Below are 57,671 nucleotides of genomic sequence, written 5' to 3'. Positions count from 1 at the left end.
GGACGGGACGCGTTGAAGAAAGCCTTCGTCAAATCCTACGGTTGCCAGATGAACGCCTACGACGCCGCCCGCATGGCGGATGTCCTCGGCGCCGAGGGCTTCGTGCCGACCGAGTCGGTGGAGGAGGCGGATGTCGTCGTCCTCAACACCTGCCACATCCGTGAGAAGGCGGCCGAGAAGGTCTATTCCGAGCTCGGGCGCCTGCGCGAGCTGAAGGGCGAGCGCAAGCGCGCCGGCCTCGACACCCGCATCGTGGTGGCGGGCTGCGTGGCGCAGGCGGAGGGGGCGGAGATCGTCGCGCGCCAGCCCGCGGTCGACGTGGTGGTCGGCCCCCAGAGCTACCACCGCCTGCCGGAACTGCTGGCCCGCTCCCGCGAGCGCCGCGTGGTCGATACCGAGTTCCCGGCCGAGGACAAGTTCGACCACCTGCCCGCGCGCCGCAACCGCGGGGTGACCGCCTTCCTCACCGTGCAGGAGGGCTGCGACAAGTTCTGCGCCTTCTGCGTGGTGCCCTATACCCGCGGCGCCGAGGTCTCCCGCCCCGTCCCCGCGGTGCTGGCCGAGGCCGAGCGGCTCGTGGCCGAGGGCGTGCGCGAGATCACCCTGATCGGCCAGAACGTGAATGCCTATCACGGGCTGGGCGCGGATGGCGCGGCGGCGAGCCTGCCCGACCTGATGCGCGCCGTTGCCGCGATCCCGGGCGTCGCCCGGATCCGCTACACCACCAGCCATCCCAACGACATGGCCGACGACCTGATCCGGGCCCATGCCGAGATCCCGGCCCTGATGCCCTATCTGCACCTGCCGGTGCAGTCGGGCTCGGACCGGATCCTCAAGGCGATGAACCGCAAGCACACGGGCGACCAGTACCGCCGCCTGATCGAGCGGGTGCGGGCGGCCCGGCCGGACATCGCCCTGTCCTCCGACTTCATCGTCGGCTTTCCCGGCGAGACCGATGCGGATTTCGCCGAGACGATGCGGCTCGTGGCGGATGTGGGCTTCGAGAGCGCCTTCTCCTTCAAGTACAGCCCCCGCCCCGGCACGCCCGCGGCCGAGCGAGCCGACGCGGTGCCCGAGCCGGTGAAGTCCGAGCGCCTCGCCGCGCTCCAGGCCCTGCTCGACGCGCAGCGCCACGCCTATCAGCGCGCGGCCGAGGGGCAACGGGTCGAGGTGCTGGTCGAGAAGGCCGGACGCCATCCCGGCCAGGTCGCGGGCAAGACGCCGCACATGCTGGCGGTCCATTTCGAGGCCCCCACATCGACGATCGGCAGCGTGGTGCCCGTGCGCATCCGCGAGGCGGGGGCGAACAGCCTCTACGGCGAGCTGGCGACCCGGGCCGAGGCCGCGTGAACCGATGCAGCGTCACCCCCTCCCCCACAGTGGCGGGAGGGCGACGGCTGCGCCCCCAATCGAAGGACATCGTTCGTGACGCCAGCTGACGGATCGGCCGGTCGCGGCACGCCGCGCCCGCGGGGCGGCAATCCCCGCAGCGGCCCCTACGAGACTGCCGAGATCTCGCTGACCTTCGACGACAACCGCCTCGCGAGCCTCGTCTTCGGCCAGTACGACCAGAACGTCGCCCATCTTGAGCGCAAGCTCGGTGTGACCGCGACGGCCCTCGGCAACCACCTCGTGGTCAAGGGGCCGCCGGACGGGGCCGAGCTGGCGCGGCGGGTGTTCGAGAAGCTCTACGACCGCGCCCGCGAGGGTGGCCCGCTGACCCTCGGCGAGGTGGACGGGGCGATCCAGGAGGCGACGCTCCAGGGCAACCTGTTCCCGCAGGCCGAGATCCCGGCCGAGAGCCCGGCTGACAGCAACGGCAATCCGCGCTTCGAGCAGATCGCCACCCGCCGCCGCGGCGCGGTCCGCGCCCGCAACGCCGCGCAGGACGCCTACATCAAGCTGCTGCGCACCAACGAGCTGGTCTTCGCGGAGGGGCCGGCCGGCACCGGCAAGACCTGGCTCGCGGTGGGCCACGCGGTCTCGCTTCTGGAGCAGGGCCATGCCGAGCGGCTGATCCTGTCGCGCCCCGCCGTCGAGGCCGGCGAACGCCTCGGCTTCCTGCCGGGCGACATGCGCGAGAAGGTCGATCCCTATCTGAGGCCGATCTACGACGCCCTCTACGATTTCATGGAGGCGCGCCACGTCGACCGCGGGCTGCAGACCGGCATCATCGAGATCGCGCCGCTCGCCTTCATGCGCGGGCGGACGCTGACCAACGCCGTGGTGCTGCTGGACGAGGCGCAGAACACCACCTCGATGCAGATGAAGATGTTCCTCACCCGCCTCGGCGAGGGCTCCCGCATGATCGTCACCGGCGATCCGAGCCAGATCGACCTGCCGCCGGGGCAGAAATCCGGACTCGTCGAGGCGGTGCAGGTGCTCGACGGCGTCGAGGGCATCGGCCGCGTCACCTTCAAGGACGTGGACGTGGTCCGCCACGACCTCGTGCGCCGCATCGTCACCGCCTACGAGCGCGCCGCCCACGGCGAATCGGAGGCCGACCGTAACCCGAACCCGCGGCGGAGGCCGCTCGCCTGACCATGCCGCGCATCGTGCCGCCCGAGATCGACATCGCCGTCGAGGATCCGCGCTGGGAACAGGCGGTCGCGGATCTGGAGGCCCTGGTGATTCGCGCCGTCGAGGCGGGGCTCGCCGCCGCGCCCGAGCCGCCAGCCGGCCCGGTGGCGGTGAGCGTGCTCTTGGCCGACGACGACACGGTGCAGGAGCTGAACCGGACCTGGCGGGGCAAGGACAAGCCGACCAACGTGCTGTCCTTCCCGGCCGCGCCGCAGCCGAGCCATGCGGGCGTCGCGATGCCGTTGGGCGACCTCGTTCTTGCGTATGACACGTTGGTGCGCGAGAGTGGGGAGCAGTCGAAGCCCCTCGGCCATCACCTCGCGCACCTGCTCGTTCATGGCACCCTGCACCTGCTCGGCCAGGACCACGAGACCGGCGAGGCCGAGGCCGACGCCATGGAAGCGCTGGAGATCGCGGCGCTGGCCGGGCTCGGCATCCCGAACCCCTACGCCGACGAGCCCGAGCCCCTGCAGGGCTGAGCGGTCCTTTTCACCTCGAACCCGGACGACATGACCAACGACCGAAGTCGCGGCGCGGCCCAGGCCGCGCCCACCCCAGAGGCCGAGGCGAATCCGCCGCGCGAGCCCTGGTACGACCGCCTGCTGCAGGCTCTGCACCTCAAGCCGCGCGAATCGCTGCGCGGCGAGATCGAAGAGGCGCTCGCCGAGCCCGATACGGGCGATAACGGCTTCTCGCCCTACGAGCGGGCGATGCTCAAGAACGTGCTCGGCCTGCACAAGGTCCGCGTCGACGACGTGATGATCCCGCGCGCCGACATCGTGGCGGTCTCGAGCGAGACCAGCCTCGGCGACCTGCTGCGGGTGTTCCGCACCGCCGGCCACTCGCGCCTGCCGATCTACGACGAGACGCTCGATAACCCTCGGGGTATGGTCCACATCCGCGACTTCGTGGACCACATCGCCTCGCGGGGCGAGGCCGCACCGCGCAGCAGGGCCGCGCCGGCGAGCGGCGCGGATCCCGAGCGGCCGGCGCCCCGCCTCCGGCGCAGCCCCGCCCGAGCGTTGCGCGCCTTCAACCTCGGCAACGTCGACCTCTCGGCCTCGCTCGCCTCCACCAAGATCCTGCGCCCGGTCCTGTTCGTGCCGCCCTCCATGCCGGCCATCGACCTGCTGGTGCGGATGCAGGCGACGCGCACCCATATGGCGCTGGTCATCGACGAGTATGGCGGCACCGACGGTCTGATCTCCATCGAGGACCTGATCGAGATGGTGGTCGGCGACATCGAGGACGAGCACGACGTGGCCGAGGGCCAGCTCGTCCAGCGGGTCGACGGCGAGCCTGAGGTCTTCGTGGCCGACGCCCGCGCGCCGCTCTCCGAGGTCTCCCAGGCGACCGGCGTCGACCTCGTGGCGGCGGTGGGCGAGATGGCCGAGGAGATCGACACCCTGGGCGGCATGGTGGTGACGCTGGCCGGCCGTGTGCCCGCCCGCGGCGAGATGATCGAGGGTCCGGGCGAACTCGCCTTCGAGGTGCTCGACGCCGATCCGCGCCGTCTCAAGCGCCTGCGTGTCCAGCGCGGGCCCGCCCGGATCGAGGCAGTGGTGCCCCTCGCTCTCCCGCCACCGGCGACGCCGCCCGCGGCGTGAGATCCGCTCCGGGCATGAACCCTTCGGGCCGCTCCGGCGTTCTTGCCTGCACAATAGGCAACCCGGAGGAACACTCATGCGCATGCGCACTCTCGTGCCGCTTCTCGGCCTGCTCGCACTGACCGCCTGCAAGGACGAGAAGAAGGCCGAGGCTCCCCCGCCGCCACCTGCGCCGAGCACCACCGCGCCGACGACCCCGGCGCCGCCCTCGGCCAATCCGAACCCCGCGCCCGCCAACAAGCCGGCCGGCCAATAGGTCCGGTTCTCGCGAACGCCCGGGGATAGGCCGCGCCATCGCTGGCCGAACCACCCGGGCGTCACGGTTTCGACGCCTTCCCCCGGTCATGGGATCCCGCTACGGGTCCCGGACCGATGCAGCTCAGCCTTCCTCTCCCTCACCCCCGCGCCGCGGCGCATCCCGGTGAGCCGCCCCGCGGCGCCGCAGGTGGCGTCACGCCCGTCCTGCGCCTGACCGGCTGGCGCCGGCTCGGGCTGGCCTGGCTCGCAGGCGCCTTCGGCGCGCTGGCGATGCCGCCCTTCGGCTGGCTTCCGGCGCTCGCCGTCTCGCTGTCCGTGGCGGTCTGGCTCATGGACGGGGCGGTCGCGGACCGCTCGACCCTGCGCCGCCTGCTGCCCTGCCTCCTCGTCGGCTGGGCCTGGGGCTTCGGCTACCTGACCGCCGGCCTGTGGTGGCTGGGCTCGGCCTTCCTGGTGGAGGCCGAGGACTTCGCCTGGGCGCTGCCGCTCGGCGTCGTCGGCCTGCCCTTCGCGCTCGGGCTGTTCTACGGAGCCGGCTTTGCCGCCGCTGGCCTGCTCTGGCTGCGGGGGCCGGGCCGCATCGCGGCCTTCGCCTTCGGGATCGCCGGGGCCGAATGGCTGCGTGGGCACCTCTTCACGGGCTTTCCCTGGAACACCCTCGGCATGGCGCTCGGCCAGAATCTCTGGCTGATGCAGGCGGCGAGCCTCGTCGGGCTCTATGGGCTGACCCTGCTCGCGGTGCTGATCTGCGCGGCGCCCGCCACGCTGCTCACCGGCTCGAACCCGCGCAGCCGGTTCGGGCCGAGCGCCGCCGCGCTGATCGTGCTCACGGCGCTCGCCCTTTACGGCTCCGCCCGCGTCGGACCGGCGCCGGATCACGTCGTGGCCGGCGTGCGCCTGCGCCTCGTCCAGCCGAACCTGCCTCAGGATGCCAAGTTCCGGCCCGAGAACCGTGAGGACATCGTCGACCGCTATGTCGAGCTGACCCGGCGCGCGCCCGAGCCCGGCGAGCCCCGCCCGACTCATATCATCTGGCCGGAATCCGCCTTTCCGTTCCTGATCCAGCGCGATCCGGCCTCCCTTGCCAAGGTCGGGGCCGGGCTCGAACCGGGCCAGATCCTGCTCACCGGCGCGGCCCGTGCCGAGGAGCCGCTGCCCGGCGAGCGCCTGCGCTACTACAACGCGATCATGACGATCGAGCCGGGCGGTCGGATCGCCGACACCTACGACAAGGTCCACCTCGTCCCCTTCGGCGAGTACCTGCCGGCGCCTCTCGACTGGGCCCTGCGCGCGGTCGGCCTGCGCCAGTTCGTGGCGATCCCCGGTGGCTTCACCGCCGGCAACCGGGCTGCGCAGCGCATCCTCACCGTGGCCGGCCTGCCGCCGGTCGCCGCCACCATCTGCTACGAGGCGATCTTCCCCGGCGCGATCCTGCCGCCCGGCGCGGCCGATGTTTCGGGCGAGCCTCCGGGTCTCATCCTGAACCTGACCAACGACGCGTGGTTCGGTGACACGCCGGGTCCGCGCCAGCACCTCGCCCAGGCGCGGCTACGCGCCGTGGAGGAAGGCTTGCCGCTCGTGCGGGACGCCAATACCGGAATTTCGGCGGTGATCGACGCCCATGGCCGCGTCACCGCGAGCCTGCCCCTCGACAGGGAACGCATCCTCGACGCGGACCTGCCCAGCCGGATCGTCGGCGGTACGCCCTACGCGAAGCTCGGCGACTGGTCGTTCGCGCTGATGCTCGCCGCCTGCCTCGGCGGCGCGTTGCGCGCACGGATCCGGGCCGCGCGGCGCGTCCCGACCGCGATTCGCGGATGACGGCTGCGAGTCCGCGGATACCGAGCCCGCTCCTGCTCGGCGTCGGCCTGATGCTGGTCGCCTTCAACCTGCGCCCGGCGCTGACCACCGTAGGGCCGCTCCTCGCGGCGATCCGCATGGGCACCGGTCTCGGCACCACGGGCGCGGCGGTGCTGACCATGCTGCCGGTGCTGTTCCTCGGCATTGCCAGCGTGCTCGGGCCGCGCGTCAGCCGCTGGATCGGTCCCGACCGCGGCATCCTGCTCGCGAGCGCCGTGGTCGCGGCCGGCCTGTCGCTCCGCGCCCTCGGAGGGCTGGTGCCGCTCTTTGCCGGGGCCTGCGTCGCCGCCCTCGGGATCGGGTTGGCGGGCGTGCTCATCCCAGGTCTCGTGAAGCGCGAGTTCCCCGGTCAGGCCGGCCTGATGACCGGCCTCTACACCATGACGCTCTGCCTCGGGGCGGCCGCAGGAGCCGGCCTTACCGTGCCGCTGCAGGACCTGTTCGGCGGCAGCTGGGCCCTGGCGCTCGCTGCCTGGGCCCTGCCTGCCGTGCTCGGCACCCTCGCCTGGGCGCCTTTCGCGCGCCCGAGTCGGGCTCCGGTCGCCGCGCGTTCCGAGGTGACGCGCCCGGTGGTCTGGCGCTCGCCGCTCGCCTGGCAGGTCACCGGCTTCATGGGGCTTCAGTCCTCTCTCGCCTACATCATGTTCGGTTGGGTGCCCCTCATCCTGCACGATCGCGGACTCAGCGCCGTCGATGCTGGCTTCGTCGCGGCTCTGATGAGCGTCGGTCAGGCTCCTGCCGCCCTGCTCGTGCCGACCTTCGCCGCGCGCCTCAGAGATCAGCGCGGTGCCGCCCTCGCCATCATCGGGCTGACGCTCGCGACCTATCTCCTCGTCGTCTTCGGCCCCCTCTGGCTGGTGGTGCCGGCGACGTTGGGGCACGGTTTCGGCCTCGGCGGCTGCTTCGGGCTCGGCCTGACCATCATCGTTCTGCGGGTCCGCGATGCGGCCGGTGCCGCGGCGCTCTCGGCGATGGCCCAGGGGGTGGGCTACACCATCGCCTCCCTCGGCCCCCTCGGGTTCGGCCTCGCTCACGAGATCGGCGGCGGCTGGGTGCTGCCCTCGACCCTGTTCTGCGCGCTGAGTCTGGGGGCGGCTGCGTTCAGCCTCGGCGCCGGGCGCAACCGGCAGGTGTAAGGATCGCCGGCGCGGGTTCCGTTCCCGCCCTGGGCTGCATAGAAGGATCCCTCGTCCAAAGCCCGCGGAGGGGTCCTGCCGGTGTCACAATCCTCATCCGCCGAGGGCGCGCCCCGGTCCCGGAACCTGACGTGGCAGACGCTGCAGCCACGCGAGGCGCGTTGGCGGGCGCTCGGCCAGCGGCCGGCCATCGCTTGGTTCACCGGCCTCTCGGGCGCCGGCAAGTCGAGCATCGCCAACGCGGTGGACCGCTCCCTGATGGAGGCCGGCCGTCACACCATGGTGCTTGACGGGGACAACCTGCGCCACGGCCTCAACCGCGATCTCGGCTTCAGCGCCGCCGACCGCACCGAAAACATTCGCCGCGCCGCCGAGACCGCCCGCCTGATGGCCGAGGCCGGGCTGGTTGTGATCGTCTCGCTGATCTCGCCCTTCCGCGAGGAGCGCGCCATGGCTCGGCGCATCGCGGGCGACGTGTCCTTCCGCGAGGTCTTCATCGACACCCCGCTCTCGGTCTGCGAGGCGCGCGATCCGAAGGGGCTCTACGACCGGGCGCGGGCGGGCAAGATCCCAGACTTCACCGGAATCTCCGCGCCCTATGAGGCGCCCGATGCGCCCGACCTCGTGCTCCGCACGCAGGGGCTCACGGTGGAGGATTCGGCCGCCAGCCTGACCGCGGAACTCCTGCGCCTCAGCGCGCAGGACTGACCCCTTCGATATCCCGGTCTCGGCAGGATCACTCTGCGGCGAAGAGCTGCCAGCTCGGATCCGCCTCCGCCGCCCCGTCCTGGGTGGCTGGGGCTTCGGCCTTAGGATCGCCCGGCGCCGTCTCGCAGGACAGGCCCGGCAGGGCGATGACCCGGTTGCCGCGGAAATCCGTGCGGCAGACCACGGCGCCCCGGCTCTCCATGTAGCCGAGGAGCCGGCGGGCGCGGCCTGGAGACCGGCTGCCGATGGCCTTCGCGAGCGCCGCGTCGCCCGGGCAGGCCTCGCCGGCAAGCGCCGCACGGGCGAGGAGCAGGAATACCCCCTGGACCTCTTCGGGCATGGTCGCCGCGATCTGCTGAGCCTCCGACCAGCTCTCGCCACCTGCGCCGGCTTCGGGAGCCGCCTCGATTCCGGCCCGGGCGACGCTGAGCGCCCGGCGGAAGGCCGGCAGTCCAAAGCTCTCGCCGTCGAGCCCGCGCATCCGGCAGCGCACCAGGAAGTCCTGGTAGATCACCGCGACCGGCTGGCGCCCGGCATCCACATCCGTCACGAGCCCCTGCAGCACGGCCTCGCAGCCGGCCCGGTTCTCGGCCGGATCGAGGGCGGGCGGTGCAGAGACCGGCTCAGGGCGGTGCGCGGCGAGCTCACGCAGCAGATCGGCCGGTGTCACGCGCGGCGTCGGCGCAGGCCGGCTGCGCGTCGGCAGAACGAAGCCGTCCTCCTCGGCGGGGGCCAGGATCCTGGCGCGAAGATCGTCGTCCGCGGCCTGCGGCAGCGGGATCAGTCCGGGCGCCACCGCCCGCGAGCCGGTTGTCACCGTGCCGATCCGCAGCGCGATCGGCCGGCGGCTCAGCGCAGGCCCGAGCGCCACGAACTCGCCGCGGCCGAGATCGCGGAAGCGCTCGGCGCCACGCCGGTCGAGGCCGAGCAGGTCTGCGGCGCGCGCCATGTCGATATCGAGGAAGGTGCGGCCCATCAGGAAGTTGGTGGCTTCCGCCGCCACGTTCTTGGCCAGCTTGGCAAGCCGCTGCGTCGCGATCACGCCGGCGAGACCCCGCTTGCGGCCTCGGCACATCAGGTTCGTCATCGCGCCGAGTGCGATCTTGCGCGCCTCGTCCGAGACGTCGCCGGCTGCGGCGGGCGCGAAGATCTGGGCTTCGTCCACGACGACGAGGCAGGGATACCAGTGCGTCCGCTCGGCCTCGAACAGGCCGCCGAGAAAGGCGGCCGCCGCGCGCATCTGCGCTTCCATGTCGAGGCTTTCGAGGTTGAGCACCACGGAGACTCGATGCGCCCGCACCCGGGCGGCGATGGCCTGGAGGTCCGTCTCGCCATGGGCGCCATCGACCACGAGGTGGCCATGCGCCTCGCTCAGGGTGACGAAGTCGCCTTCCGGATCGATCACCACCTGCTGCACCAGGGCGCCGCTCTGCTCCAGAAGGCGGCGCAGCAGGTGCGACTTGCCGGAGCCGGAATTGCCCTGGACGAGGAGGCGCGTGGCGAGAAGCTCCTCCAGATCGAGCCCGACTGGTCGGCCCTGTCCGGGGCCGTCGAGGCCCACGCCCATCTCGATCGTGCCGTCTCTGCCGAGCGCCATCGCTGGTCCGGTTGCCGCTTGAAGGAACGCTCTGGCTAACACGGGCGGCCGGGTCCGGGTGCCGCCGCGGCGCCACCCATCCACAGGGTTCGCGTAGCTCCCCCCGCTCGGCGCCGAAGCCGCGGCCGACCCGGAACCGTCCTATCTCGGCTTCATCAGCTCCCAGCCGATCTTGGTCTCGCCGACGAAGCCCCAGATGCTCTTGTAGCCGCCCGCATCGTCATCGACGAGAAGCGCGGTTCCGGCGGAGCCGTCGCTTGTGAAACTCACGGCCATGATGCGGGCATCGCCGATGCCGTGACCAGTATACTTGTCGCCGTTGATGGTCCAGGCGAGCTTGAAGGTGTCCTTGCTGGTCTGGGTGATCACCACCGTGCCGGAATAGTCGGTGCCGGCCTCGCCGTTGTTGCCCTTGACCGTATAGGTGCCGGCCCCGCCCGCCACCGCCGGCAGGCCGAAGCCGAGGCCAAGCCCGACGAGGACCAGCCGAAGGAATGTCTTCATCATTGCAGACCCCCTGCCCGGCCGGTCCGGGCGCTCTCGTTCCGGCGCCGGCAGCCTCGCAGGCCAGCCCGCATCCGACAACGACCTGGCGTCCGACGTCCTTGATCGAGCGTTCGAATCCCGCACGTTCCATGGCATGGTGGCCCCATGGCGAGTCGCATCACCGATATTCCTGGGATTCTCGTCGGCCATGCGACCGACCTGCGCGTCGCGAGCGGCGTGACGGCGTTGCTTTTCGAGCGCCCCTGCGTTGCCGCGGTCGATGTGCGCGGCGGTGGACCCGGTACCCGCGAGACCGACCTGCTCGATCCTGAGCGCACGGTGACGGGGATCGACGCCCTCTTCCTCTCGGGCGGATCAGCCTACGGGCTCGACGCGGCCGCGGGCCTCGTCGCATGGCTCGCGGAGAACGAGCGGGGCTTTCCCGTCGGCAGCATGCGCGTGCCGATCGTGCCGGGCGCGATCCTGTTCGACCTGCTCAACGGCGGCGACAAGGCATGGGGCCGCTTTCCCCCCTACCGCGACCTTGGCTACGCGGCTGCGCAGGCAGCCTCCCGCGACTTCGCGCTTGGCTCTGTCGGCGCCGGCACGGGCGCAAGGGCCGGTAACCTCAAAGGCGGCATCGGCTCGGCATCGGCGGCGGTTTCCGAGACCGGCTTCACGGTCGGCGCGATCGCCGCCGTGAACGCCTTCGGCCGGGTCACGGTCGGCGACGGGCCTCATTTCTGGGCGGCCCCGTTTGAGTGCGAGGCGGAGTTCGGCGGCCTCGGCTGGCCCGCCCGCATGCCGGAGGATGCCCTCGCCTTTCCGGCTCGCCGCCTGCCGGGAGCGGCGACCACCCTCGCGGTGGTCGCGACCGATGCCTGTCTCACGAAAGCCCAGGCGAAGCGCCTTGCGGTTGCCGCACAGGGCGGTCTCGTCCGATCGATCCAGCCGGTGCATACGCCCCTCGACGGCGACGTGGTCTTTGCGGTGGCGACCGGAGCCGTCCCGCTCAGCGACCCGGTGGTCGACCTCGCCCGCCTCGGCGATGTGGCGGCACAGGTGCTTGCCCGTGCCGTCGCGGTCGGCGTCCATGCCGCGACGAGCCTTCCGGGAACGGAACCGGTGGGCGCCGATTCCATCGAAGGCCTGCCGCCGGCGTGGCGGGAGCGCTTCGGAGCGGCGCGCGATTGATCAAAGTCATGGGTAGCCCTCCGACCTTGGTCCAATGCTGGATCGACTGAGCCGTATGAACTGCGACACTTAACTCGGTTTGTATTGCGCTCAATCTAAATGGTGGCCGAACGGCCGCTTGCGGCCCGTGCGCCAGCAAGGCATGACACTGGGAAAAGCCCGTCGCATGCGCGGATGGACCGTGCCGACGATCGGGCGCAGTCAGGGATGAAGCGTTATGGACGAGAAGGTCGTCGCAGTGCAGGACGCGTGGCGCCAGGGCGCTCACGTTGACGACGCCAAGTACCAAGAGATGTATAAGGCATCCGTCTCCGATCCGGATGCTTTCTGGGCCGAGCACGGCAAGCGCATCGACTGGACGACGCCGTTCTCTAAGGTCAAGAATACCAGCTTCGCCCCGGGCAACGTCTCGATCAAGTGGTACGAGGACGGCAAGACCAACGTTGCCTACAACTGCATCGACCGTCATCTCGAGCGCCGCGGCGACCAGACCGCGATCATCTGGGAGGGCGACGATCCGAACGAGTCAAAGCATATCAGCTACAAGGAGCTGCACGCCCAGGTCTGCCGTATGGCGAATGTCCTGCGCAACCGCGGCGTGGGCAAAGGCGACCGGGTCATCCTCTACCTGCCGATGATCCCGGAGGCGGCCTACGCCATGCTGGCCTGCGCCCGGCTCGGCGCGATCCACGCCATCGTCTTCGGCGGCTTCTCGCCCGACTCCCTCGCCCAGCGCATCGAGGGCTGCGGCGCAAAGCTGGTGATCACGGCCGACGAAGGCCTGCGCGGCGGCCGCAAGGTGCCGCTCAAGGCGAACGTGGACGCCGCCATCGGCCGGCTTGGCAAGGACGCCGTCGACCATGTCGTCGTGGTGCGCCGCACAGGCGGCCAAGTGACGATGGAGCCCGGCCGGGACGTCTATTACGACGAGGCGGCCGCGCAGGTGACCGACGAGTGCCCTGCCGAGGCTGTGGAGGCCGAGCACCCGCTCTTCATCCTCTACACCTCGGGCTCGACCGGCCAGCCCAAAGGCGTCGTCCACACGACGGGTGGCTACCTCGTCTACGCCTCGATGACCCACGAATACGTCTTCGATTACCGGGAGGGCGAGGTCTACTGGTGCACGGCGGATGTCGGCTGGGTCACGGGCCACAGCTACATCGTCTACGGGCCGCTCGCCAACGGCGCGACGACGCTGATGTTCGAGGGCATCCCGACCTATCCGTCCAATTCGCGTTTCTGGGACGTCGTGGACAAGCACAAGGTCAACATCTTCTACACCGCCCCGACCGCGATCCGCTCGCTGATGGGTGGTGGCGAAGGCCCGGTGAAGAAGACCTCGCGCGCCTCGCTGCGCGTGCTCGGCTCGGTCGGCGAGCCGATCAATCCGGAAGCCTGGGAATGGTACTACCGCGTCGTCGGCGACTCGCGTTGCGCCATCGTCGACACGTGGTGGCAGACCGAGACCGGCGGCATCCTGATCACCCCGCTGCCCGGCGCGACCGCGCTGAAGCCGGGCTCGGCCACGCGCCCCTTCTTCGGCGTGCAGCCGGTGATGGTCGATGCCGAGGGCAAGGAACTGGACGGCCCCTGCGAGGGCAATCTCTGCATCAAGGATTCCTGGCCCGGTCAGATGCGCACGGTCTACGGCGACCACGAGCGCTTCGAGCAGACCTACTTCTCGACCTACAAGAACCTCTACTTCACCGGTGATGGCGCCCGCCGCGACGCGGACGGCTATTACTGGATCACCGGCCGCGTCGACGACGTGATCAACGTCTCCGGCCACCGCATGGGCACGGCCGAGGTCGAGTCGTCCCTCGTTGCCCATCCGAAGGTCGCGGAGGCCGCCGTTGTGGGCTACCCGCACAACCTCAAGGGCCAGGGTATCTACGCTTACGTCACCCTCAACGAGGGCGAGGAGGGCGATGACGCGTTGCGTAAGGAGCTGGTTGGCTGGGTCCGCAAGGACATCGGCCCGATCGCCTCGCCGGACCTGATCCAGTTTGCTCCGGGCCTGCCCAAGACTCGATCCGGCAAGATCATGCGCCGCATCCTGCGCAAGATCGCCGAGGATGACTTCTCCTCGCTCGGCGACACCTCGACCTTGGCCGACCCAGCCGTCGTCGACGACCTGATCGAGCACCGCCAGAACCGGGCAAGCTGAGCGATCACCGCCAGCCCCCATGAACCGAAAAGTCTTGTGTTAACGAGCCCGGCTCCGGACATGATCCGGAGCCGGAACTACGCTTTTGTTTTGAGATTTTTCGAGATGAATAGAAAACCTCCGTTGGAGTGAGTCTGTAACGATTCTGTAATTCTCGCGCTGACGTGATTGTCGCTTTAGCGTGAGCCGCGGCAGAACAGCGTCGCGAAGTCTGCGGAGCCGGGTCGGTCCGGATCGGTTGCTCCCCGTCTCGCAGGAGTGGGCAGACGGGTGCCGGTGCGGTGCCCGCGCCGAACTATCAAACAAGAAGAACGATCCACGTCATCGACCGGAGGGCCGCGGCGTCGCGCGTCCTCATGGAGGAACGCCCCATGAGTAGAGGTACAACAGTCGGTGCCGCTGGGACGCAGCCTGCGCCCGCTGCTCCGCGTCCCGCTCGCGCCGATACCGGGTCGGCCATCGGCCGCATCGCCCACAGTCCCCAGTTCCGGCAACTCGTCGCCGAGCGCACCCGTTTCGGCTGGATCCTCACCGGGCTGATGCTGGTGGTCTATTTCGGCTTCATCGGCCTCATCGCCTTCGACAAGGCGCTGCTCGCCGTGAAGGTGGGCAGCACCAGTTCGCTCGGCCTCGTTCTCGGCGTCGGCGTGATCCTGTTCGCCTTCATTCTCACCGGCATCTATGTCGGCCGCGCCAACACCCGCTACGACGCGCTGAGCGCGGATTTGAAGCGGAGCCTTGGCCAATGATCCGCCGGTTCCTCGTTCTCGCCGTCCTTCTCGCGGCCGGCCCGGCGCTCGCCGCCGGCCCCGATCTCGGCGCCGTGCAGCAGCAGGCCACGAACTGGCCCGCCATCGGCATGTTCCTATTCTTCGTGCTGTTTACCCTCGGCATCACCTACAAGGCGGCCATGGGTTCGAAGTCGGCGGCCGACTTCTACGCCGCGGGCGGAGGGATCTCGGCCGGCACCAACTCCCTGGCGATCGCTGGCGACTACATGTCGGCGGCATCCTTCCTCGGCATCTCAGGGCTCGTCTACACCTCGGGCTTCGATGGTCTCATCTACTCGACGGGATTCCTCGTCGGCTGGCCGATCGTGCTGTTCCTGATCGCCGAGCGTCTGCGGAACCTCGGCAAGTTCACCTTCGCGGACGTGGCGAGCTTTCGGCTTGACCAGACCGCGATCCGCATCATCTCGGCGACCGGCACGCTGGTGGTGGTGGCCTTCTACCTGATCGCCCAGATGGTCGGTGCGGGCAAGCTGATCCAGCTCCTGTTCGGTCTGCCCTATCTCTACGCCGTGGTGCTCGTCGGCATCCTGATGATCGTCTACGTCGCCTTCGGTGGCATGAAGGCGACGACCTGGGTGCAGGTGATCAAGGCCTGCCTGCTGCTCGGTGGCGCCACCTTCATGGCAGGCGCCGTGCTCTACCGCTACGGCTTCAATCCCGAGACGCTGTTCGCCAAGGCCGTCGAAGTGCACCCGAAGGGCGACGCCATCATGGCACCGGGCGGCCTCGTCTCGAATCCGGTCGAGGCGATCTCGCTTGGCGTCGGATTGATGTTCGGCACGGCGGGCCTGCCGCACATCCTGATGCGCTTCTTCACCGTGTCAGACGCCCAGGCTGCGCGCAAATCCGTGTTCTACGCCACCGGTCTGATCGGATACTTCTACATCCTGACCTTCATCATCGGCTTCGGCGGCATCGCCCTGCTGATGTCTGACCCTGACTACTTCAAGCTTGGGGCGGGCGGTACGTTCGACAAGCTGAAGGACATGGTCGGCGGCACCAACATGGTCGCCGTGAACCTCGCCAACGCGGTCGCCGGGCCGTACTTCCTCGGCTTCATCTCGGCGGTGGCCTTCGCCACCATCCTCGCGGTGGTGGCGGGCCTGACGCTCGCAGGCGCCTCGGCGGTCAGCCACGATCTCTATGCTCAGGTGATCGCCCGCGGGCGCACCACCGAGGCCGCGGAAGTCCGCCTCTCGAAGCTTTCTGCTGTGGTGATCGGCATCGTGGCGATTGCGCTCGGCTACATCTTCGAGAACCAGAACGTCGCCTTCATGGTGGGCCTCGCCTTCTCCGTGGCGGCGTCCTGCAACTTCCCCGTGCTGGCCATGTCGATCCTGTGGCGCGGAACCACCACCTGGGGGGCGCTCTCGGGCGGCCTCGTCGGCCTCGTGGCGGCGGTCGTGATGGTGGTCCTGTCGAAGGCCGTATGGGTGACGACGCTGGGCAACGCAGCGCCGATCTTTCCGTACGATAACCCTGCCCTGTTCTCGATGCCGCTCGCCTTCGCGACGATCTGGATCGTCTCGCTCCTCGACCGCTCACGGCGGGCAGCGCGCGAACGCGCCGCGTTCGAGGCGCAGTACGTGCGCTCCGAGACCGGCATCGGCGCGTCCGCCGCGCACGCGCACTGACGCATCACCGGCACGGATCTCCGGAGGGCGCGGGCTCCGACGAGCCCGCGCCCCCTTTTTATGCCCGGCTCTCGGCAGCAGAACTTCGATCCCGTGACAGAGGCCAAATCTCTGTAAATCGCGGCGTTTTACCTATTGGGCCACATTGGGGCATGCGGTAACGATCTCGTGCGTGCCTGCGCCCGCACGGCGCCGCGATATGGGACCCGCAAAATCGGGCCCTCAAGAACAAATTGGAGGATCGAGAGAAATGGCTGTGGCAACCGCAGTACCGCGGTCCGGAGAGGCGGTCAGGCCGATGACCGCCGGCGAGAAGAAGGTCATCCTGGCCTCTTCACTGGGCACCGTCTTCGAGTGGTACGATTTCTACCTCTACGGGTCGCTCGCGGCGATCATCGGCGCGCAGTTCTTCTCGGCCTATCCTGAGGCGACGCGCAACATTTTCGCCCTGCTTGCCTTCGCGGCGGGCTTCCTGGTGCGCCCCTTCGGCGCCCTGGTCTTCGGCCGGCTCGGCGACATGGTCGGCCGCAAATACACCTTCCTCGTCACCATTCTGATCATGGGCATCTCGACCTTCGCGGTCGGCCTGCTGCCCTCCTACACCACGCTCAACGCCTACGGCATCGGCTGGGTCGCCCCGGTGACGCTGCTGGTCCTGCGCATGCTCCAGGGCCTCGCGCTGGGCGGCGAGTACGGCGGCGCGGCCGTCTACGTGGCCGAGCACGCCCCGGCCGGCCGCCGCGGCTTCTACACGGCCTTCATTCAGACGACGGCGACGCTGGGATTGCTGCTCTCGCTGATCATCATCCTGTCGACGCAGGGCTACGTGAACAGCGCCTATCCGGGCACCACGGTCACCAACCCGGACGGGACCACGACCACGCTCACGGCCTTCCAGGTCTGGGGCTGGCGCATCCCCTTCCTCGTCTCGGTGGCGCTGCTCGCGATCTCGGTGTGGATCCGGCTGCAGATGCAGGAAAGCCCGGCCTTCAAGAAGATGAAGGAGGAAGGCACCCACTCCAAGGCACCCCTCTCCGAGGCCTTCGGCCAGTGGAAGAACGCCAAGTGGGCGCTGCTGGCCCTGCTCGGTCTCACCGCCGGCCAAGCGGTGGTCTGGTACACCGGCCAGTTCTACGCACTGTTCTTCCTGCAGAGCATCCTGAAGGTCGACCAGTTCACCGCGAACGTCATGATCGCTTGGTCGCTGATCCTCGGCACGGCGGGCTTCCTGATCTTCGGCAGCCTCTCGGACCGGATCGGCCGCAAGCCGATCATCCTCGGCGGCTGCCTGATCGCGGCGCTCACCTACTTCCCGCTGTTCAACATGCTGACTGCCAACGCCAACCCGGCGCTGCACGCAGCCCAGGCGAGCGTGCCGGTGGTGGTGAAGACGAACCCGGACGATTGCTCGTTCCAGTTCAACCCGGTCGGCACGGCCAAGTTCACCAAGGAGTGCGACGTCGCCAAGGCGCTGCTCGCCCGCTCCGCCGTCGCCTACCGCACCGATCCGCAGCCCAAGGGCACACCGACCGTGGTGAGCATCAACGGCAAGGACTTCGCGGTGGCCGACCCGGCCTTCGCCAAGGCGGTGCCGGCCGCGCTGACCGAGGCCGGCTATCCCCCGGCCTCGGGGAACCCGACGGTGATCAAGGCCGCGAACCCGATCGACATCTTCACGGGTCAGAAGCTCGCGGTGATCGGTATCCTGACGATCCTCGTCGTCTATGTGACGATGGTCTACGGCCCGATCGCGGCGGCGCTGGTGGAGCTGTTCCCGACGCGGATCCGCTACACCTCGATGTCGCTGCCCTACCATATCGGCAATGGCTGGTTCGGCGGATTGCTGCCCGCGACCTCGTTCGCCATGGTGGCCCAGACCGGCGACATCTATTACGGCCTCTGGTACCCGATCGTGATCGCGCTCTTCACCTTCGTGGTGGGCCTGATCTTCATCCCCGAGACCAAGGACCGGGACATCCTGGCCTGATCGACGCCGCCCGGCGCCCGCGCGCCGGGCTCACGATGTCAAAGAACGAAGAGGGGCGGCCCCGCCGGGGCCGCCCCTTTACCTGTGTGCTCTACACGAAGCGAGAGCGCGCTCCGAAGGCGCGAAGACCGGTGTCGAGCCGAGGCTCCGGAGCCGCCCTCAGTGCCGGAAGTGGCGTACGCCCGTGAACACCATGGCGAGCCCGGCGGCGTCCGCCGCGGCGATCACCTCGGCGTCGCGCATCGAGCCGCCGGGCTGGATCACGGCGGTGGCGCCGGCCTCGGCCGCTGCGAGCAGGCCGTCGGCGAAGGGGAAGAAGGCGTCGGAGGCCACCGCCGCGCCCTTGGCCAGCGTCTCGGGCAGGCCGAGGCGCTGGGCGTTCTCGGCAGCCTTCCAGGCGGCGATGCGCGAGGAATCGACCCGCGACATCTGCCCGGCGCCAATGCCGACCGTGGCGCCGTCCTTGGCGTAGACGATGGCGTTCGACTTCACGTGCTTGGCCACACGGTAGGCGAAGCGCATGTCGGCGAACTCGGAGTCGGTCGGCTGGCGCTGCGTCACCACCTTGAGGGCCATGTCGTCGACGACGGCGCTGTCGCGGCCCTGTACGAGGAGGCCGCCCGAGAGGGTGCGCACGGTCTCGCCGGCCGCGCGCGGGTCGGGCAGGCCGCCGGCCAGCAGCAGGCGCAGGTTCTTCTTGGCGGCGACGATCGCGACCGCCTCCTCCGTGGCGTCGGGCGCAATGATAACCTCGGTGAAGATCTCGACGATCCGGGCGGCGGCCTCGGCGTCGAGGGTGCGGTTCAGCGCCACGATGCCGCCGAAGGCCGAGGTCGGATCGCAGGCGAGCGCGCGCTCGTAGGCCTCGCGCAGCGAGGCGCCTTCCGCCACGCCGCAGGGATTGGCGTGCTTGATGATCGCCACCGCCGCGGCGCGGGCGGGATCGAACTCGGCCACGCACTCGTAGGCGGCGTCGGTGTCGTTGAAATTGTTGAAGGACAGCTCCTTGCCCTGGAGCTGGCGCGCGGTGGCGACGCCGCGGCGGACCAAGCCGGGCGCGCGGTAGAAGGCGGCCGTCTGGTGGGGGTTCTCGCCGTAGCGCAGGGGCTGGCCGAGGCTGCCGCCGAAGGCCCGGAACGGGGCCGGGGCGGCCTCCTCCGCATCGAGCTGCCCGGCGAGCCAGTTGGCGATGGCCGCGTCGTAGGCCGCGGTGCGGGCATAGGCCTTCTGGGCGAGGCTCCGGCGCAAAGCCGTGGTCAGGGCGCCGTTGCCGGCCTCCAAAGCGTCGAGCACGGTCGCGTAGTCGGACACGTCGGTGACGACGGCGACATCGCGGTGATTCTTGGCCGCCGCGCGGATCATGGCCGGGCCGCCGACATCGATGTTCTCGATGCAGTCGTCGTAGGCGCGGCCCGCGCCGATCGTCGCCTCGAACGGGTAGAGATTGACCACGAGGAGGTCGATCGCCCCGATGCCGTGGGCGGCGAGCGCGGCCTGGTGCTCGGGGTTGTCGCGCACGGCGAGCAGGCCGCCATGCACGGCCGGGTGCAGGGTCTTCACCCGCCCGTCCATCATCTCGGGGAAGCCGGTCAGGTCGGCGACCTCGGTGACCGGCAGGCCCGCCTCCTTGAGCGCCTTGTGGGTGCCCCCGGTCGAGACGAGGTCGATGCCGCGGGCGGCGAGCGCCCGGGCGAAGTCGACGAGGCCCGTCTTGTCGGAGACGGAGAGAAGTGCGCGAGAGACGCGGACCTGATCGTGCGCCATGGGATCGTCTATGGGATCGTCTTGAGAGAGGTGGCTTTTCGGGGCCGGTAGCACGGAACGGGTCCGCCCGGCCAGCGAGGGCTCGGACCTAGGCGGCCGGGCGCCCGGGCGCGGCGGCGAGCCGGGTGAAGGACCACGTCACCGCGGTGTCCGCGGCGACGCGCAGATGCAGGGCGATCTGGTCTGTGCGGCGCGCGCCGGTGAGACCGGCGAAGTAGACGCTCTCCTCGATCGTGGTGCTGGCGCCCTCGGCGGCGAAGAGCCAGACCTCGCCGAGGGGACTGGCGAGTTCCAGCCCCTCGGGGACGGCGCGCACCGCGATGGCCGGGTGGAGGTGGAAGCGCACGGCGACCTCCTGTGGGCGCAGGCGCGTGCCCTCGCGGCCGGGGCTGCGCAGGAAGTTGTCGAGGCCGTCGAGCCGGGCTCCGTCCGCCTGAAGCGTCCAGCGGCGCTCGTGCACGATGCCGAAATCCGGCCCGTAGCCGTCGTGCCGGCCGGCCAGGACGAGGGCCTCCTCCGTCTCGGTGCGCTGGCTGTTCACCGTGCGGGGGCCGCGCAGCACGGCGGGCCCGAGGCGGCGGATCAGCCAGTCGGCGGCGACATCCTCGGCCCACCAGCCGCCGGGACCCAGGAACCGGCAGGAGGAGGCCTCGGCGATGGTGGCGGTGGAATGGGCGGCGGTGGAGCGGGCGATCCGGCGCAGATCCGGCCCGCTCGCGGGCAGGCCGCAATTGACGACGATGCGCAGCGGCCCGCTCGACATCTCGAAGGAGAGGCAGCCCGCCCCGGCATTCAGCGAGTAGGGCAGCGGCGGGCTCGGGCCGACATCGGCCACCACCACCACGCGGCCGGCCTCCAGGCGCTCGTAGCCCGAGTTCGGCGCGTGCATGAGCGGCCGGGCGAGCGCCCCGTCATAGACGAGGAGCGTGGCGAGCTGGTCGGCGGCGGTGGCGCCCATGCCGTTGAAATGGCTGAGCGAGGCGTCGGCGTGGCGCAGCAGCCGCAGCAGCGGCAGCATCCGGTCGATGGCGCCGATCAGGGCGGCCGGCGGCTCGACGTTGCGGCTGAGATAGCTCTGGCGCAGCGGCAGCAGGTCGAGGAGCAGCTCCATCGCGAAATGCGGATCGCGGGAGCGGTGGCCGCCATCGGCCAGGATCTGCCGGTCGAGCTCGCGCGACAGGATGCGGGTCGCCCGCCGCAGGATCGGCTGGATGCCCTCGCAGCAGAGCCCGGCATAGCAGAGCGCCACGGCGGCCAGGAGGCGCCATTGCGGCGGCACGCCGCGACGCAGGTCCCGCTCGAGCTGCTGCGCCCCGCGGGCGACCGCCTTGAGGAAGGCCTGGTAGAAGGCGTGGTCGGCCCCCTCCAGCACCAGGGGCGACTGGCACAGGAAGGAGATCAGCCGCCGCGCCGCCACCGGCGTGCGGCGGGCGAGGACGGGGTCGCCGCGGCCGGCCATGAAGTCGGCGACGAAGGCGCGGGCATTGGCGCGGGCCAGAGCCGTGTCGGCGGCGCGCAGGTGGCGCAACCAGCCGAAGCCGTAGAGCACCTCGGCCCATTCCGGCGAGGGCGGCGCGTAGTCGAAGGGCGAGCCGCCGCTGGCCGCGAGCGAGCGCCCGGCGAAGACGAACAGCCCGGCATACATGTCGTCGGCGAAGGTGGCGTCGGCGGTGCGCAGGTCGTGCGGCGCGATGACGAGGCCCGTGACCTTGACCCGCGCCAGCACGTCCGGCGGCGCGGTCAGCCGCGCGCTCGCGGCGCGCGCCACCCGCGCGACCTCGCGCCCGACGAGCCGGTAGAAGCGCCAGCGATCAGGCCCCCACGCCATCAGGCCCCCAGCCACGGACTCTCCTCAAGCCTATCCGCCGAAGCGCCCCCAAGGTTCGGCGAGGGGCATGCGATCGAGGGCCCGGCCGGTCTCCCTGATCAAGCTAGAGCGGGCCTCTTAACCATCGGTTTACGCTGTGTCATGGGTGCGCCGGCCTCTGTCCCGTCGCATTCCGCCCGGTCCCGGCCTATGCTGCGGCCCGAAGGAGAGTTGCCATGCCCTACACCGTGCACTGGACGACCCCATCGGGCGCGAGCTCGGAAGCGCACCCGCTCGGCCTGCGGGCCGCCGAGCGGGCCATGACCTTCGCGAATCTCGGCGCCGCGAACGTCTATGTCGAGACGAGCGACGGCCGCGTCTTCCGGGCGCCGGCCGAGATGTCCGAGCTGGTCCGGCAGGCGGAGGACGCGGATAGCTGCGGCCACGCCTGAGCTTCGGGTGGGAACCGCCCACGCGGTTTCGGCTCCGCGCGTCTTGCGGACGCCAGAGGCATGGCTGGAGGGAGACGCGGGACGCCGCGGAACCCAAACTCATGTGCGTACGGATACCGAGTTCCCCGGCGTCCCGCGGACGAGGGGGCGGGGATCCGCCGGCCTCGTCCGTCTATGCGTCGCGGTCTCTTGCTCACCTGCATCGACCCCGATCGTGGCGGACTGCGTAGCGCCGTTGCCCGGCTCGCCCAGCCTCACCCCGGCAGACTTGAAGCGTCGTGCACCGGACCTCGTATTGGGCCCGGCATCGGTTCCAACGACCTGTGCAGGCCGGACTATCGGGGCTGTCCCGTTGTTGATCCGGGCTGGCGCCGAGAACGGCCCTGTGTCGCGCAGAGGCGCCCGGGGCGCCGGCTGACCGGCCGGCGACGCGGGAACCGCCGCGCTGTCCTGGCACGGGCCGTGGTCATGCGGCCCGGGCTCCCTGCGCGCGGCGCGGCGGGTTGCAGGACCCGTCGCGCCGCGGGACAGCGCGTGGCTGGGATGTACGTGTTTTGTTCTCGCGTGTCAAGCTTTCTGTCTTACGGCAGGCCTTTTCGCCCTGCCGCTGCGCTTTCCCTCCCCTCTCTGCCGGGGAGGGTGCCGAACGGAGTGAGGCGGGAGAGGGGAGCCCGGCTTCCGGATGAGGCTGCGCAGATGTGACGGCCACCGCCTCCGCTTGCACCGTCGCACCCCTCTCCCGACCCCTGCTGACGCAGGGGCCACCCTCACCCGCAGAGGGGGGAGGGAGGGCGCGGTTCCAGCTCTCCATCGGTGTCTGGATCAGGCGCGGGTCCCCTCTCCCGGTCGGGCCTGCAAGCGAAACCCGGGCAAGCCCGACCGTCGTGGGAGGAGAGCGCGGGTCCGGCCCTACTCCGACCCGAGCGCCGCGCGGAACGCGCCGAGATTGGTGCGCATCATGTCCAGATAGGTCGGGGCCGGGCCGTCCGGCGGGGAGAGCGAGTCGGAATAGACCTTGCCGCCGATCCGGGCGCCGCTCTCGCGGGCGATCTGCTGCATCAGGCGCGGGTCGGCGATCGTCTCGAGGAAGACGGCCGGGACCTTGTCGCGGCGGATCTGGCGGATGATCCGTGCCACGTCCCGCGGGCTCGCCTCGCTCGCCGTCGAGACTCCCTGCGGGGCCAGGAAGGCGAGGCCGTAGGCGGCGCTGAAATAGCCGAAGGAATCGTGCGTGGTGATGATGCGGCGGTGCGCCGGAGGGATCGCCGCGATGGTCGCGCGGATCTCGTCCTCCAGCCGGTCGAGGCTGGCCGTGTAGGCGTCCGCGTTGCGGGCATAATCCTCCGCATGGGCCGGATCCGCCGCGGCGAGTCCCGCGCGGATATTGGCGATGTAGGTCTTCACGTTCGCCACGCTCTGCCAGGCATGCGGATCGATCTCGGAGGGGTGGTCGGCCCCATGCGCGGGCCCCTCCCCGTGATCGTGCTCCGGATTGCCGGCGAGGCTGCGCACGCCGGCCGAGGCCACGACCACCGGCGCCTTCGCCCCGGAGGCGCGGATCAGGCGGTCGATCCAGCCCTCGAAGCCGAGCCCGTTCACCACGATCACCTGGGCCTGGGCGAGCGCGCGCGAATCGGCCGGGGCCGGGCTGTAGCCGTGGGCGTCCGCGCCCGGCGCCACGAGGCTCGTCACGCTCACATGCGTACCCCCGACCTGCCGCACGAGGTCGGCCAGGATCGAGAAGGTCGCCACCGCCCGCAGGGGCTCGGCGGCGGCCGGCAGGGCGAGCCCGACGAGAAGCAGGAACGCGCCGATGCCGCCCGCTGCCCGCCGCATCCAGAACCTCACCCGCAAGCCCGCCTCCCCGCTCCGACCGATCCGTCCGGGTCGAGGTAGTGTAACAATGTTGCAGACACAAGCGCGATACAGCCCTCCTCTCACATGACGGAGTTGTCATGCGCCGGACAGGACCGGGCCATGCGAGCGCGGCCATTCTGGCATCGCGCGCAGGACCCTCCGCAGGTCCTTCCCCGGCGCTCACGATTGGAGACCATCATGTCCCGACGCGTCATCTCGGGTATCATCCTGGCGGGCGTGGCCGCCGTCTCGCTCGCGGGCGTCGCCGCGGCGCGTGACGAGCGGGCCGATCCGTTCGGCCCCAAGCGCTGGAGCCACTTCTCGAAGGAGGACCGCGCCGCCTTCGCCGATGCCCGCATAGCGGCCCTGCATGCCGGCCTGCGCCTGACCCCTGATCAGGAGAAGCTGTGGCCGCCCGTCGAGGGCGCGATCCGCGATCTCTCCCGCCTGCGCCAGGACCAGCGCGAGGCGCGCCGCGAGCGCGGCCGCATGATCGACGACGCGCCCGCGGCCTTGCGCGCCATGGCGGATGCCGCGAGCGCCCGGGCGGACGCCCTGCGCCGCCTCGCCGACGCCTCGGCGCCGCTCTACGCCACCCTGGATCAGGACCAGAAGCGCCGCGCCATGATGCTGTCGCGCCCCCTGCGCGGGCCGGGCTTCTGGCATCGCGGGCACGGGCGGCATGGCGGCCGGGACGACGGTCCGCAGGGTGGCCCCGGCGGTCCGTACTGACCCGGACTGAGACGCCTCCCTTGATCCGCGGGGGTCCCGGCGGTTAACCCCGCCCACCTCCGCGGATTCGGAAGACAGCCATGGCGCGCCTGAAGGGCGACACGATCCCGCTCCTCGCCCGCCTCTGGCGCGAGTGGCTCTCGCCGCATCGGGCCACGCTCGGCCTGGTGCTGGTGCTGATCGCCGTGGTCGGCGCCGCCACCGGCCTCTACCCGGCCCTGATCAAGGCGGCCTTCGACGCCTTCGACCACAAGGACGAGGCGGCGCTCGCCTACGGGCCGGTCGTCGTCATCGTGGTCACTGCCGTGCGCGGCTTCGCGCTGCTCGGCCAGACCGTGCTGACGAACCGCGTCGTCACGCGCGTCGAGGCGGACATGCAGGCCGCGCTCTACGGCCACCTGATCGAGGCCGACCTCGCCCAGCTCGGCCGCGAGAGCCCGGCCGCCTTCACCCAGCGCTTCACCACCGATTTCGCCTTCATCAAGGAGGCGCTGACCCGCATCTCCACCGTGCTCCTGCGCGACGTGGCGATGCTGGTCGGGCTCGTGGCGGCGCTGATCTGGATGGATCCGGTGCTGACGCTGGTGGCGGCCGTCACCGTGCCCTTCGTGGCCGGGCCGATCGGACGGATCGGCCGCAAGCTGCGCCGCGTCTCCACCACAACCCAGGAGCAGATGGGCGCGACCGCGAGCCTGATCTCGGAGAGCCTCACGGGCGTGCGCGTCGCCAAGACCTACGCCATGGAGGGCTATCTCAAGGAGCGCGCCCGCACCGCCCTGGACGAGGTGCGCCGCCTCAAGATGAAGGCGGCCAATGCCCGCGGCCGGCTCGACCCGCTGCTGGAGATCGGCGGCGGCCTCGCGGTGGCCGGCGTGCTGGTGCTGGTGGGCAACCGGGTGATGTCCGGCGAGCGCACGGTCGGCGACTTCACCGGCTACGTGGCCGCCCTCCTGCTCGCCGCCCAGCCGGCCCGGGCGCTCGGCACCCTCAACGCGATCCTGCAGGAGGCGGCCGCCGCCCTCAACCGCTACTTCGCCCTGATGGACGAGGCCCCGACCATCCGCGAGCGGCCCGACGCCGTGCCGCTGCGCGTCGCGGCCGGCGCGATCCGCTTCGCCGATGTGCGCTTCCGCTACCGCCCGGACGCGCCGGCCCTCGAAGGGATCGACCTCGACGTGGCCGCCGGCACCACCACGGCGCTGGTCGGCCGCTCGGGCTCGGGCAAGTCGAGCCTGCTCAACCTGGTGCCGCGCCTCTACGACGTGACCGGGGGCGCCGTGTCCATCGACGGGCAGGACGTCCGCGCCGTGACCCTGTCCTCCCTGCGCGCCGCGGTCGCCGTGGTCTCGCAGGAGGTCACGCTGTTCGACGACACGGTGGCCGCCAATATCGGCTTCGGCCGGCCCGGCGCGACCCAGGCCGAGATCGAGGCGGCGGCGCGGGCGGCCGCGGCCCACGATTTCATCGCCCGCCTGCCCGAAGCCTACGCGTTCCGCGTCGGGCCCGCGGGGCAGCGCCTCTCGGGGGGCGAGCGCCAGCGCATCGCGCTGGCCCGCGCCTTCCTGAAGGACGCGCCGATCCTGCTCCTCGACGAGGCGACCTCGGCGCTCGATGCGGAGAGCGAGCGGCTGGTGCAGGAGGCGCTGACCCGGCTGATGTCCGGGCGCACCACCCTCGTCATCGCCCATCGCCTCTCCACCATCCGCGCCGCCGACCGGATCGTGGTGATGGAGGCCGGCCGCATCGCCGAGACCGGCCGGCACGAGGACCTGCTCGCGGCGGACGGCACCTATGCCCACCTGCACCGCATCCAGCGCGACGAGCCCGGGATCCTGGCGGGGGCCTGATCGGGGCCCGATCGGAGCCCTCCGCGTCCCCTTCCGCGGAAGCCGCCCTAGGATTCCTGCCGGAGGCTCGCGGCGGGCCTCGAGGGGGCGGCGATGGCGGGCGAGGCTTTCGGACGGACGCGGGACGGCGAGCCCGTCACCCGCTACACCCTCGCCCGCGGCCCCCTGCGCCTGCAGGTGATCGATTACGGCGCGATCGTCCCCCGCCTCGAAGTGCCGGACCGTGCCGGCCGCCCCGCCAACGTCGTGCTCGGCCTCGACGCGCTTCACGGCTACGAGACGGTGAGCCCGCATTTCGGGGCCGTGGCGGGCCGCTTCGCCAACCGGATCGCGGGCGGCCGCTTCCCCCTCGACGGGCGCATCGTGACGCTGCCCGTCAACGACCCGCCGAACACGCTGCATGGCGGCCGGGAGGGCTTCGCCAGGCGGCTCTGGCGGGCGGAGGGGGCGGAGGAGACCCGCCTCGTCCTGACCCGGCGCTCCCGCGACGGCGAGATGGGGTTTCCCGGCAATCTCGACGTGCGCGTCACCTACAGCCTGCCCGAGGACGGCGTGGTGCGGATCGACTACGCCGCCGCGACCGACCGGCCGACGGTCCTGAACCTCACGAACCACAGCTATTTCAACCTCGCCGGCGAGGGGGCGGGCGACGTGCTCGGCCACGAGGTCCGGCTCTTCGCCGACGCCTTCACGCCGACCGACGCGGTGCAGATCCCCACCGGCGAGATCCGGCCGGTCGCCGGCACGCCCTTCGACTTCCGCGAGGCCGTGCCGCTCGGCGCGCGGATCCGCGAGGCCGATCCGCAGCTCGTGCGGGCCAAGGGCTACGACCATAATGTCGTGCTGCGGGGCACGGCCGGGACGCTCCGGCCCGCCGCCCTCTGCCGCGATCCGGGCAGCGGGCGCGTCCTGGAGGTCGCGACCACGCAGCCGGGCCTGCAACTCTATACCGGCAACACCCTCGACGGCACCCTGGTCGGCCCGTCGGGGCGGATCTATCGCTCGGGCGACGGGGTCTGCTTCGAGGCGCAGGGCTTTCCCGACGCCCCGAACCGTCCGGGCTTCCCCTCCACCGTGCTGCGGCCGGGCGAGCGCTTCGCCGCGGTGACGACCTGGCGCTTCAGCGTGGGCTGAGGCGCGTGCTCATTCCGCCGGGGGGCGCGCCGCCTCGCGGAAGGGGTGGGCGGGATAGGTGCCGATGATCTTCAACTCGCGCGAGAAATAGGCGAGCTCGTCGAGCGCCCGGGCCAGCGCCGGGTCGTCGGGGTGGCCGTCCACCTCGGCGTAGAACTGCGTCGCGGTGAACTGGCCCTCGACCATGTAGCTCTCGAGCTTCGACATGTTGATGCCGTTGGTCGCGAAGCCGCCGAGCCCCTTGTAGAGCGCGGCCGGGATGTTGCGCACCTTGAAGATGAAGCTCGTGACGAAGGGCCCGTCGGATTGCGGCACCGGCTCGGCCTGGGGGGCGAAGACCACGAAGCGGGTGGTGTTGTGGGCCTCGTCCTCGACGTCGCGGGCCAGGATGTCGAGGCCGTAGACGCCCGCCGCCATGGCCGGCGCCAGCGCCCCCCGGCTCGGATCGCCGCCCTCGGCCACCTCGCGGGCGGCCCCAGCCGTGTCGCTCGCCACCACGGCCCGGAGCCCCAGGCGCCGGATGATGCGGCGGCACTGGCCGAGCGCGTGGACGTGGCTGTGCACGCTGCGCAGGTCCTCGACCTTGGTGCCGGGCAGCGCCATGAGCTGGAAATGGATCGGCAGGAAGTGCTCGGCCACGATGTGCAGCGGGGAGGTCGGGATCAGGTGGTGGATGTCGGCCACCCGCCCGGCGATCGAGTTCTCGATCGGGATCATGGCGCGCGCCGCCCGCCCCTCCGTCACCGCCGCGAGGGCGTCCTCGAAGGTCGGGCAGGGCAGATAGGTCCAGCCGGGAAAGGCCTCGGCCGAGATGATGTGCGAGTTGGCCCCGGGCTCGCCCTGGTAGGAGATCGTGGTGTTCATGCTGTTCCGTCCTCGTGCGGAAGGCCGGTCCGGTCCTTCCGCGGCGCGGGCCGGCGCGCGGTCGCTGTCCGCCGGCACGGCGCTGTCAGGTGAGCGGGCGGCCGGCCATGACGGCGCGGGCGCGTTCGAGATCGGCGGGGGTGTCGACGCCGAGCGGCAGGGCGTCGACGATCACGGCGTCGATGCGCATCCCGGCCTCGAGCGCCCGCAGCTGCTCCAGCTTCTCGCGGGTCTCCAGCGTGCCCGGCGGCAGCGCCATGAACCGGGCGAGCGCGGTCCGGCGGTAGGCGTAGAGGCCGATATGGTGGAAGAGCGGGCCCTCGCCCCAGGGCGCGCGGGCCCGGGTGAAGTAGAGCGCGCGCAGGCGCCGCGGGCCGACCGGATGGCCGACGAGCTTGACCACGTTCGGGTCGTCGGCCTCTTCCGCGCGCGTGATCTCGGCGCAGAGGGTGGCGATGTCGACCGCCCGATCGGCGAGCGGCGCCACCGCCGCACCGATCGCGGCCGGATCGATGGTCGGCAGGTCGCCCTGCACGTTGACCACCACGTCGTGGCGGCCCTCCGGGTCGAGCGTCTCCAGCGCCTCGGCGAGGCGGTCGGAGCCGGACGGGTGGTCGGCCCGGGTCATCACCGCGAGGCCGCCCGCCGCCAGCACGGCCTGCGCGATCGCGTCGGTGTCGGTGGCGACCACCACGGGGCCGATGCCCGCCTCGACGGCCCGGCGCCAGACATGCACGATCATCGGCTCGCCCGCGATGTCGGCGAGCGGCTTGTTCGGCAGGCGCGTCGCGGCGAGGCGCGCGGGGATCAGGACGAGGGGATCGGACACGGGGATGCGGCACCGGCTCTGCGACGGCCGCGTGCCTTAACAGGCCCTCCCCGCCTTGTCATGGCGGGCGGTCGTTCCGGGGGGCTGAGGCATGGTCACGGCGGTGGCCGCTTGATCCCGCCGCGGGCCGAACGCCGCAGGATCCGATACGCGGATGCGACAGTTGTGCCCTGCAACCAAGCGACAGGGCGATCCGGCATTGTCAAGATCGCCCCGGAGCGGCTAAGGCACCCTCGAAATCTTCCAATGTCCGGTGCCCCTGTCCGCGGCGCCCGTGGAGTTGAGAGAGCATGGATTCGTTCGAGCTGAACAAGGTGGCCGGCGCGGTTCTCGGCGCCCTGCTGTTCGCGGCCGGATCCGGCTTCGTCGCCGAGCTGATCTACCATCCCAAGCCCGCAGGCAAGGCCGGCTACGATCTGCCCGAGCCGGCGGCCGAGAGCGCCGCCGCCGGCGCGCCCGCGGCCAAGGCCGAGCCGATCGCGGTGCGGCTCGCCAGCGCCAATGCCGAGAAGGGACAGGGCGGCACCAAGGCCTGCCAGGCCTGCCACAGCTTCGAGAAGGGCGGCCCGAACAAGGTCGGCCCCGATCTCTGGGACGTGGTCGAGCGGCCGAAGGGCGGCCATGGCGGCTTCGACTACTCGGCCGGCATCAAGGAGAAGGGCGGCACCTGGACCTACGAGGATCTCGACCACTTCCTCGAGAGCCCGAAGGGCTTCATCAAGGGCACCAAGATGGCCTTCGCCGGCATCGCCGCGCCGCAGGATCGTGCCAACGTGATCGCCTATCTGCGCACGCTCTCGGACAGCCCGAAGCCGCTGCCTGCCGCCGAGAAGGCCGCCGAGGCCAAGGGCGGCGAGGCGAAGGCCGGTGACGCCAAGGCGGATGGGGCCAAGCCTGCGGAGACGAAGCCCGCCGACAAGCCGACCGCCGACAAGCCCGCCGCCGGCAAGGCGTCCGAGGGCAAGGACAGCCCGGCCAAGCCCGCTGATACCAAGATCGACCAGCCCGTGACCGAGAAGGCGCCCGGCAGCCCGAAGCCGAACACGGCGACCGAGAACCGCAACGAGACCGCGCCGAAGCCGGCGCCCGAGAGCAGCGGCCCGACCCCGAACGCGCCGGTCCAGGCCGAGCCCGCCGCACCTCCGGCCGCCCCCGCCAAGGAGGCCCCGGCCAAGGCCGATCCGGCCGCCGAGGAGAAGGCCAAGGCTCTGGAGAGCCAGGGCTCGGTCGGCGGCGAGCCCGCCAAGTAGGAGCGCCGACGGCTCGATCGACGCGACGGCCCCGATCCGGACGGATCGGGGCCGTTTCCGTTCGGGGTTGGGTCGGCGGCGCCCAGCCTTTCAAGCGATCGAAAGAGCCATGCCGCACCCCCTCTCCCCGCCCGAAGTCGGGTCTACCCGACTTCGGCTTCTCGGTGTCGATCCCGGGCAGGCCCGGGATCGATGCGGGGAGAGGCCCACAGGGATCTCGTCGTCCCTGTGGGAAGCGGAGGCGCAAGCCGGAGCGGCGGTGAGGGGGCGATTCCGGAAGTGACGCCTTCGGAACCGCCCCCTCACCCTCGGCGGCCGCCTTGCCGCGCCGACGACGAGGTCGTCGCGGCCCTCTCCCCGCGCGCGGGGAGAGGGGGAAGCCCGCCCCATCCTGGTCGGTCGCGCTCCGCTCAGTCGGCCACGCCGCCGACGACACCTGAGACCCGCGCGGAAAAGCCCTCGGCGAGTTCGAGCCAGAGGAAGCGGCCCGGATCGACCGGTCCCGGCAGGCCGAGCCGGCCGGGCGGCACCGGTGCGAAGCCGAAGCGCGCGTAGAACGGCAGGTCCCCGACGAGGATCACCAGCCCCTCGCCCGCCGCGCGGGCGGCGTCGAGGGCGGCCTGCATGAGGGCGGAGCCGATGCCGCGGCCCTCGAAGCTCGGATCGACGGCGAGCGGGCCCAGCGCGAGGAAGGCGGGCCCCTTCGCCCGCACCGCGTTCATCCGCACCGATCCGGCGAGGAAGCTGCCGACCGAGGCGGTGACGCTGAGATCGGCCCGGTGCGGGCCGCCCTCGCGCAGGCGATAGGCCGTGCGGGCATAGCGCCCCGGCCCGAAGGCGCGGGCATGGAGCCGCGCCACGGCGGGCTCGTCGTCGGGATGTTCGGGGCGGATGACGAGGGAGAGAGCGGGCACGGGGCGCGAAAATCCCGGGGCGGAAGGCCGCTCGCGAAGCCCTCCGCCGGAGAGGGGACCGGTTCGCGGGGAGCGCCGCGACGACAGGCCCGGGCCGGGCCTGCGGCGACGTGATCGGCCGGGGCTCTAGCAGCGGGCGCGCCTTGCCGCAATCGCGCGCGGCCGGATGGCCGCGGGGCCGCCGTCCCGGACAGGACTTGGACGCCGCAGGCCCGAGCCCGGCCTCCCGCGCCCTGTCAGCCGGGCAAGGTTACGACCAGGGCACCGTTGCGCGTGGCGACGACGGTGTGCTCGTACTGGACGGTCGGTGTCTTCGGATCGCCGAGCAGGGTCCAGCCGTCGTCGCCGCTCTCGGCGAACTCGCTGCCCATCGACAGGAAGGGTTCGATGGTGAAGACGAGGCCCTCGTTGATCGTCCGCCGCTCCGAGCGGTCGGGCCAGGTGGCGATCTCCTTCGGCTCCTCGTGGAGCGAGCGGCCGACCCCGTGGCTCGCGAGATTCCGGATCAGCGTGTAGCGGTTGCGCCGCGCGAATTCGCCGATCGCCTGTCCGATGCCGCCGAGCGGCCGGTTGGCGCCGACCTGCCGGATGCCGGTCCACATGGCCCTGCGCCCGTCCCGGCACAGGCGTTCGATGGATTTCGAGACGGGCGGCACGGCGAAGGAGGCGCCCGTATCGGCGAAGATGCCGTTCTTCTCCGCCGAGACGTCGATATTGACGAGATCGCCCGCGCGGATCCGGCGCTCGCCCGGCACGCCGTGGGCGATCTCCTCGTTGACGCTGATGCAGGTCGCGCCCGGAAACCCGTAGCAGAGCTCGGGACCGGACCGTGCGCCAGAGGATTCCAGGATGTCGCGGCCGATCCGATCCAGCTCCTGCGTCGTCATCCCCGGCTCGATCGCCGCGCCCATGGCCTTGAGCGCATTGGCGACGATCCGCCCGATCTCCTCGAGCTGGGCGAGCTCGCCGTCATTCGAGATGGTCATTCAGGATCCGGGAAGGTGTTGGACACCGGGCGCGTCGGGGACAGGAGCGGAAATTACCCGGGGCGTCCGGCCTCGGCAATGGCGGGCGGCGGGTTCGGCCAGGCCGAACCGCAGCGCGTCCCGAGGGGCCTTCCGGCTTGGCGCCCGCGGCGGGGGCCGTGGATCAGGATCCCGGACGCGTGCGGCGCAGGAACCGCCGGTGCGGTGGAATACCTGCTCTGCTCGTGCATCTTCCGGTGTGATGCGATAGGTATCGGGTGGATTGGAGTGTCAGGAGGGGCCGCCGGTGCGGGTGCGGACGACCAAGGCAGGCGCGGACCGCTTCGAGGGGCTGCAGGCCGCGCTCGATGCGTCGGGCGTGGTCGGGACCTGGGACTGGTGGCTCGCCACCGGCATCGTGATCTACGATGCGGGCGGCGCGGAGTTCCTGGCGGGCGACGCCGACCTCGCGGGTCGCGAGCTGCGCCGGCCCGAGGCCATCGCCACCATCCATCCCGACGACGTCGAGTGGGTGACCGGCGAGATGCAGCGCTCGGTGGCCGCCGGCGGCATGATCCTCGCCGAGTACCGCGTCGTGCACCCGGTGCGCGGCATCCGCTGGATCCTGAGCCGGGGCCGCGTGCACCGTGGCGAGTCCGGCCAGCCCCTGCGGGCCCACGGCATCCTGCTCGACATCACCGAGCACCGCGAGGACGGCCAGCGCTACTGCGCGCAGGCGCCGCTCCCCGAGGAAGGGGCGCTGGAGCGGATGGTCGGCTACTGTGCCGGCCTGCGCATCGAGGCCGAACAGGTCGGCTCCTCGAAGCTGCGTCTCCTGGTCGATATGCTGCTTCTCGAGGTCGGGCAGCAGATCGCCCGCCGCTCGCAGAACTGAGCCGTCCGGCCGGTGGCGCGACGCCCTGCACCTTGGCGCGGGGGCCCGCGGCGTCCTAAGTAGCCCGGTCGCGGGCCGGCACGGCCCCCCTCCCCTCGGATGGCGGCCCCCGGGCTGCCATGCACGAACCGGAGATTGCTCAGACGTGATCGGACGCCTCCTCGCCGCCGCGCTCCTCCTCGGCGGTCTCAGCGCCACGGCGACAGCCCAGGAGCCCGCCGCCTCGGTGGCCATCGCCACCGGAGCCGGGACCGGCCAGTGGGCCCACGCTGTCACCCTGATGGGCGAACCGAAATACGGCGCCGACTTCAAGCATTTCGAGTACGCCAACCCGGACGCACCCAAGGGCGGCCTCGTCCGCCTGGGGACGCAGGGGGGCTTCGACAATTTCAACGTCGTGGTCGCCGGCCTCAAGGGCGATGTCGAGGGCGGCATCGCGCAGATCTACGACACGCTGACCCTCGAATCCCAGGACGAGCCCTTCACCTCCTACGGGCTGCTCGCCGAGGCGATCCGCGTCGCGCCCGATCTCGGCTCTGTCTCCTACCGGCTGCGCGAGGGCGCCCGCTGGCACGACGGCAAGCCGATCACGCCCGAGGACGTGGTCTGGTCGTTCGAGGCCTTCAAGGCGAACAGCCCGCTCTACGCGGCCTATTACCAGAACGTGTCCAAGGCCGAGGCCACCGGCCCGCGCGAGGTGACCTTCACCTTCTCGGAGGCCGGCAACCGCGAATTGCCGCAGATCGTCGGACAGCTGCGCGTGCTGCCCAAGCACTGGTGGACGGGCAAGGACGCGGCCGGAAAGCCCCGCTCCGTCACCGAGACCACGCTGGAGCCGCCGCTGGGCTCCGGCCCCTACCGCCTCGCCCGTTTCGAGGCCGGGCGCACCGCCACCTACGAGCGCGTGGCCGATTACTGGGGCAAGGACATCGCGGTGAATGCCGGCCGCTTCAACTTCGGCACCGTGCGCTACGAGTATTTCCGCGATTCCTCCGTGCTGGTCGAGGCCCTGAAGGGCGACCTCTACGATTTCCGCGCCGAGAACGTCGCCCGCAACTGGGCGACCGCCTACGACGACTTCCCCGCCGTGAAGGACGGTCGCCTCATCAAGGAGGAGTTCCCCGACCGCGGCAACGGCATCATGCAGGCCTTTGTGTTCAACCTGCGCAAGCCGATGTTCCAGGACGAGCGCGTGCGGCGGGCCTTCAACCTCGCCATGAACTTCGAGGAGATGAACCGGGCCCTGTTCTACGGGCTCTACAAGCGCATCGACTCGTATTTCTACGGCTCCGAGCTTGCCGCCTCCGGCCTCCCCGAGGGCGAGGAGCGCATGATCCTCGAGGGCGTGAAGGACAAGATCCCGGCCTCCGTCTTCACCGAGCCCTACCGGAACCCCGTCAACGACAGCGCCGAGGCCGTGCGCGCCAACCTGCGCGAGGCGGTGCGGCTGCTGCGCGAGGCGGGCTACGAGCTGCGCGACGGGCGCATGGTCAGCAAGGCCACCGGCCAGCCGCTTGCCGTCGAGATCCTCGAATCGCAGCCCGTCTTCGAGCGCGTGATCCTGCCCTACGTCGCCTCGCTGAAGCTGATCGGCATCACGGCGACGCCCCGGATCATCGACCAGGCGCAGTACCAGAACCGCAAGCGCGCCTTCGACTTCGACATCGTCATCAATTCCTGGCCGGAATCGCTCTCGCCCGGCAACGAGCAGCGCGACTACTGGGGCTCGGCCGCGGCCGGCCGGCAGGGCTCGGGCAATGTCGCGGGCATCCAGGATCCCGGGATCGACGCGCTGATCGAGCGGGTCGTCTTCGCCAAGGACCGGCCCGGCCTCGTCTCGGCGACGCGGGCGCTCGACCGGGTGCTGCTGGCCCACAACTACGTGGTGCCGCAATGGGCCTCGAACGTCACGCGGACCCTGCGCTGGAACCGCTTCGCCCATCCGGCCACGCTGCCGCGCTACGGCGGACCCGGCTTCCCCACCACCTGGTGGTACGATCAGGCCGCCGCGGCGAAGACCGGGGCGCCGCGTTGAGCGGCCCCACCCGTGGGCGGAGCCCCACCCGTGGGCCGGGCCCGACCCGTGGGCGGGACCCGAGCCGCCGCCTCGTTCTCGGCGCCGGCGCGCTGGCGCTGCTGCCGGGGCACCTGCGCGCCGGGGAGCTTGCGGGGGAGCGCCACGGCCTGTCGAGCTTCGGCGAGCTGAAATACCCGGCCGATTTCCCGTTCTTCGACTACGTGAACCCGGAGGCGCCGAAAGGCGGCCGCTTCTCCACCCAGATCAGCCAGACCTTCGGCAACCAGTCGGGCAACACCTTCAACACGCTCAACCCTTATGTCCTGCGCGGCGATGGGGCGGGCGGCATGAACCTGACCTTCGACAGCCTGATGGTGCGGGCCTTCGACGAGCCGGACGCGCTCTACGGCCTGATCGCCCGCGCGGTCGCCGCGAGCGACGACGGGCTCACCTACACCTTCCGGCTGCGGCCGCAGGCCCGCTTCCACGACGGCACCCGGCTGACGGCACGCGACGCCGCCTTCTCCCTCACGGTGCTGCGCGACAAGGGCCACCCGGAGATCTCCCAGGTGATCCGCGACCTGAGCGAGGCGGTGGCCGAGGGCGACGACACCCTGGTCGTGCGTTTCCGGGCGGGCCGCGCCCGCGACCTGCCGCTCATCGTGGCGCAGCTGCCGATCTTCTCCGCCGCCTACTGGCAGACGCGCGATTTCGAGGCCTCGACCCTGGAGCCGCCGCTCGGCTCCGGGCCCTACCGCGTCGCCCGCGTCGACACCGGCCGCTCGATCAGCTTCGAGCGGGTGCCCGATTACTGGGCCGCCGACCTGCCCGTGACGGTGGGGCACAACAATTTCGACGAGGTCCGGTTCGAGTATTTCCGCGATCGCAACGTGGCGATGGAGGCGTTCAAGGGCCGGGCCTACACCTTCCGCGAGGAGTTCACCGCGCGGGTCTGGGCCAACGGCTACGACTTCCCGGCGGTGGCCGAGGGGCGCGTGCAGCGCTTCACCGTGCCCGATGCGCGGCCCTCGGGCACGCAAGGCTGGTGGCTCAACACCCGCCGGCCCCAGTTCCGCGACCCGAAGATCCGTGAGGCGGTGAACCTTTGCTTCGACTTCGCCTGGACCAACAAGAACCTGATGTTCGGCGCCTATACGCGCACGGCCTCGTTCTTCGAGAACTCGGACCTGAAGGCCGAGGGGCCGCCCGCCCCGGCCGAGATGGCGCTCCTGGAGCCGCTCCGCGACCGGCTGCCGGCCGAGGTGTTCGGCGAGCCCTGGAGCCCGCCGGTCTCGGACGGGTCGGGCCAGGACCGGGTGCTGCTGCGCCGGGCCGATGCGCTGCTGCGCGAGGCCGGCTGCACCCGCGCCGGGAGCGGCCTCAGGCTGCCGGACGGCAAGCCCTTCGAGATCGAGTTCCTGGATTTCGACCCGAGCCTGGAGCCGCACACCCAGGCCTTCATCCGCAATCTCGGCCTGGTCGGCATCCGCGCCGCGATCCGCAACGTGGACGCGTCGCAGTACCAGGCCCGGGTCAACGACTTCGACTACGACGTGGTGAGCCGCCGCTTCGCCTTCGGGCCGACGCCCGGGGCGGAGCTGCGCCAGTCCTACGGCTCGGCCGCGGCGGTCGTGAAGGGCTCGGCCAACCTCTCCGGGATCAGCGACCCGGCGGTCGACGCCCTCCTCGACCGGGTCGCCGACGCGACCTCCCGCGATGCCCTGCGCACCGCCTGCCGGGCCCTCGACCGGGTGCTGCGGGCCGGCCGCTACTGGGTGCCGATGTGGTATTCGGGCAGCCACCGCCTCGCGGTCTGGGACGTGTTCGGCCGCCCGGCCAAGGGGCCGACCTACGATCTCGGCGCGCCCGAGATCTGGTGGTTCGACGCCGAGCGCGCCCGGCGCAGCGGCGGGTAGGAGACAGCGCCATGCTCGCCTACATCCTGCGCCGCATCGCCCTGATGGTGCCGACCGTGCTCGGCATCCTGCTGATCACCTTCGTGATCGTGCAGTTCGCCCCCGGCGGTCCCGTCGAGCGCGTGATCGCCCAGCTCCAGGGCCAGGGCGACGCCGCGATGGGGCGCGTCACCGGCGGCGCCGGCGATCTCGGCGGGGCCCGGCCGATGAACGCCGAGACGAACTCGAAGTACCGCGGCGCGCAAGGCCTGAGCCCCGACTTCATCGCCAAGCTCGAGAAGCAGTACGGCTTCGACAAGCCGGCCTACGAGCGCTTCCTGAAGATGATCTGGGACTATGCCCGGTTCGATTTCGGGCGCAGCTATTTCCGCGACGTGACCGTGATCGAGCTGATCCGCGAGCGCCTGCCCGTATCGATCTCGCTCGGCCTGTGGATGACGCTGCTGTCCTACGCGATCTCGATCCCGCTCGGCATCCGCAAGGCCGTGCGCGACGGGACGCGGTTCGACCGCTGGACCTCCTTCGTGGTGATCATCGGCTACTCGGTGCCGGGCTTCATGTTCGGGCTGATGCTGATCATCCTGTTCGCGGGCGGCTCGTTCTTCCAGTGGTTCCCGCTGCGCGGGCTGACCAGCGAGGGCTGGGAGCACTTCTCCACCTGGCACAAGGTGACCGACTACGCCTGGCACATGGTGCTGCCGCTCACCGCCCTGGTGATCGGCGCCTTCGCCACCTCCACGCTCCTGACCAAGAACTCCTTCCTCGACGAGATCCGCAAGCAATACGTGCTGACCGCGCGGATGAAGGGCCTCTCGGAATCCAGGGTGCTCTACGGCCACGTCTTCCGCAACGCGATGCTGATCGTGATCGCCGGCTTTCCGGGCGCCTTCATCTCGGCCTTCTTCACCGGCTCGCTCCTCATCGAGACGATCTTCAGCCTCGACGGGCTCGGCGAACTCTCCTTCCGTTCGATCACCGGCCGCGACTACCCGGTCGTGTTCGCGACCCTGTACATCTTCTCCCTGCTCGGGCTGGCCGTGAACCTGCTCTCGGACCTGATCTACGTCTGGATCGACCCGCGCATCGACTTCTCGGCGCGGGCCACCTGAGGAACGCCCGGCCGCCCCACAGCTTGTCGCCCCGAACGGGCGCGGCAGGCAGCGAGGCGGCATGCGGCACGACACGATCCCTCTGAACGGCATCGACCTCCACGTCGCCACCCTCGGCGCGGGGCCGCCGCTGGTGCTGCTGCACGGCTGGCCCGAATTCTGGCTGACCTGGGAGCCGGTGATGCGGCGCCTCGCCGACCGCTTCACCTGCATCGCACCGGATCTGCGCGGCTTCGGCCTCTCGGCCGACCGGGAGCCGGGGCCGAGCGACCGGGTCGGCCCGGAGGTCCATGCCGGCGACGTCACCGCCCTTCTCGATGCCCTCGGGATCGAGCGGGCGGGCTTCGTCGCGCATGATGTCGGCGCCTACGTGGCGCAGGTGCTGGGGCGGCAGAGCCCGGAGCGCTGCACCGGCCTGTTCTTCTTCGACTGTCCCTATCCCGGCATCGGCCCGCGCCTCGCCCGGCCCGACCATCTCGCCGAGATCTGGTACCAGTCCTTCCACCTGAAGCCCTTCGCGGCCGAGCTGGCGGCCGCGTCGCGCCAGGCCTGCCGCCTGTATATCGGCCATTTCCTGCGCCACTGGGCCGGGCCGAACCCGCACGCGTTCGACGACGTGCTGGAGGCGTTCGTCGATGCGTTCCTCCGCCCCGGCATCATGCAGGGCGGCTTCAACTGGTATCTCAGCCAGCAGGAGGCCCGCCTCGCCATGCTGAAGGGCGAGGCGCCGCCGCCTGACCCGATCGCGGTGCCGGCTTGTATCCGCTGGCCGGAGGCCGACCCGCTCTTCCCCTATGCCTGGACCGACCGGCTGCCCGCGTTCTTCTCGGATCTCGACCTCGCGCCGATGCCGGGCGCCGGGCATTTCCCGCACCGTGAGAAGCCGGACGCAGCCGCCGCCGAGATCGCCCGGTTCTTCGGCCGCGTGCACGCCGCCTGACCGGGGCGCGGGGCGGCCGTGACCGCCTCGCGCCGTTCACGCCGCTCAGTTGCCGGCGGCGGTCTTGCGGGAGATCGTGTAGCTGCCGGACTTTTCGCCGATGAACTGCACGACGCCCTCGGTGAGCGCGTTCACGCGCCGGGTCTTGATGGTGAGCTGCCCGGAGAGTCCGGTGAACTTGCCCGTCCCGCCGATCCACTCGCCCGTGCCCTGGGTGGCCGCGGCGAGAGGCTGGACGGGATAGTCCCACTTCTCGAAGACGTGGTCGCCATCCGCATCGACGTAGTCGCAGAAGCCGTGGTTCTCCACCGTCTTCGCCTGGTTGTCGATGGTCGCCATGCCGTTGCAGCGGCCGGTCATGTCGTGCAGGAGGCCGCTGCCGCCGGCATTGACCGCTGTCATGATGCTGAGGGACGTCGAGACGGTGCGCTGCGGCCCGATCATCACCGGCTTCATCGGCGCCGGATTCACGCCGGTATAGGTGATGCGATACTCGCCCTGGGGCGGGAGCTCTCCGGCGAGGGCCGTGGCCGGCGCGCTGATCAGCAATCCTGTGGCGACAATGGTGAAGATCGAGGGGCGCCCGATCTCGGTTCTCGGCGATGTCATCCCAACCTCCCAGGCTTTCTTCGACACGCGTTCGGCGGAGAAGCAATCAGGAAAGAGGACGGCGTTGTTGTGCTCCAGTTCTCATGGTCCGACAGTGTGGAGCGTTCTCGACCTGTGAGCGCATCTCCGTGCCGATGTCAGTATTCGCTCGTCGAGACGCGTCGGCTATCGGAAATTCGTCTTGGGAGTCGCGATTGCATTCAAAACTTCGTGTATGTCCTGGCGCGAGGGCACAGGCTGGGCTCCGCGGCCCAGCGGCCGTTCGGAGCCGCCGGTTCAGCCGGCTTCCGGTCCGCGGAATCCTGTGCCGGATCCCCGCGGAGGAGTATCCGCCGCGAGGATTCCGAGAGCAGCGGACGGGTCTTATTTCGTCAACGTGAAATAGAACTCGATGCCGTCCGGCAGGACGTCGTGCGACCAAATCTCGGTGAAAGGAACGGCGTTCTTGTCGATCCACGCGACCATCGCGCCGAACGTCTCATAGGTCCAGGTGTGGAAGTGGATCGAGTATCCCTTCTTCCATTCCTGGAACCACTTTTCCTCCTCCCCGTCTTCGGGATCGGAAAAGCCGTCAGCCTTGGAGAAAAATTCCTTGTAATGCTCCTGATCCCGATCGACATGGACGCCTCGATAATCGTCGATCAGATGATCGAGCGTGGTCAAGGATCGGTTCCGGTCGAACGTATGCGGTTTCGACGGTATGACGAGGACGATCTTTCCACCGGGCCGCAATTTCTTCCACGCCTGGTGGATCGCTCCGATCGGATCGCGCGTATGCTCGATCACATGGCAAGCGACGATGAAATCCAGGCTTTCGTCGAGGATGTTATCCAATCGGTCCAGGCTGGTCTTCACCGTTGGAGCAACGATGTCGTATAGATGCTGATCCGTATAGGCGTGTCTTATCAGATCTTCGTACGAATACATATCGCCGTATTGAACTTGGCAATGCAATGGAACCGGAAAGGGACTGCTGCCCGCGCCGATCTCGAGTCCGCTGCCCCGACACTGCGATGCGGCTGCCTCGCGCGCCTCGCTGACATTCGTGATCGAAACGGTGCGCAGATCGACTGCTCGCGTGGCAGGCTGGCCCGGCAGGAACGAGAGGATCACCTCGTCTGGAAGTTGAAGGACGTCGTCCGGAAAATGGAAATCGTTTTCCTCGATCCAATCCTTGCTCAAGACCCAATGTCTTTTGCCGCGATTCAGATAAAATACTTTACCGGAGAACGAAGAATTTGCGGATTGTGCAAGGACTCCACTCTTGCCCATGAGGCTCCTCCAGTGCCGATCTTTGTAACGATTGTTAAGATACCTGTAAAAGATTGGCTTTTTCAGAGCAAGCCTCATCCGGCCATTGACTTGTGCGATGGACGGGGCGGCGCAACCTTGGCGATCTTCGGGCTGCGTCGGGCTGCATGACGGACCGGGTAGCTCGATCAGTACGGAGCGCGCCGCTGAGCCGCGATGGCGCGCGCTCCGGCGCGCATCCGCCGAAGGGCATGCCGGTTCGGCCACAGAGAGCATGTCAAGCCGAGGGCTATGGCCTCGGCCCCGTGCCGCGACGGCGCAAGGTCGGGGCGGCGTGTCCGTTCGGGCGAGGCCATCGCCTCGGTGCGGGGGCTTCGGTTCTGCCGAGGACGACAGAGGCCTCCGCCGCAGGACACGCGGGCGCGTCGGTGTTGCGCGGCCTGTGCCGCGGTGCGGGTCGGACCGATCCGATCCCGCCGCGTCCTGAAGCGACGAGATCCGCCCTCCCGCAGGGATCGGCCGGATGTCGCAGCGGCCTGCCGGATGCGCCCGACAGGCCCCGTGATGGACCGCGCTACGGTCTCAGATCATCCGCGGAGCTGGCTCGTCACGATCTCATAGACGCGGGCGCAGCTCGCATCCCAATCCCTGTAGCCTTGCTGGATGGTCTTGAGGCCGCCCTCGCTCAACCTGCGACGCAGCGGGGCATCCGTGATGAGGGATGTGAGGGCGTTGGCGATCGACGTCTTGGACATCTCGAACAGGCAGGCATTCTCCAAGTGGCGGAGAAGCCAGGTGGTGTGACGGTTGACGTTCGTGCAGACGACCGCGCCCGAGGCCATGAGCTCGAAGGGCAGGTAGGAGGGGTGACAGGTCGCCATCGCCACGACGCCGATGTCGCAGGACCGGTAAAGATCGCCCGTCGCCGCATAGGGCATCAGACCGAGATGCTCGACGGCGCCGCTCAGGCCGTGATCCTCCGGCCTCCAATCCGCGCCGGCCGTGAAGATCTGCACGCCGTCCTTGTGGCGGCGCTTGACCTCGGCGAGCGCCGGGGCGAGCAATTCGAAGCAGTTCCTCGGGTGGCCCGGACGGGCGTAGTTGAAGATCGTGACCGGTGCATCGCGACCCTTCTCGGTGCGGCCGCGAATATGGAACACGTCCCTGTCGACGGCCGGCGTGAAGAACTCCGCCTTGCCGCCGAAGACCTCGTAGAGATGCTTCAGCGGCTCGGTGTTGCAGACACCGAAGAAATCGAACTGATAGGTCGCCTCCACCAGGGAGCTGGTCGTGCCGGCGGGATAGAACAGCGGCTCGTAATCCTGGACGAAGTAGAACTTCTTGCGCACGTTGCGCATGTTGCGAAGGATGAACGCCGTCGTCCAGAGGGTGCAGAACGCGCCGTCCAGGGGGGCGATGCCCTTGCTGTTCACGTCCTCGTCGGCCCGCAACGTATGGACCTCGAGGGCGGCGGCGAGGTCCGGGAACGCGAGGGCGATCGCGTTGCGCAGGGTCTCCGCATCAGGGGAGCCGTGACCGATGATGACCGGCGCGATGCCCTTCTGCCTGAAGTACTCCGCACAGCGGAGGATCGTCATGATGCCTCCGTAGAACGGCATCGAGAAATCCGGCACGATCCACGCGATCCGGCGCTGACCCTGGCCGGATGGGAGCACGATATCGCCGGTGTCGGAGTCGGCGCCGAAATCCAGGACCTGTCCGAAATACGCGGCCTCGGCTTCGTAATTGTGGCTCTGCGAGCGTGCCGGCAGCGGAAGCCCCCGCAGCTTCGGAATGCCGTTCTCGCCGACGAACAGATTGACGTTGAAATAGGGGTCTTGATCGCCCGCGGGCTTCGGCGCCGGGGGGAGTGCGTCGCCGCGGGCGGCGGCGTTCCGAAGCCACCACTGCTCGAAGCTGTGCTCGGGGGGCAGCACCGCGGTGGCGAAGGGATTGTACACGATGCGCCGGCTCGACGGGCCGGCCTCGCCGGCGCGCATCTGCCCGGTCAGCGCGAGATCGGGACGTGCGGCGGGATGCAGCCCTCCGGCCTCCACGAACTGCGCCGTCCGGAACGCGATGCCGTTGAGCGAGGCGGCTCCGAAATTGCGGAACCAGTGCGCCGAGCCGAAGATGCCGTAGGTAAAGGGATCGGCGCCGCGGAACAGCGGACGCCACTCACGGTCGCTGAACACCCAGCCCGCATCGAGGATCTGCCCGGCAGGATCGAGGACTTTGCCGCAGACGGCGGTGATGTCGGGGTTCTCGAGGGGCGCGACCAGCTCGGTCAGCCAGTCCGCCGACATCGGGCTCAGCGCGGCCGGGACCACCACGACGATCTCCGCATCGAGCGACGCGACGGTCTCGGACAAGGTCGCGAGCGTCGGACCGCCATGGCGGATATCCGTGTGCGGGCCGAGCCGCCCCGCATCGATGCGGGTGCGCCAGGCGGCCTCGCTGCCGCCCGCGCCGAACAGGACGAGGCCGATCCGCGGGCGCCACGCCTCGCTCCACCGGACGCGGATGTAGCCTTCCGGCGTGAAGGCCGCTTCGGCCTCGGTCCAGCCTTGGCTCCGGAGCCACCGTTGCACGGCCGTCAGCTGGCCTTGCGCCGCGTACGGCTTGGCATCGAGGCCCCGCGCCGCGACCGAGGTCTCCACGTGCCGCCAATTGTACAGGACCTTCGGGATGTGGCGGATCCGTGCGCCCGCCGCCGCGACCCGGAGGAAGAGGTCCCAGTCCTGCGCTCCGTCCGTCTCGGGATCCCAGCCGCCGATCCGCGTGATGAAGCTGCGCCGGATGACGTTGAGATGGGTGAGATAGTTGGCGCTGAGCATGATCTCAGGCGACCATGCCGGCTTGAACAGAGGATGGAAGTGCTGGGAGCCGTCCTCGTTCACGGCATCCTTGTCGGAGTAGAAGAAATCGCCGTCCTCGCTCTCGATCGCGCGCGCGATCTCGTAGAGCGCATCCGGCGGCAGGGCGTCGTCGTGATCGAGGAGCGCGATGAAGGTGCCGGTGGCCAGCGTGAGCGCGTCGTTCGAATTGTGCGAGATGCCGCGATTCGTCTCGAGGCGCCGGACCTTGATGCGGGCATCCTCCTCCTCTGCCCGATCGATGACGGCCAGAAGATCCGTGTCATCGAAATAGGAGACCGCGAGGCACAGCTCCCAGCGCTCGTAAGTCTGGGCCATCACGGACGAGAGGAGTTGCTTGAAGACGGACGCCTTGACCTTGTAGATCGGGACGATCAGGCTGATCAGCGGCTTCTGAGTGAAATTCTCAGCCATGCGCCGTTGCAGGCTCGCATGAGCCTTCGTCATCTGGCGCCGGCTCAGCCAATCCGTGTAGGAATTCGACTCAGCCGGAAGCGGTGCCGTCCTTCCGTGCAGGTCGCGCGGTTCTCGGCCTTCCGCCTCTCCGTTCGTCAGGAAGTGAACGAGCGGGCTGATGCCGGCCTGGATCACATCGGGATAAGCCGACCCGTAGAAACGCGTCTGGAAAAGCGGGCTTGGGTCCCGTCCCTCACCCGCGCCGATCAACGCATAATGAGCCAGCGCATCGAAGCCTGTCCCGACGACATCCGGGTAGGTCTGCAGGTACCAGTTGCGATCGAAATAGCGGTTGGGGTTGGTCTGTAGCCGGAGCCCCTCGCGCGACAGGTAATGGCTCAGCGGATCGCGATCGGCCTCGGCCAGGGCCTCCTGATAGATCGTACGGTACCACGTCACGTTGAACAGAGGATGCGGGTCGCGGCCCTCTGCCGCGCCGACGGTCACGTAATGCACGAGCGGGTTGATCCCGGTCGCGACCACATCCGGATTGCGCGCGAGATACCAGGATGTATCGAACAGGGGATGCGGATTTTGAGCACGGGACCCGTGCTCGAGATAATGGGCCAGCGGATTGACCCCGGCTGCCAGCACGTCCGGGTTCCGGTCGAGGTACCAGGATGAGTCGAACAAGGGGTGCGGATCGCGGCCTTCGTTCGCGCCGTGATCGAGGTAGTGCAACAGAGGGTTGATCCCGGCCGCGGCGACATCCGGATTTTGTGCGAGATACCAGGATGTATCGAACAGGGCGTGCGGGCTCCGGCCCTCACCGAAACCGTGCTCGAGATAGTGTGCGAAGGGATCGACCCCGGCCGCGGCGACGTCCTTGTACGTCGCAAGATACCAATCAGCATCGAAGAGTTTACGTGCAGCGCCGGTCCCGAGATCGCCCGGCTGCCCATGCGCACTCAGTTGAACTGAGGAAGCCGATCCCTCGGAGTCGCGAGCTCTGTGCACAGTGTTGCGGGAAGAGAGCAAAGAATCGAAAATTGAAGACATTGTGCTCCCATCCGAACGTGCAGCAACACAGTATCCGCTTGGCTCAAATGGCACATTCAATATCGAATGGGGATAAATTATAGTCTATGCCAATCTCATTCCAAATTTTCGGCAAGCAGATCGTATAGTCCGGGGAGTTAGCATGCAGGCATCCAGCAGACAAGTGTTCATATACATATCTTGAAAGTACAATCTTAGATTACGAAATCGCGGCTAAGGCGCCAACCTGAAGTAAATTTCGGTCCGTGAGACAATATGCTTCTTGATGGCCAAGTTTTCGGGATCGCGAGGGAGCAATAGCCTCGGATGCGTTGCGCCCCGGCGCGTGCAACGGGCCCTCGGCTGCGATGTGTCGTGCTGCAATCGGGAGGAGGGCCAAGCACGGGCATTCTCCGCTCGATAGGCCGATGTGCTGGTGGGAGTGGATGGAAGGATCGAGCGTAGGCGCGCAGAGCACGCCGTCCCTGGCCGCTCTGGTGTAGGCTCTTCGGGGATGAGCCTCCGCGGTCTCGTGTCCGAGGTCGCTCCGTTGCCGGACAGGCCCGGCAGGACGCGGTCCGAGATGCTTCTGGTTCGTTCGACGGCTATCCCCGTCTGGTCATGGCGGGCCGGTGATCGCCGTCTCCACCGCGGCAAGGCGGCGAGGTCCCAGGGCGTCTCAGGAGGGAGCCCGGAAGGTCCGCCCGGAGATTCGGGCGATCATGCTGGCTCGCGCGCCATGCTTGCCCGGCCGGTCGGGAGCCCCGTGAAGGAAGTGGCGCGGCCAGAGCGCATCCGCCGAAGTGGATGCCGGTTCGGCGAAGGCGAGCGCGTCAATACAACGACCGGACTCAAGAGGCGTGCTCGATCACGTCGGATCGGGGCGGGTCGCTGGTTCTCGGCTCTGGCGCGCATTCTCGCGTCAGAGCCGGTGTCCATCTTCGCGGACGCCAGGCGCTTTGACGATTGCAGCTGCGCGTCTCAGGATCCTGCGGGTTTGCCAACAGAGGCGAAGACATCGGCGGATGTCTTCACCCATTGATGCGCCGTCTCCTGGGCTGTCTGGCGCTGCCATAGCGCAGGTCGAGCAAATTCCCTCCGTCTGCAGCGGTGGCAAGCTTCGCCGAGACGCCTCAGGTCCGCACCTGTCGCGCGGCCTTGAGGTTCTGGATCTCCATGTTTTTCAGGCTCCACGCCGTGTGCATGCGTTCGAACTTGCCTTGCATCTCGAAGATTGTTCTCTGCGCGGCAGAGATCTCGGTTTGCATTCGATTTTCGAGGGTCGCAATTTGGTCGTTTGCTGACCCTAACCTTCTTTCGGCGCTGATCGCGCGGTCCTGTTCCTGGGTCAGCAATGCCTTATGCTCATTGAGGTCTCTGCTCAGCCGCTGGCTCAGGGTTGCTTGGTGCTCTGCGCTGTCGCGCAGCATTGCCGCTTCGGTCTCAAGGGCAGCAGCGCGCTGCTCGGCGGCGGCGATGACGCTTTCGAGTCGTGCGATCTCGGCGGTCTGTCTGAGTTGCGCGTCCTGCAAGGCTTTGACCTCCGTCTCAAGCGCCTCGCGGTGCGTCTCGGCGGCCGCTCGATGCTGAGCGTTCGATTGCTCGGACTCGGCCATACGTGCGCTCTCCACGTCGCGCAGCGCCCTGACCTCCTCCTCCAGTCGTTCGATCTTCGCAAGGAGGCGGAAATCGATCTGCTCCCCGGCCTGGGGCGACAGACGCAGCGTCGCGAGTTGCGGCCGTGGCAGGGCGTCCACCCAGTGGCCGACATTGACGGCGGCTGACGTCGTCCCGCTGAGGATGCGCCGGTAGGGCTCGACCTTCGGCTTCGCGAGCTTCTCGATGACGACCACGGAATCGTAGAAGGTGATGCGACCGATCAGGCGATTGTACTTCCGCACGGACGCCAGATCATCCTTGCCGCTTCGCGGATCTTGATCGATGTAGTCGGTGTGGAGCGCATCGACGAGGCGGTTCATGAAGGTGACGGCAGAGTTTTCTTTGGCCAAGCCGTAATTGTATACCTCATAATACGGAACATGCATGTCTTCGATGATGTAGACGCCGCCCGGCTTGACGAGCTGGAAGCAATTCTCGAAGCTCGCGATGATATCTTTCGATGCGTGTGAGCCGTCATCGATCAGGATATCGAAGCTGTAATCGTCGAAGAGTTGGTTCATCTTGTCTGTCGTTCCGTCGCAGACATGGACGGAAATATTTGGATTTTCAAATTTGATATTCGAAACGCGGGGATCGATATCGACGCCGCAGATCCTGGATCCGGCCGGCAGGAGCGAGCCCCACAATTCGAGCGAGCCGCCGTTCTGCACGCCGATTTCCAGAAGCGAGACCGGCTTCCCGGAGCGGACGAACCGCTCGATCTCGATGCTGTAGATCTTTAAATACTGCTCCCACTTATCGACGAGATTGCCCTCGTGGCGGAAAAACACATCTTCGAGATTGGGGTGCATATGAAGAATTCCGTCGATGACTGCAATGGTGTCGGACCAGCGAGATCGCGTCACAGGATGTCTGTTCGGCCGGCTCGACATCCTGCGCTCGGTGCGCGACTCATACCGAATTCAGACGGCAAGACCCAGCCTGCCGTCCGGTCGCGGCGAACAGGCGGGCTCGGCTGTCTTCGGCGTAGGCAGGGTCGTGCGGGCTCTCGTCTCGGATGGCAGACAACTTGAGAATGCGGCGCCTCGACCAGTCGTGGGTCCTGCATGACGCGATCGGACCGTGTTCTGGCCGACTCAAGCGGTCGTCTTCAGACTTAGGGAGGCATTCTCCCAAATGGGGTATGCGCTACCCGCACGCCATGGCTAAAGATAAGTGTTCCTTAACGCTGGTTCCGGATAGGCAGTTGCTCTGATGAGGGCGGGGCGATGAAGGCGACGGAACTCAGTGAGGCCCTTCGCGACTGTCGCGCCGGGTTCGTCACCGTCGCCGTGCTGAGCGGCTTGGTGAACATTCTCTATCTCACCAGCTCGTTCTTCATGATGCAGGTCTACGACCGCGTCCTGCCGAGCCGCTCGCTGCCGACGCTCGCCGGCCTGCTCGTCCTCGCGCTCGGCCTCTACGCCGTCCAGGGCCTGCTCGACCTGATCCGGGCGCGGATCCTCGCCCGGTTCGGCGCGGCGCTCGACCATGCCCTCTCCGAGCGCCTGTTCGACCTCGTCGTCCGCGCGCCCCTGAAAGGTCTGCTGCCCGCCGAGCGGCTGAGGCCGCTGCGCGATCTCGATGCGCTGCGCACCTTCCTCGGCGGCATGGGTCCGATCGCCCTGTTCGATCTGCCGTGGATGCCGGCCTATCTCGCGATCTGCTTCCTGTTCCACCCGATGATCGGGCTTGCCGCTGTGTTCGGCGCCGTGGTGCTCGTCGGTTTCACCATCGCGACCGACCGGATGACGGCCCGTGCCACCCGCGCGGCGACCGAGCATGCGCTGGCGCGCAACGCTCTGGCCGATGCCGCGGGCCGCAATGCCGAGGCCCTCGCGGCCATGGGCATGCAGGACGGTCTGGGCGCGCGCTGGACCCAGGTCAGCCAAGCCTACAGGGCCGAGCAACTCGCCGTCGCGGATGTCGCGGGCGGCTTCGGTGCGGCCTCGAAGGCCTTCCGCCCCGCCCTCCAATCGGGCGTCCTGGCGCTCGGCGCCTTCCTCGTCATCGACAATCAGGCCTCGGCCGGCGTGATCATCGCGGCCTCGATCCTCACCGCGCGCGCCATGGCGCCGGCCGAGCTCGCCATCGCCAACTGGAAGGCGTTCGTCCAGGCGCGTCAGGCCTGGCGGCACCTCAACGAGCTCTGCCGGCGGATCCCCGCGGTGCCCGCGCCCCTGTCCCTGCCGGTCCCCTGCCGCACCCTGGTGGCCGAGGCGGTCAGCGTCGCGCCGCCCGGAGTCGCCCGCTTGGTGGTGCAGGATCTCTCCTTCCGGGTGACGGCGGGCCAGGGTCTCGGGATCATCGGCCCCTCCGCCTCGGGCAAGTCGACGCTCGCGCGCGCGCTCGTCGGGATCTGGCCCTGCCTGCGCGGGCGGGTGCAACTGGACGGCGCCTCCCTCGACCAATGGACGAGCACGACGCTCGGGCGGCATGTCGGCTACCTGCCGCAGGAGGTGGATCTGTTCTCCGGAACGGTGGCGCAGAACATCGCCCGGTTCCAGCCCGAGATCCAGGCGGAGGCGGTCATCGAGGCGGCACAGGCGGCCGGCGTGCATGAGATGATCGTGGCGTTGCCGAAAGGGTACGAGACGCCTCTCGGGGAGAGCGGGGCCGGGCTCTCCGCAGGCCAGCGCCAGCGCATCGGGCTGGCGCGCGCCCTGTTCGGCCGGCCGTTCCTGGTGGTGCTCGACGAGCCGAACGCCAACCTCGATGCGGAGGGCGAGGCCGCGCTGACCCAGGCCATCCTCGGGGTCCGGGCGCGGGGCGGGATCTGCATCGTGGTCGCGCACCGCCCGTCGGCCCTGGCCGCGGTCGATCTCGTGCTGATCATGGCCGGCGGTCAGGCGCAGGCCTTCGGGCCGAAGGATACGGTGCTCAAGCGGGCGATCCAGCCGATCGGAACGCCCCTGCGCCACCCGGCTGCGGCCGCACAGGCCATGGCGAGCGCGGCCACCGCCCAACAGGGAGGCGGTCGATGAGTGCCGCGCCGCAGGCTCTCGCCGCGCGCGCCGGGAACCCGGCGCTCGCCTCCATCCGGACGCACGGCTTCGCCGCCTACGCGCTCAGTCTCGCGCTGGTCGTTGGAGTCGGCGGCTGGGCCGCCACCACCCAGATCGCCGGGGCGGTGATCACCGCGGGCCAGATCGTCGTCGAGTCCGATGTCAAGAAGGTGCAGCATCCCACCGGCGGCGTCGTGGCCGAGCTGCGCGTGCGCGAAGGCGACCGCGTGCATGCGGGCGACGTGCTGATCCGTCTCGACGAGACCCTGAGCCGCGCCAATCTCGACATCGTCCTGAAGGCGCTCGACGAGCTGGCGGTGCGCCGCGCCCGCGACGAGGCCGAGCGGGACGACGCGGAGGCGCTGTCCTTTCCGCCGAGCCTCGTCGAGCGCAGCGCCTCCGATCCGACCATCGCCCACCTCATCGACAGCGAGACACGCCTGTTCCGGTCACGCCTCCGGGCGCGGGCCGGCCAGAAGGCCCAGCTGAGCGAGCGCGTGCGGCAGCTGCGCGACGAGATCGACGGCCTCACGCGGCAGGCCGCGGCCAAGGAGCGCGAGATCGCCCTGATCACCACCGAGCTGGTCGGGGTCCGCGACCTCTTCGCGAAGAACCTCGTGCAATTGCCGCGTCTGACCAGTCTCGAGCGCGACGCGGTGCGCATCGAGGGCGAGCGGGGCCAGCTCATGGCCTCGACGGCTTCGGCGCGGGGCAAGATCTCGGAGACCGAGCTTCAGATTCTGCAGATCGATCAGGATGTGCGCGCCGAGGTCGGCAAGGATCTCGCCGAGATCCGCGCCAAATGGTCCGAGCTCGTGGAGAAGCGCGTCGCGGCCGACGACACGCTCAAACGCGTGCATCTGCGGGCGCCCCAGGACGGCATCGTGCATCAGCTCAGCGTGCACACGATCGGCGGCCTCGTGACGCCGAACGAGCCGGCGATGCTGATCGTGCCGTCGGCGGACCAGCTGATGGTCGAAGTGCGCATCCCGCCGCAGGACATCGACAATGCGCGGGTGGGCCAGGATTCGGTGCTGCGCTTCGCGGCCTTCAACGCCCGCACGACGCCGGAGATCCGGGGCGTCGTCAGCCGGGTGTCCGCCGACGTCACGACCGACCCCAAGACCGGGGCGAGCTTCTACACGGCCCGGATCGCCGTTCCGGCGGATGAGCGCGCGCGCCTCGGCGACCTGCGCCTCGTCCCCGGGATGCCGGTCGAAGCACATCTGCAGATCGGCGCGCGCACGGTCCTGTCCTATCTCACCAAACCCCTGGCGGATCAGATCGCGAAGGCTTGGCGCGAGAAGTGAAGTCTTTACGGATCGCGTGCATCCGGTGCTCGGCAGAGACGGGTATCTCTGCGCGACGGCCGGTTGCACAAATTCCTGCGCTGTCGAGCTGCGTCTCTCGGTGGATCGATAAGATGAGATCTTATTTTCCCAGGTTTTGAGAATAAATATCTGATTTAGCGTTTTCGTGCACTTTTGCGGCCAACCGTTTCAAAAGATAACAAGATTGAGAGTGGCAAGGTTTGTGAATCCTTACAACTTCAATGGAATTGACTCGACCTCTGGATTTGATAGCGTCGCCGGAACAAAGAATTTTTTTCGCTTCGCGTGCTGAGGGTCTGCGGAGCAATGGGGGTTGTCATGGTTAGCAATCGTCGAATCGGAGCGCTACACCATGATGAGGCGGATGTATTGGAGTTCTACCCGTACGGGTCGGGTGAGGATGCCGGATCCCACTGGACGATTGGTCCGATACTGCACGGAATACGGTCGGCCGGTGCGGACTTCGATGTCGCTGCTCTGCTGACCGCGGCCGCGGCGCATCCCGATAGCGTCGCCCATGATTCCGTGGTGCCGGTGATCCCGGCACCGGTGAGCGATCACGAGACCTTCCTGTCCTACGGCGTGGACGCCCTGTCCGAGCCCGATGCCGCGCCGACCCAGAGCCTGACGCGTGCGCAGGCGGGGGCTCAGATCACGCGCGGCAACTACCATTGGGGCTCCGGTGCCCTCGGGACCGCCGCGGGGCCGATCACGTTCGGCTTCCGGACGTCTGCGCCGACCTATTCCGTCGCAAACCATGGCGACGTGATCGCCACCTTCACGCCCTTCACGACCGCGCAGCAGGATGCCGCGCGCGCGGCCCTTGCGCAGTGGGCCTCGATCGCGAACATCACCTTCGTCGATCAGGGCAACACGAACAGCGCCACCATCGAATTCGGCAACTACTCCTACAACGGCGACGGGTCGCAGGCGTTCGCCTATTATCCGGGTGATACCTCTGCCAGTGCCGCTCCTGGCGACGTGTTTTTCAATACGTATTTTTCCGGGACGTCGAATTTCGGTCCCGGATCGTACAATTACATGACGATGATCCATGAGATCGGGCATGCGATTGGGTTGCAGCATCCCGGCGACTATAATGCGAGTGGTAGTTCGACCATTACGTATGACAATAGCGCGCAATACATTCAAGATACCAGAATGTATTCGATCATGAGTTATTTCAGCGAGTCTTTCACGGGCGGTAGTTTTACCGGCTATGATGAGACGCCGATGATGGACGACATCGCGGCGGTGCAGCGTCTCTACGGCGCCAACACGAATACCCGGACCGGCGACACGATCTACGGGTTCCATTCGAATGCGGGATCGCCCTTCAGCATCGCGACGTCGAGCGACCATGTCGTCTTCACCGTCTACGATCGCGGCGGCGTCGATACGCTGGATTTTTCCGGATACGCACAGAACCAGCTGATCAACCTCAATCCCGAGAGCTTCTCGAATATCGGCGGCGACACGGGCAACGTCAGCATCGCCTCGGGCGTATCGATCGAGCGGGCCATCGGCGGCAGCGGCAACGATACCTTCATCCTCAACAACAGCCTCTTCAGCACCGTGACGGGCGGCTTGGGCGCCGACACCTTCCGCGCCTCGATGTTCGGCTGGTCCGGCTCCAGCATCACCGATCTCGGCCTCTCGGATCAGATCAACGTCACCGATGCCAGCCTCTCGACCTTCTCCTACAGCTGGAGCGGGACGTCCTTGACGCTGCAGAACGGCTCCACCTCCAACGTCATGAGCCTGTCGAACAATCCGGTCGGGCACCTGATCCTGAAGGCGGATCCGAGCGGCGGTGTCGATCTCGTCCTGGCGCCGACGAATCTGCAGCTCAGCGATTTCAACCACGATGGGCGCTCGGATCTGCTCTGGCGGAACTCGGATGGCGCCGTCATCGAGTGGGATCTCGGCGCGAACGGGACCTCGCCGACCTCGAGCGGCTTGATCGGCTCGGATCCGAACTGGAGCGTGGTCGGCACGGGTGACTTCACCAACGACCACGCCAGCGACATCCTCTGGCGCAACGCCATCACCGGCAACGTGGTCCAGTGGACCATGAACGACCGGACCGTGACGGCCTCCGCCTATATCGGCGGCGATACCGACTGGTCGGTCGTCGGCACGGGCGACTTCAACGGCGATGGCCGGACGGACCTGCTGTGGCGGCAATCCTCGTCCGGCGCCCTGTTCGAGTGGCTGATCGGAACCAATGGAACGTCACCGCAATCCAGCGGCATCCTCGGCAACGACCCGAACTATACCGTCGTCGGCACGGGCGACTTCAATGGCGATGGCTATACGGACATCCTCCAGCGCAACAACGTCACCGGGCAGGTCGTCGAGACCCGCATGGTCGCCGGCAACAACGCCGGCAACACCTTCATCGGCGGCGATCTCCAATGGTCCGTCGCCGGCACGGGCGATTTCAACGCTGACGGCCGGACGGATCTGCTCTGGCACAACGCGAATGGCGCCCTCTTCGTCTGGCTGATGGGACCGGATGGGGTCACGCCGCAGCTCAGCGGCATCCTCGGCAACGATCCGAACTACAGCGTCCTCCGGACCGGTGACTTCAACGTCGACGGCTACAGCGATATCCTGCAGCGCAACAACGTCACCGGGCAGGTCCTCGAATGGACCTTCACCGGCAATGCCAGCGTCGCCTCGTCGACCTTCATCGGCGGCGACCACAACTGGAGCATCGTCCCCGTCTAGGGTCGGTTGGCCGGGGCCAGCGGCCCCGGCCGGCCTTCAGCGCCCCGCCGCACGGCTCGGGTCGTCGGACGGGTTGACGTATTGCAGACCGAACGGCCCCGTCCCGTTCACCTGGAGCTCCACCGGCTCGTCCGCCGTCCAGAGGGAATGCGGCATCGCCTCCGGCAGATAGACGAAGCCGCCGGTCTTCAGGATCTGGCCCGCGCTTCGGTCGAGGGTCTTGCCATGCGCGTGGTAGATCGAGCCGGACAGGATGGTCAGCGTCTCGGGCTTGGTGTGGGTGTGCGGTGCGATCACGGTGTTGGCCGGGACCTTCACCCGCAGCACGAAGGCGCCGGGCTTGGCCGGGTCGCCCGAGACCGCGCTCACCTGCGTGCCCTTGGGCAGGTCCGGCGGTCCCGGCTGGTAGGTCGCCGCCGCGGCGTCCGGCAGCACGACCAGGCCGGGGGCGCCGTGGTGGTCGGCGGCCAGCGCGGCGCCGGGCACGGCCAGGCACAGCGCTGCGATCGCGCGAACGAGCATCGGACCTTCCTCCCCCTTCGACCTCTGCCGGTCCCGCTCTACGTGGCGCGGCCGCGCCGGCCTTCAACGAGCCACATCGCCAGCACGGCCGCGGCGAGGCCGGCCAGCGCCCAGAGGCCCAGCGCCAGCGGATAGACCTCGACGCCGAGGATGTTGGCGCTGTCCGAGGGCCGGAAGCCGATCCAGTCGGCGCCCGCCAGCCGGCCGCTGCGCACGCTCTGCAGCCGGGGCACCTGCAGGCCGCCGGAATCGGCCACCCGCCGCACCGAGCCGCCCGAGGCCTCGGCCACCGGGCGCAGGCGCTCGGGATCGCTGAACACATCGGCGAGCTCGCGCGGATTGGTCGGGCCGACGCTGACGAAGGCCACGAGGCTGCCGGCGCGCAGCGTGTGCAGCCCCAGCTCGGAGGCCTCGAAGGTGGCGCTGAACAGGCCGGGCTCCGCCTGCGTCAGGGTCAGCGTGCGCGCGCGTCCGGTGGGACCGGTGACCGTGACGGGCTCGGCCGTGTCGCCCATGGTCTGGCGCTCGACGCGGACCTCGCGGCCATGGCCGGTCATCTGCGCGCGCAGCGCCTCCTCCTCCAGCGCCGGCTCCTTCATCAGCCAATGGGCGAGGCGTCGGAGCAGGTCGAGATAGGGGCCGCCTTCCTGGTAGCCCCGCGCCCAGAGCCAGGCATGGTCGGAGAGAAGGAGCGCGACGCGGCCCTTGTCCTCGCGGGTGAGCGCCAGGAGCGGCAGGTTGTCCGCCCCCGACAGGATCGGCTGCACGCCGGCCCGCGTCTGGGCCGCGACGATGCGCAGCCAGTCGCCCCAGGCCGGCGGCTTGTCGGCCTGCCAGCCGGGCAGCGCCCGCGTCACCGGGTGGCGCTGGCCGGTCGCCGTGGGGGTCGCCTTGTAGGCGCGCTCGACCACGCCGCCATTCGGATCGCCCGGCAGGATGCCGGCGAGGCGGGTGCGGGCGAGGCTCGCCGGTCCTGCGAATTCGGGGCCGGCGGCGATGAGCAGCGCCCCGCCCTCGCGCACGTAGCGGACGATGTTGTCGAAATAGGCCTGCGGCAGCACGCTCTGGTTGGCGTAGCGGTCGAAGATGATCAGGTCGAAGTCCTTGATCTTCTGAACGAACAGCTCGCGCGTCGGGAAGGCGATCAGGGAGAGTTCCGAGATCGGCGTGCCGTCCTGCTTCTCGGGTGGCCGCAGGATGGTGAAGTGGACGAGGTCGACATTGGCGTCGGACTTCAGGAGGTTGCGCCAGGTGCGCTCGCCCTGGTGCGGCTCGCCGGAGACGAGGAGCACCCGGAGCTTCTCGCGGATGCCCTCGATCGGCAGGATCGCCCGGTTGTTCACCGTGGTGAGCTCGCCCGGCAGCGGCTCCACCTCGATCTCGACCACGTTCGGGCCGCCATGCTCGATCCGTGTGGTCAGCGGGAAGGGCCGGCCGGTGGGCACGGTGCGGCGGTCGATCTCCTCGCCGTCGCGGCGCACGGTGACCACGGCCGAGCCGGTGCCGCCGCGCTCCATCACCTCGGCGCGGATGGTCAGCTCCCGGCCGACGATGCCGAAGCGCGGTGCCTCCAGGAGCTTGATCTGCCGGTCGCGCTCGTCGGCGTGCCCGGTGACGAGGACGTGGAGCGGCGCCTTGAGACCCAGCGCCGCCATCGAGGCCGGGATGTCGTGCACCACGCCGTCCGTGAGCATGACCACGCCCGCGAGCCGCTCCGGCGGCACGTCGGCGAGCGCCTGGCCCAGGGCCGCGAACAGCTTGGTGCCGTCGTCGCCTTCGGGCGCGTCGGGCACGTCGATGAAGCGCGGCTCGATCGTGGTGAGCGCGCCGAAGCGGCGCTGCAGCTCGGCCCGGACCTGATCGGTCATCTGCGGCCTGTCGCCCAGCGCCTGCGAGCCGGAGCGGTCGACGATCACCGCGGCCACGTCCTTCACCGGTTCCCGGTCCTCCCGCACCAGAGCGGGGTTGGCGAGCGCCGCCAGCACCAGGGCGAGCACGGCGACGCGCAGCAGCCCGACCCGGCCCCGCGCCAGCACGGCCATCACGCCGAGCAGCGCCACCACGATCCCGAATCCGGCCAGGACCGGCCAGGGCAGCAGGGGCGTGAAGCTGAGGCTCAGCATCGGCTCACTGCCCCAGCCGTTCGAGGAGCGCCGGCACGTGGACCTGATCCGCCTTGTAGTTGCCGGTGAGCGTGTACATCACGATGTTGACGCCGCCGCGGAAGGCCATCTCGCGCTGACGCTGGTCGCCGCCGACCACCGGGTAGAGCGGCTCGCCGCGCCGCCCGATGGCCCAGGCCGCGGCGAGGTCGTTGCCGGTGATGATGATCGGGCTGACGCCGTCGCCGGCCCGCGCCGGCCGGCGCTCGGCCCCCTCGCCCGCGGGCGGCAGCGCCTCGACCCAGGTCTGGCCGCCGCCGAACCGGCCGGGAAAGCTGTCCACGAGATAGAAGGCCTTGGTCAGGACGTGGTCCGGCGGCACCGGCTCCAGTTCCGGCACCTCGAGGGTCGCGAGCATCTTGCGGAGATAGAGCGCCTCCGGCGTCGGCGCGGCGCCGGGGCGGGCCACCAGTCCGTCGCGGGTGTCGAACAGCACCGTGCCGCCGTTGCGCATGAAGGCGTCGATGCGGCGGATGGCGGCCTCGGCCGGCTGCGGCCGGCTCGGGGCGATCGGCCAGTAGATCAGCGGATAGAAGGCGAGCTCGTCCTTGGTCGGGTCGATCCCGGCGGGCTCGCCGGGCTCAAGTGCCGTGCGGGCGGCGAGCATCTGGGTCAGGCCGGTGAGGCCGGCACGGCTCGCCTCATCCACGGCGGCGTCCCCGGTGATCACGTAGGCGAGCCGCGTGACAAGGGCCGATTCGATGCCGTTCGGCCGATTGGCCGGCGGCTCCTCGGCGCGGGCCGGCGGCGGCGCCAGCGCCGCCGCACCGAGCGCCACGGCGAGGGCCAGGG

At 69.4% G+C, this 57,671-nt stretch carries 43 protein-coding genes; 27 read left to right on the top strand and 16 right to left on the bottom strand.

Annotated features, from left to right (window positions below):
* The first annotated feature begins 12 nt into the window (after positions 1-12).
* The 8 genes from miaB (at position 13) to cysC (ending at position 8,149) form a co-directional block, all read left to right on the top strand.
* The gene (gene miaB, locus MET9862_RS07805; protein WP_142582470.1) at positions 13-1,350 is read left to right on the top strand and encodes a tRNA (N6-isopentenyl adenosine(37)-C2)-methylthiotransferase MiaB; all 1,338 of its coding nucleotides are present in this window, start codon (positions 13-15) and stop codon (positions 1,348-1,350) included.
* Between the two features lie 75 nt (positions 1,351-1,425).
* Positions 1,426-2,541, top strand: coding sequence for a PhoH family protein (locus MET9862_RS07800; RefSeq protein WP_142582469.1), 1,116 nt, complete (start codon positions 1,426-1,428; stop codon positions 2,539-2,541).
* A gap of 2 nt (positions 2,542-2,543) precedes the next feature.
* Complete coding sequence (ybeY, locus tag MET9862_RS07795; RefSeq protein WP_185156788.1) at positions 2,544-3,059, top strand: rRNA maturation RNase YbeY; 516 nt, start codon at positions 2,544-2,546, stop codon at positions 3,057-3,059.
* A gap of 30 nt (positions 3,060-3,089) precedes the next feature.
* Positions 3,090-4,187 (top strand): hemolysin family protein, encoded by a 1,098-nt coding sequence (locus tag MET9862_RS07790; RefSeq protein ID WP_142582468.1) that lies wholly within the window; start codon positions 3,090-3,092, stop codon positions 4,185-4,187.
* Positions 4,188-4,263: 76 nt separating this feature from the next.
* Positions 4,264-4,443 (top strand): hypothetical protein, encoded by a 180-nt coding sequence (locus MET9862_RS07785; RefSeq protein ID WP_142582467.1) that lies wholly within the window; start codon positions 4,264-4,266, stop codon positions 4,441-4,443.
* Positions 4,444-4,559: 116 nt separating this feature from the next.
* On the top strand, positions 4,560-6,266 hold the full coding sequence (lnt, locus tag MET9862_RS07780) for an apolipoprotein N-acyltransferase (RefSeq protein ID WP_142582466.1): 1,707 nt from the start codon (positions 4,560-4,562) through the stop codon (positions 6,264-6,266).
* Positions 6,263-7,441, top strand: coding sequence for an MFS transporter (locus MET9862_RS07775; RefSeq protein ID WP_142582465.1), 1,179 nt, complete (start codon positions 6,263-6,265; stop codon positions 7,439-7,441). The genes lnt and MET9862_RS07775 overlap by 4 nt, the downstream gene beginning before the upstream one ends.
* 81 nt (positions 7,442-7,522) lie before the next feature.
* Positions 7,523-8,149 carry an adenylyl-sulfate kinase gene (gene cysC / locus MET9862_RS07770; RefSeq protein WP_210248094.1) on the top strand — a complete coding sequence of 209 codons (627 nt, stop codon included), beginning with the start codon at positions 7,523-7,525 and terminating at the stop codon, positions 8,147-8,149.
* A gap of 28 nt (positions 8,150-8,177) precedes the next feature.
* Here the strand turns inward: cysC and MET9862_RS07765 are convergent, their stop codons facing one another.
* Entirely contained in the window at positions 8,178-9,746 is a 1,569-nt protein-coding gene (locus tag MET9862_RS07765; protein WP_142582463.1) for a helicase HerA domain-containing protein, read from the bottom strand.
* A 141-nt stretch (positions 9,747-9,887) separates the two neighbouring features.
* Positions 9,888-10,250 (bottom strand): hypothetical protein, encoded by a 363-nt coding sequence (locus MET9862_RS07760; protein WP_142582462.1) that lies wholly within the window; start codon positions 10,248-10,250, stop codon positions 9,888-9,890.
* Between the two features lie 147 nt (positions 10,251-10,397).
* Between MET9862_RS07760 and MET9862_RS07755 the strand changes: the two genes are divergently transcribed.
* From MET9862_RS07755 to MET9862_RS07735, 5 genes are all read left to right on the top strand, one after another.
* Positions 10,398-11,426: a P1 family peptidase gene (locus MET9862_RS07755; protein ID WP_142582461.1), complete on the top strand. Its 1,029-nt coding sequence runs from the start codon at positions 10,398-10,400 to the stop codon at positions 11,424-11,426.
* Positions 11,427-11,643: 217 nt separating this feature from the next.
* Positions 11,644-13,593 (top strand): acetate--CoA ligase, encoded by a 1,950-nt coding sequence (gene acs / locus MET9862_RS07750; RefSeq protein WP_142582460.1) that lies wholly within the window; start codon positions 11,644-11,646, stop codon positions 13,591-13,593.
* A gap of 371 nt (positions 13,594-13,964) precedes the next feature.
* Complete coding sequence (locus tag MET9862_RS07745) at positions 13,965-14,342, top strand: DUF485 domain-containing protein (RefSeq protein ID WP_142582459.1); 378 nt, start codon at positions 13,965-13,967, stop codon at positions 14,340-14,342.
* Positions 14,339-16,018 (top strand): cation acetate symporter, encoded by a 1,680-nt coding sequence (locus tag MET9862_RS07740; RefSeq protein WP_142582458.1) that lies wholly within the window; start codon positions 14,339-14,341, stop codon positions 16,016-16,018. Before MET9862_RS07745 ends, MET9862_RS07740 begins: the two co-directional genes overlap by 4 nt.
* A gap of 250 nt (positions 16,019-16,268) precedes the next feature.
* Positions 16,269-18,005 carry an MFS transporter gene (locus MET9862_RS07735; RefSeq protein ID WP_142582457.1) on the top strand — a complete coding sequence of 579 codons (1,737 nt, stop codon included), beginning with the start codon at positions 16,269-16,271 and terminating at the stop codon, positions 18,003-18,005.
* Positions 18,006-18,164: 159 nt separating this feature from the next.
* Here the strand turns inward: MET9862_RS07735 and purH are convergent, their stop codons facing one another.
* Both purH and MET9862_RS07725 read right to left on the bottom strand, forming a co-directional pair.
* On the bottom strand, positions 18,165-19,769 hold the full coding sequence (purH, locus tag MET9862_RS07730) for a bifunctional phosphoribosylaminoimidazolecarboxamide formyltransferase/IMP cyclohydrolase (protein WP_142582456.1): 1,605 nt from the start codon (positions 19,767-19,769) through the stop codon (positions 18,165-18,167).
* A gap of 88 nt (positions 19,770-19,857) precedes the next feature.
* A complete protein-coding gene (locus MET9862_RS07725) occupies positions 19,858-21,597 on the bottom strand; it encodes a heparinase II/III family protein (RefSeq protein ID WP_142582491.1) in 1,740 nt (579 codons plus the stop codon).
* A gap of 215 nt (positions 21,598-21,812) precedes the next feature.
* On the opposite strand from MET9862_RS07725, the gene MET9862_RS07720 reads away from it, so the two are divergent.
* A complete protein-coding gene (locus MET9862_RS07720) occupies positions 21,813-22,028 on the top strand; it encodes a hypothetical protein (protein ID WP_142582455.1) in 216 nt (71 codons plus the stop codon).
* A 909-nt stretch (positions 22,029-22,937) separates the two neighbouring features.
* Here MET9862_RS07720 and MET9862_RS07710 read toward each other — a convergent pair.
* Positions 22,938-23,864, bottom strand: coding sequence for a metal ABC transporter substrate-binding protein (locus MET9862_RS07710; RefSeq protein ID WP_142582454.1), 927 nt, complete (start codon positions 23,862-23,864; stop codon positions 22,938-22,940).
* A 219-nt stretch (positions 23,865-24,083) separates the two neighbouring features.
* Between MET9862_RS07710 and MET9862_RS07705 the strand changes: the two genes are divergently transcribed.
* The 3 genes from MET9862_RS07705 (at position 24,084) to MET9862_RS07695 (ending at position 27,598) form a co-directional block, all read left to right on the top strand.
* Positions 24,084-24,617, top strand: coding sequence for a Spy/CpxP family protein refolding chaperone (locus tag MET9862_RS07705; protein ID WP_142582453.1), 534 nt, complete (start codon positions 24,084-24,086; stop codon positions 24,615-24,617).
* An 80-nt stretch (positions 24,618-24,697) separates the two neighbouring features.
* A complete protein-coding gene (locus tag MET9862_RS07700; protein WP_142582452.1) occupies positions 24,698-26,464 on the top strand; it encodes an ABC transporter ATP-binding protein in 1,767 nt (588 codons plus the stop codon).
* Positions 26,465-26,557: 93 nt separating this feature from the next.
* The gene (locus tag MET9862_RS07695) at positions 26,558-27,598 is read left to right on the top strand and encodes an aldose epimerase family protein (RefSeq protein ID WP_142582451.1); all 1,041 of its coding nucleotides are present in this window, start codon (positions 26,558-26,560) and stop codon (positions 27,596-27,598) included.
* Positions 27,599-27,607: 9 nt separating this feature from the next.
* Here MET9862_RS07695 and MET9862_RS07690 read toward each other — a convergent pair whose 3' ends face one another.
* Positions 27,608-28,462 carry a prephenate dehydratase gene (locus MET9862_RS07690; RefSeq protein WP_142582450.1) on the bottom strand — a complete coding sequence of 285 codons (855 nt, stop codon included), beginning with the start codon at positions 28,460-28,462 and terminating at the stop codon, positions 27,608-27,610.
* Positions 28,463-28,547: 85 nt separating this feature from the next.
* Positions 28,548-29,291, bottom strand: a complete 744-nt coding sequence (locus MET9862_RS07685) for a 3-deoxy-manno-octulosonate cytidylyltransferase (RefSeq protein WP_142582449.1) — start codon at positions 29,289-29,291, stop codon at positions 28,548-28,550.
* Between the two features lie 290 nt (positions 29,292-29,581).
* On the opposite strand from MET9862_RS07685, the gene MET9862_RS07680 reads away from it, so the two are divergent.
* Positions 29,582-30,541: a c-type cytochrome gene (locus MET9862_RS07680; RefSeq protein WP_142582448.1), complete on the top strand. Its 960-nt coding sequence runs from the start codon at positions 29,582-29,584 to the stop codon at positions 30,539-30,541.
* Positions 30,542-30,951: 410 nt separating this feature from the next.
* On the opposite strand, the gene MET9862_RS07675 is transcribed toward MET9862_RS07680, so the two are convergent.
* Both MET9862_RS07675 and map read right to left on the bottom strand, forming a co-directional pair.
* Positions 30,952-31,455, bottom strand: a complete 504-nt coding sequence (locus MET9862_RS07675; protein WP_142582447.1) for a GNAT family N-acetyltransferase — start codon at positions 31,453-31,455, stop codon at positions 30,952-30,954.
* A gap of 236 nt (positions 31,456-31,691) precedes the next feature.
* Positions 31,692-32,441 carry a type I methionyl aminopeptidase gene (gene map, locus MET9862_RS07670; RefSeq protein ID WP_142582446.1) on the bottom strand — a complete coding sequence of 250 codons (750 nt, stop codon included), beginning with the start codon at positions 32,439-32,441 and terminating at the stop codon, positions 31,692-31,694.
* A 286-nt stretch (positions 32,442-32,727) separates the two neighbouring features.
* On the opposite strand from map, the gene MET9862_RS07665 reads away from it, so the two are divergent.
* The 5 genes from MET9862_RS07665 (at position 32,728) to MET9862_RS07645 (ending at position 39,297) form a co-directional block, all read left to right on the top strand.
* Positions 32,728-33,315, top strand: coding sequence for a PAS domain-containing protein (locus tag MET9862_RS07665; protein ID WP_185156787.1), 588 nt, complete (start codon positions 32,728-32,730; stop codon positions 33,313-33,315).
* A gap of 145 nt (positions 33,316-33,460) precedes the next feature.
* Positions 33,461-35,350, top strand: coding sequence for an extracellular solute-binding protein (locus MET9862_RS07660; RefSeq protein ID WP_185156786.1), 1,890 nt, complete (start codon positions 33,461-33,463; stop codon positions 35,348-35,350).
* Positions 35,351-35,442: 92 nt separating this feature from the next.
* Complete coding sequence (locus tag MET9862_RS07655) at positions 35,443-37,248, top strand: extracellular solute-binding protein (protein WP_244612621.1); 1,806 nt, start codon at positions 35,443-35,445, stop codon at positions 37,246-37,248.
* An 11-nt stretch (positions 37,249-37,259) separates the two neighbouring features.
* Positions 37,260-38,357, top strand: coding sequence for a microcin C ABC transporter permease YejB (locus MET9862_RS07650; protein ID WP_142582443.1), 1,098 nt, complete (start codon positions 37,260-37,262; stop codon positions 38,355-38,357).
* 61 nt (positions 38,358-38,418) lie between these two features.
* Entirely contained in the window at positions 38,419-39,297 is an 879-nt protein-coding gene (locus MET9862_RS07645; protein ID WP_142582442.1) for an alpha/beta fold hydrolase, read from the top strand.
* Between the two features lie 45 nt (positions 39,298-39,342).
* Here the strand turns inward: MET9862_RS07645 and MET9862_RS07640 are convergent, their stop codons facing one another.
* From MET9862_RS07640 to MET9862_RS07630, 3 genes are all read right to left on the bottom strand, one after another.
* Entirely contained in the window at positions 39,343-39,906 is a 564-nt protein-coding gene (locus tag MET9862_RS07640) for a hypothetical protein (RefSeq protein ID WP_142582441.1), read from the bottom strand.
* Between the two features lie 363 nt (positions 39,907-40,269).
* Positions 40,270-41,424 (bottom strand): class I SAM-dependent methyltransferase, encoded by a 1,155-nt coding sequence (locus MET9862_RS07635; RefSeq protein ID WP_210248092.1) that lies wholly within the window; start codon positions 41,422-41,424, stop codon positions 40,270-40,272.
* Between the two features lie 320 nt (positions 41,425-41,744).
* On the bottom strand, positions 41,745-45,122 hold the full coding sequence (locus tag MET9862_RS07630) for a rhamnosyltransferase WsaF family glycosyltransferase (RefSeq protein ID WP_185156785.1): 3,378 nt from the start codon (positions 45,120-45,122) through the stop codon (positions 41,745-41,747).
* A 3-nt stretch (positions 45,123-45,125) separates the two neighbouring features.
* Here MET9862_RS07630 and MET9862_RS29230 point away from each other — a divergent pair, with 3 nt between their 5' ends.
* Entirely contained in the window at positions 45,126-45,410 is a 285-nt protein-coding gene (locus MET9862_RS29230) for a hypothetical protein (RefSeq protein WP_185156784.1), read from the top strand.
* 1,190 nt (positions 45,411-46,600) lie between these two features.
* Here MET9862_RS29230 and MET9862_RS07625 read toward each other — a convergent pair.
* Positions 46,601-47,938 carry a class I SAM-dependent methyltransferase gene (locus MET9862_RS07625; RefSeq protein ID WP_185156783.1) on the bottom strand — a complete coding sequence of 446 codons (1,338 nt, stop codon included), beginning with the start codon at positions 47,936-47,938 and terminating at the stop codon, positions 46,601-46,603.
* A gap of 417 nt (positions 47,939-48,355) precedes the next feature.
* Between MET9862_RS07625 and MET9862_RS07620 the strand changes: the two genes are divergently transcribed.
* From MET9862_RS07620 to MET9862_RS07610, 3 genes are all read left to right on the top strand, one after another.
* Positions 48,356-50,110 carry a type I secretion system permease/ATPase gene (locus MET9862_RS07620; protein ID WP_142582437.1) on the top strand — a complete coding sequence of 585 codons (1,755 nt, stop codon included), beginning with the start codon at positions 48,356-48,358 and terminating at the stop codon, positions 50,108-50,110.
* Positions 50,107-51,441, top strand: a complete 1,335-nt coding sequence (locus MET9862_RS07615) for an HlyD family type I secretion periplasmic adaptor subunit (protein WP_142582436.1) — start codon at positions 50,107-50,109, stop codon at positions 51,439-51,441. The genes MET9862_RS07620 and MET9862_RS07615 overlap by 4 nt, the downstream gene beginning before the upstream one ends.
* 327 nt (positions 51,442-51,768) lie before the next feature.
* Positions 51,769-54,195: a M10 family metallopeptidase C-terminal domain-containing protein gene (locus tag MET9862_RS07610; RefSeq protein ID WP_142582435.1), complete on the top strand. Its 2,427-nt coding sequence runs from the start codon at positions 51,769-51,771 to the stop codon at positions 54,193-54,195.
* A 36-nt stretch (positions 54,196-54,231) separates the two neighbouring features.
* Here MET9862_RS07610 and MET9862_RS07605 read toward each other — a convergent pair whose 3' ends face one another.
* From MET9862_RS07605 to MET9862_RS07595, 3 genes are all read right to left on the bottom strand, one after another.
* A complete protein-coding gene (locus MET9862_RS07605; protein WP_142582434.1) occupies positions 54,232-54,717 on the bottom strand; it encodes a cupin domain-containing protein in 486 nt (161 codons plus the stop codon).
* 38 nt (positions 54,718-54,755) lie between these two features.
* A complete protein-coding gene (locus MET9862_RS07600) occupies positions 54,756-56,840 on the bottom strand; it encodes a hypothetical protein (RefSeq protein ID WP_142582433.1) in 2,085 nt (694 codons plus the stop codon).
* A gap of 4 nt (positions 56,841-56,844) precedes the next feature.
* A partial coding sequence (locus tag MET9862_RS07595; RefSeq protein WP_142582432.1) for a DUF4159 domain-containing protein occupies positions 56,845-57,671 on the bottom strand: 827 nt, incomplete at its 5' end.

The organism is Methylobacterium symbioticum, from assembly GCF_902141845.1.
GTDB lineage: Bacteria > Pseudomonadota > Alphaproteobacteria > Rhizobiales > Beijerinckiaceae > Methylobacterium > Methylobacterium symbioticum.
The sequence above is the reverse complement of the archived record's forward strand: the minus strand, read 5'-3'. Positions and strand labels throughout refer to the sequence as shown.

Bases quoted from the DNA above. Each gene is read 5' to 3' on its own strand.
- ybeY (WP_185156788.1), top strand. From the start codon at position 2,544: ATGCCGCGCATCGTGCCGCCCGAGATCGACATCGCCGTCGAGGATCCG.
- MET9862_RS07790 (WP_142582468.1), top strand. From the start codon at position 3,090: ATGACCAACGACCGAAGTCGCGGCGCGGCCCAGGCCGCGCCCACCCCA.
- MET9862_RS07785 (WP_142582467.1), top strand. From the start codon at position 4,264: ATGCGCATGCGCACTCTCGTGCCGCTTCTCGGCCTGCTCGCACTGACC.
- lnt (WP_142582466.1), top strand. From the start codon at position 4,560: ATGCAGCTCAGCCTTCCTCTCCCTCACCCCCGCGCCGCGGCGCATCCC.
- MET9862_RS07775 (WP_142582465.1), top strand. From the start codon at position 6,263: ATGACGGCTGCGAGTCCGCGGATACCGAGCCCGCTCCTGCTCGGCGTC.
- MET9862_RS07765 (WP_142582463.1), bottom strand. From the start codon at position 9,746: ATGGCGCTCGGCAGAGACGGCACGATCGAGATGGGCGTGGGCCTCGAC.
- MET9862_RS07760 (WP_142582462.1), bottom strand. From the start codon at position 10,250: ATGAAGACATTCCTTCGGCTGGTCCTCGTCGGGCTTGGCCTCGGCTTC.
- MET9862_RS07755 (WP_142582461.1), top strand. From the start codon at position 10,398: ATGGCGAGTCGCATCACCGATATTCCTGGGATTCTCGTCGGCCATGCG.
- acs (WP_142582460.1), top strand. From the start codon at position 11,644: ATGGACGAGAAGGTCGTCGCAGTGCAGGACGCGTGGCGCCAGGGCGCT.
- MET9862_RS07745 (WP_142582459.1), top strand. From the start codon at position 13,965: ATGAGTAGAGGTACAACAGTCGGTGCCGCTGGGACGCAGCCTGCGCCC.
- MET9862_RS07740 (WP_142582458.1), top strand. From the start codon at position 14,339: ATGATCCGCCGGTTCCTCGTTCTCGCCGTCCTTCTCGCGGCCGGCCCG.
- MET9862_RS07735 (WP_142582457.1), top strand. From the start codon at position 16,269: ATGGCTGTGGCAACCGCAGTACCGCGGTCCGGAGAGGCGGTCAGGCCG.
- purH (WP_142582456.1), bottom strand. From the start codon at position 19,769: ATGGCGCACGATCAGGTCCGCGTCTCTCGCGCACTTCTCTCCGTCTCC.
- MET9862_RS07725 (WP_142582491.1), bottom strand. From the start codon at position 21,597: ATGGCGTGGGGGCCTGATCGCTGGCGCTTCTACCGGCTCGTCGGGCGC.
- MET9862_RS07720 (WP_142582455.1), top strand. From the start codon at position 21,813: ATGCCCTACACCGTGCACTGGACGACCCCATCGGGCGCGAGCTCGGAA.
- MET9862_RS07710 (WP_142582454.1), bottom strand. From the start codon at position 23,864: ATGCGGCGGGCAGCGGGCGGCATCGGCGCGTTCCTGCTTCTCGTCGGG.
- MET9862_RS07705 (WP_142582453.1), top strand. From the start codon at position 24,084: ATGTCCCGACGCGTCATCTCGGGTATCATCCTGGCGGGCGTGGCCGCC.
- MET9862_RS07700 (WP_142582452.1), top strand. From the start codon at position 24,698: ATGGCGCGCCTGAAGGGCGACACGATCCCGCTCCTCGCCCGCCTCTGG.
- MET9862_RS07695 (WP_142582451.1), top strand. From the start codon at position 26,558: ATGGCGGGCGAGGCTTTCGGACGGACGCGGGACGGCGAGCCCGTCACC.
- MET9862_RS07690 (WP_142582450.1), bottom strand. From the start codon at position 28,462: ATGAACACCACGATCTCCTACCAGGGCGAGCCCGGGGCCAACTCGCAC.
- MET9862_RS07680 (WP_142582448.1), top strand. From the start codon at position 29,582: ATGGATTCGTTCGAGCTGAACAAGGTGGCCGGCGCGGTTCTCGGCGCC.
- map (WP_142582446.1), bottom strand. From the start codon at position 32,441: ATGACCATCTCGAATGACGGCGAGCTCGCCCAGCTCGAGGAGATCGGG.
- MET9862_RS07650 (WP_142582443.1), top strand. From the start codon at position 37,260: ATGCTCGCCTACATCCTGCGCCGCATCGCCCTGATGGTGCCGACCGTG.
- MET9862_RS07645 (WP_142582442.1), top strand. From the start codon at position 38,419: ATGCGGCACGACACGATCCCTCTGAACGGCATCGACCTCCACGTCGCC.
- MET9862_RS07640 (WP_142582441.1), bottom strand. From the start codon at position 39,906: ATGACATCGCCGAGAACCGAGATCGGGCGCCCCTCGATCTTCACCATT.
- MET9862_RS07625 (WP_185156783.1), bottom strand. From the start codon at position 47,938: ATGCACCCCAATCTCGAAGATGTGTTTTTCCGCCACGAGGGCAATCTC.
- MET9862_RS07620 (WP_142582437.1), top strand. From the start codon at position 48,356: ATGAAGGCGACGGAACTCAGTGAGGCCCTTCGCGACTGTCGCGCCGGG.
- MET9862_RS07615 (WP_142582436.1), top strand. From the start codon at position 50,107: ATGAGTGCCGCGCCGCAGGCTCTCGCCGCGCGCGCCGGGAACCCGGCG.
- MET9862_RS07610 (WP_142582435.1), top strand. From the start codon at position 51,769: ATGGGGGTTGTCATGGTTAGCAATCGTCGAATCGGAGCGCTACACCAT.
- MET9862_RS07605 (WP_142582434.1), bottom strand. From the start codon at position 54,717: ATGCTCGTTCGCGCGATCGCAGCGCTGTGCCTGGCCGTGCCCGGCGCC.
- MET9862_RS07600 (WP_142582433.1), bottom strand. From the start codon at position 56,840: ATGCTGAGCCTCAGCTTCACGCCCCTGCTGCCCTGGCCGGTCCTGGCC.